The 57,671-nt window shown below is 41.9% G+C and carries 51 protein-coding genes, 1 tRNA gene, 1 rRNA gene, 1 other RNA gene and 1 pseudogene (1 of these 55 only partly in view); 20 read left to right on the forward strand and 35 right to left on the reverse strand.

Going from position 1 to position 57,671, the window contains the following annotated elements; translation table 11 throughout:
- Window positions 1-13: 13 nt before the first annotated feature.
- The 9 genes from IGI89_RS00335 to dnaE form a co-directional block, all read right to left on the reverse strand.
- Window positions 14-1,573: ribosomal RNA gene (locus IGI89_RS00335) — 16S ribosomal RNA — on the reverse strand.
- A gap of 614 nt (window positions 1,574-2,187) precedes the next feature.
- Window positions 2,188-3,693, reverse strand: a complete 1,506-nt coding sequence (locus IGI89_RS00340; protein WP_034872519.1) for a HAMP domain-containing sensor histidine kinase — start codon at window positions 3,691-3,693, stop codon at window positions 2,188-2,190.
- Between the two features lie 14 nt (window positions 3,694-3,707).
- On the reverse strand, window positions 3,708-4,394 hold the full coding sequence (locus tag IGI89_RS00345; protein ID WP_005229193.1) for a response regulator transcription factor: 687 nt from the start codon (window positions 4,392-4,394) through the stop codon (window positions 3,708-3,710).
- 139 nt (window positions 4,395-4,533) lie between these two features.
- Window positions 4,534-5,955 (reverse strand): NADP-dependent phosphogluconate dehydrogenase, encoded by a 1,422-nt coding sequence (gndA, locus tag IGI89_RS00350; protein ID WP_438735090.1) that lies wholly within the window; start codon window positions 5,953-5,955, stop codon window positions 4,534-4,536.
- Window positions 5,956-6,139: 184 nt separating this feature from the next.
- Window positions 6,140-6,319 (reverse strand): 50S ribosomal protein L32, encoded by a 180-nt coding sequence (gene rpmF, locus IGI89_RS00355; RefSeq protein ID WP_005229191.1) that lies wholly within the window; start codon window positions 6,317-6,319, stop codon window positions 6,140-6,142.
- Window positions 6,320-6,375: 56 nt separating this feature from the next.
- A complete protein-coding gene (locus IGI89_RS00360; protein ID WP_016619881.1) occupies window positions 6,376-6,936 on the reverse strand; it encodes a YceD family protein in 561 nt (186 codons plus the stop codon).
- A 195-nt stretch (window positions 6,937-7,131) separates the two neighbouring features.
- Window positions 7,132-8,916, reverse strand: coding sequence for a pyruvate kinase (pyk, locus tag IGI89_RS00365; RefSeq protein ID WP_008377816.1), 1,785 nt, complete (start codon window positions 8,914-8,916; stop codon window positions 7,132-7,134).
- Window positions 8,917-9,000: 84 nt separating this feature from the next.
- Window positions 9,001-9,963: a 6-phosphofructokinase gene (gene pfkA / locus IGI89_RS00370; protein ID WP_005237177.1), complete on the reverse strand. Its 963-nt coding sequence runs from the start codon at window positions 9,961-9,963 to the stop codon at window positions 9,001-9,003.
- Between the two features lie 161 nt (window positions 9,964-10,124).
- The gene (gene dnaE / locus IGI89_RS00375; protein WP_275626217.1) at window positions 10,125-13,436 is read right to left on the reverse strand and encodes a DNA polymerase III subunit alpha; all 3,312 of its coding nucleotides are present in this window, start codon (window positions 13,434-13,436) and stop codon (window positions 10,125-10,127) included.
- Between the two features lie 147 nt (window positions 13,437-13,583).
- On the opposite strand from dnaE, the gene IGI89_RS00380 reads away from it, so the two are divergent.
- Window positions 13,584-13,766: a YjzD family protein gene (locus IGI89_RS00380; RefSeq protein ID WP_008377814.1), complete on the forward strand. Its 183-nt coding sequence runs from the start codon at window positions 13,584-13,586 to the stop codon at window positions 13,764-13,766.
- A 47-nt stretch (window positions 13,767-13,813) separates the two neighbouring features.
- Here the strand turns inward: IGI89_RS00380 and IGI89_RS00385 are convergent, their stop codons facing one another.
- Complete coding sequence (locus IGI89_RS00385) at window positions 13,814-15,019, reverse strand: multidrug efflux MFS transporter (protein WP_016619879.1); 1,206 nt, start codon at window positions 15,017-15,019, stop codon at window positions 13,814-13,816.
- Window positions 15,020-15,119: 100 nt separating this feature from the next.
- A complete protein-coding gene (locus tag IGI89_RS00390) occupies window positions 15,120-16,559 on the reverse strand; it encodes an NCS2 family permease (RefSeq protein ID WP_005237180.1) in 1,440 nt (479 codons plus the stop codon).
- 261 nt (window positions 16,560-16,820) lie between these two features.
- Between IGI89_RS00390 and IGI89_RS00395 the strand changes: the two genes are divergently transcribed.
- Window positions 16,821-17,624 (forward strand): Cof-type HAD-IIB family hydrolase, encoded by an 804-nt coding sequence (locus IGI89_RS00395; RefSeq protein ID WP_005229159.1) that lies wholly within the window; start codon window positions 16,821-16,823, stop codon window positions 17,622-17,624.
- A gap of 54 nt (window positions 17,625-17,678) precedes the next feature.
- Here the strand turns inward: IGI89_RS00395 and asnB are convergent, their stop codons facing one another.
- Window positions 17,679-19,574 (reverse strand): asparagine synthase (glutamine-hydrolyzing), encoded by a 1,896-nt coding sequence (asnB, locus tag IGI89_RS00400; protein ID WP_438735839.1) that lies wholly within the window; start codon window positions 19,572-19,574, stop codon window positions 17,679-17,681.
- A 465-nt stretch (window positions 19,575-20,039) separates the two neighbouring features.
- Between asnB and IGI89_RS00405 the strand changes: the two genes are divergently transcribed.
- Complete coding sequence (locus IGI89_RS00405; RefSeq protein ID WP_005229155.1) at window positions 20,040-20,189, forward strand: hypothetical protein; 150 nt, start codon at window positions 20,040-20,042, stop codon at window positions 20,187-20,189.
- A 59-nt stretch (window positions 20,190-20,248) separates the two neighbouring features.
- On the opposite strand, the gene IGI89_RS00410 is transcribed toward IGI89_RS00405, so the two are convergent.
- On the reverse strand, window positions 20,249-20,437 hold the full coding sequence (locus tag IGI89_RS00410) for a hypothetical protein (RefSeq protein WP_438735093.1): 189 nt from the start codon (window positions 20,435-20,437) through the stop codon (window positions 20,249-20,251).
- A 229-nt stretch (window positions 20,438-20,666) separates the two neighbouring features.
- On the opposite strand from IGI89_RS00410, the gene IGI89_RS00415 reads away from it, so the two are divergent.
- The gene (locus IGI89_RS00415) at window positions 20,667-21,326 is read left to right on the forward strand and encodes an Ltp family lipoprotein (RefSeq protein ID WP_008377802.1); all 660 of its coding nucleotides are present in this window, start codon (window positions 20,667-20,669) and stop codon (window positions 21,324-21,326) included.
- A gap of 205 nt (window positions 21,327-21,531) precedes the next feature.
- On the opposite strand, the gene IGI89_RS00420 is transcribed toward IGI89_RS00415, so the two are convergent.
- Window positions 21,532-21,619, reverse strand: a tRNA-Ser gene (locus IGI89_RS00420).
- 84 nt (window positions 21,620-21,703) lie between these two features.
- Entirely contained in the window at window positions 21,704-22,270 is a 567-nt protein-coding gene (locus tag IGI89_RS00425; protein ID WP_005237185.1) for a TetR/AcrR family transcriptional regulator, read from the reverse strand.
- A gap of 277 nt (window positions 22,271-22,547) precedes the next feature.
- Here IGI89_RS00425 and IGI89_RS00430 point away from each other — a divergent pair, with 277 nt between their 5' ends.
- The 4 genes from IGI89_RS00430 (at window position 22,548) to IGI89_RS00445 (ending at window position 26,534) form a co-directional block, all read left to right on the forward strand.
- Entirely contained in the window at window positions 22,548-23,306 is a 759-nt protein-coding gene (locus tag IGI89_RS00430) for a threonine/serine exporter family protein (protein WP_194188554.1), read from the forward strand.
- On the forward strand, window positions 23,303-23,773 hold the full coding sequence (locus IGI89_RS00435; RefSeq protein WP_194188553.1) for a threonine/serine exporter family protein: 471 nt from the start codon (window positions 23,303-23,305) through the stop codon (window positions 23,771-23,773). The genes IGI89_RS00430 and IGI89_RS00435 overlap by 4 nt, the downstream gene beginning before the upstream one ends.
- Before the next feature lie 188 nt (window positions 23,774-23,961).
- Window positions 23,962-24,561 (forward strand): TVP38/TMEM64 family protein, encoded by a 600-nt coding sequence (locus IGI89_RS00440; RefSeq protein WP_005229140.1) that lies wholly within the window; start codon window positions 23,962-23,964, stop codon window positions 24,559-24,561.
- A 170-nt stretch (window positions 24,562-24,731) separates the two neighbouring features.
- Window positions 24,732-26,534, forward strand: coding sequence for a glycerophosphoryl diester phosphodiesterase membrane domain-containing protein (locus tag IGI89_RS00445; protein ID WP_034872501.1), 1,803 nt, complete (start codon window positions 24,732-24,734; stop codon window positions 26,532-26,534).
- A 61-nt stretch (window positions 26,535-26,595) separates the two neighbouring features.
- On the opposite strand, the gene IGI89_RS00450 is transcribed toward IGI89_RS00445, so the two are convergent.
- The 3 genes from IGI89_RS00450 to gdhA all read right to left on the reverse strand — a co-directional run bounded on the left by IGI89_RS00450 (window position 26,596) and on the right by gdhA (window position 29,966).
- Window positions 26,596-26,805 carry a hypothetical protein gene (locus IGI89_RS00450; protein WP_005237189.1) on the reverse strand — a complete coding sequence of 70 codons (210 nt, stop codon included), beginning with the start codon at window positions 26,803-26,805 and terminating at the stop codon, window positions 26,596-26,598.
- A gap of 362 nt (window positions 26,806-27,167) precedes the next feature.
- Window positions 27,168-28,514: a glucose-6-phosphate isomerase gene (locus IGI89_RS00455; protein WP_005229134.1), complete on the reverse strand. Its 1,347-nt coding sequence runs from the start codon at window positions 28,512-28,514 to the stop codon at window positions 27,168-27,170.
- Window positions 28,515-28,616: 102 nt separating this feature from the next.
- Complete coding sequence (gene gdhA / locus IGI89_RS00460) at window positions 28,617-29,966, reverse strand: NADP-specific glutamate dehydrogenase (RefSeq protein ID WP_438735096.1); 1,350 nt, start codon at window positions 29,964-29,966, stop codon at window positions 28,617-28,619.
- 160 nt (window positions 29,967-30,126) lie between these two features.
- Here gdhA and IGI89_RS00465 point away from each other — a divergent pair, with 160 nt between their 5' ends.
- Both IGI89_RS00465 and IGI89_RS00470 read left to right on the forward strand, forming a co-directional pair.
- The gene (locus IGI89_RS00465; RefSeq protein ID WP_438735098.1) at window positions 30,127-31,389 is read left to right on the forward strand and encodes an NAD(P)/FAD-dependent oxidoreductase; all 1,263 of its coding nucleotides are present in this window, start codon (window positions 30,127-30,129) and stop codon (window positions 31,387-31,389) included.
- Between the two features lie 139 nt (window positions 31,390-31,528).
- A complete protein-coding gene (locus IGI89_RS00470; protein ID WP_005237193.1) occupies window positions 31,529-32,566 on the forward strand; it encodes a tagatose 1,6-diphosphate aldolase in 1,038 nt (345 codons plus the stop codon).
- A 55-nt stretch (window positions 32,567-32,621) separates the two neighbouring features.
- Here IGI89_RS00470 and ybaK read toward each other — a convergent pair whose 3' ends face one another.
- From ybaK to IGI89_RS00485, 3 genes are read right to left on the reverse strand one after another with little or no spacing between them, the layout of a single operon-like run.
- The gene (gene ybaK, locus IGI89_RS00475; RefSeq protein WP_438735100.1) at window positions 32,622-33,113 is read right to left on the reverse strand and encodes a Cys-tRNA(Pro) deacylase; all 492 of its coding nucleotides are present in this window, start codon (window positions 33,111-33,113) and stop codon (window positions 32,622-32,624) included.
- 50 nt (window positions 33,114-33,163) lie between these two features.
- Window positions 33,164-33,916: a type I 3-dehydroquinate dehydratase gene (gene aroD, locus IGI89_RS00480; RefSeq protein ID WP_438735101.1), complete on the reverse strand. Its 753-nt coding sequence runs from the start codon at window positions 33,914-33,916 to the stop codon at window positions 33,164-33,166.
- A 5-nt stretch (window positions 33,917-33,921) separates the two neighbouring features.
- The gene (locus IGI89_RS00485; RefSeq protein ID WP_438735102.1) at window positions 33,922-35,091 is read right to left on the reverse strand and encodes a class I SAM-dependent rRNA methyltransferase; all 1,170 of its coding nucleotides are present in this window, start codon (window positions 35,089-35,091) and stop codon (window positions 33,922-33,924) included.
- Window positions 35,092-35,328: 237 nt separating this feature from the next.
- Between IGI89_RS00485 and IGI89_RS00490 the strand changes: the two genes are divergently transcribed.
- The 3 genes from IGI89_RS00490 to IGI89_RS00500 all read left to right on the forward strand — a co-directional run bounded on the left by IGI89_RS00490 (window position 35,329) and on the right by IGI89_RS00500 (window position 38,783).
- Window positions 35,329-37,413 carry an LTA synthase family protein gene (locus tag IGI89_RS00490; protein ID WP_016613914.1) on the forward strand — a complete coding sequence of 695 codons (2,085 nt, stop codon included), beginning with the start codon at window positions 35,329-35,331 and terminating at the stop codon, window positions 37,411-37,413.
- A 180-nt stretch (window positions 37,414-37,593) separates the two neighbouring features.
- Window positions 37,594-38,331 carry a hypothetical protein gene (locus IGI89_RS00495; RefSeq protein ID WP_005237197.1) on the forward strand — a complete coding sequence of 246 codons (738 nt, stop codon included), beginning with the start codon at window positions 37,594-37,596 and terminating at the stop codon, window positions 38,329-38,331.
- A complete protein-coding gene (locus IGI89_RS00500) occupies window positions 38,310-38,783 on the forward strand; it encodes a hypothetical protein (RefSeq protein WP_005237198.1) in 474 nt (157 codons plus the stop codon). Before IGI89_RS00495 ends, IGI89_RS00500 begins: the two co-directional genes overlap by 22 nt.
- Before the next feature lie 117 nt (window positions 38,784-38,900).
- On the opposite strand, the gene IGI89_RS00505 is transcribed toward IGI89_RS00500, so the two are convergent.
- Genes IGI89_RS00505 through IGI89_RS00515 form a run of 3 tightly spaced genes read right to left on the reverse strand, consistent with a single transcriptional unit; the run spans window position 38,901 to window position 41,405 of the window.
- Entirely contained in the window at window positions 38,901-40,361 is a 1,461-nt protein-coding gene (locus tag IGI89_RS00505) for a sensor histidine kinase (protein WP_087664373.1), read from the reverse strand.
- Window positions 40,361-41,074, reverse strand: a complete 714-nt coding sequence (locus IGI89_RS00510; protein WP_005237200.1) for a response regulator transcription factor — start codon at window positions 41,072-41,074, stop codon at window positions 40,361-40,363. Before IGI89_RS00510 ends, IGI89_RS00505 begins: the two co-directional genes overlap by 1 nt.
- Window positions 41,055-41,405, reverse strand: a complete 351-nt coding sequence (locus tag IGI89_RS00515) for an SdpI family protein (protein WP_005237201.1) — start codon at window positions 41,403-41,405, stop codon at window positions 41,055-41,057. The genes IGI89_RS00510 and IGI89_RS00515 overlap by 20 nt, the downstream gene beginning before the upstream one ends.
- Before the next feature lie 145 nt (window positions 41,406-41,550).
- Between IGI89_RS00515 and IGI89_RS00520 the strand changes: the two genes are divergently transcribed.
- Complete coding sequence (locus IGI89_RS00520) at window positions 41,551-42,321, forward strand: Cof-type HAD-IIB family hydrolase (RefSeq protein WP_016613911.1); 771 nt, start codon at window positions 41,551-41,553, stop codon at window positions 42,319-42,321.
- A 62-nt stretch (window positions 42,322-42,383) separates the two neighbouring features.
- Window positions 42,384-42,747: a transfer-messenger RNA gene (gene ssrA / locus IGI89_RS00525) on the forward strand.
- 323 nt (window positions 42,748-43,070) lie between these two features.
- Here the strand turns inward: ssrA and IGI89_RS00530 are convergent.
- Window positions 43,071-43,286, reverse strand: coding sequence for a helix-turn-helix domain-containing protein (locus IGI89_RS00530; protein ID WP_034872498.1), 216 nt, complete (start codon window positions 43,284-43,286; stop codon window positions 43,071-43,073).
- A gap of 114 nt (window positions 43,287-43,400) precedes the next feature.
- Between IGI89_RS00530 and IGI89_RS00535 the strand changes: the two genes are divergently transcribed.
- The 3 genes and pseudogenes from IGI89_RS00535 (at window position 43,401) to IGI89_RS00545 (ending at window position 45,826) form a co-directional block, all read left to right on the forward strand.
- Window positions 43,401-43,700: a hypothetical protein gene (locus IGI89_RS00535; RefSeq protein ID WP_016613909.1), complete on the forward strand. Its 300-nt coding sequence runs from the start codon at window positions 43,401-43,403 to the stop codon at window positions 43,698-43,700.
- Between the two features lie 147 nt (window positions 43,701-43,847).
- A pseudogene (locus IGI89_RS00540) lies at window positions 43,848-44,216 on the forward strand (ACT domain-containing protein).
- Between the two features lie 509 nt (window positions 44,217-44,725).
- Window positions 44,726-45,826 carry a mandelate racemase/muconate lactonizing enzyme family protein gene (locus IGI89_RS00545; protein ID WP_438735106.1) on the forward strand — a complete coding sequence of 367 codons (1,101 nt, stop codon included), beginning with the start codon at window positions 44,726-44,728 and terminating at the stop codon, window positions 45,824-45,826.
- 53 nt (window positions 45,827-45,879) lie between these two features.
- Here IGI89_RS00545 and IGI89_RS00550 read toward each other — a convergent pair whose 3' ends face one another.
- Window positions 45,880-47,295: a glycoside hydrolase family 1 protein gene (locus tag IGI89_RS00550; protein WP_005237207.1), complete on the reverse strand. Its 1,416-nt coding sequence runs from the start codon at window positions 47,293-47,295 to the stop codon at window positions 45,880-45,882.
- Between the two features lie 15 nt (window positions 47,296-47,310).
- Window positions 47,311-48,615 carry a PTS sugar transporter subunit IIC gene (locus IGI89_RS00555; protein ID WP_005237208.1) on the reverse strand — a complete coding sequence of 435 codons (1,305 nt, stop codon included), beginning with the start codon at window positions 48,613-48,615 and terminating at the stop codon, window positions 47,311-47,313.
- Window positions 48,616-48,785: 170 nt separating this feature from the next.
- Here IGI89_RS00555 and IGI89_RS00560 point away from each other — a divergent pair, with 170 nt between their 5' ends.
- Window positions 48,786-49,487, forward strand: coding sequence for a GntR family transcriptional regulator (locus IGI89_RS00560; protein ID WP_034872495.1), 702 nt, complete (start codon window positions 48,786-48,788; stop codon window positions 49,485-49,487).
- A gap of 49 nt (window positions 49,488-49,536) precedes the next feature.
- On the opposite strand, the gene IGI89_RS00565 is transcribed toward IGI89_RS00560, so the two are convergent.
- From IGI89_RS00565 to IGI89_RS00580, 4 genes are all read right to left on the reverse strand, one after another.
- Window positions 49,537-50,304: a serine hydrolase gene (locus tag IGI89_RS00565; RefSeq protein WP_086299221.1), complete on the reverse strand. Its 768-nt coding sequence runs from the start codon at window positions 50,302-50,304 to the stop codon at window positions 49,537-49,539.
- A 36-nt stretch (window positions 50,305-50,340) separates the two neighbouring features.
- Complete coding sequence (locus IGI89_RS00570) at window positions 50,341-51,252, reverse strand: C40 family peptidase (RefSeq protein ID WP_008377632.1); 912 nt, start codon at window positions 51,250-51,252, stop codon at window positions 50,341-50,343.
- Between the two features lie 21 nt (window positions 51,253-51,273).
- Window positions 51,274-52,347 carry a dipeptide epimerase gene (locus IGI89_RS00575; RefSeq protein WP_086338006.1) on the reverse strand — a complete coding sequence of 358 codons (1,074 nt, stop codon included), beginning with the start codon at window positions 52,345-52,347 and terminating at the stop codon, window positions 51,274-51,276.
- Window positions 52,348-52,530: 183 nt separating this feature from the next.
- The gene (locus tag IGI89_RS00580) at window positions 52,531-54,192 is read right to left on the reverse strand and encodes a peptide ABC transporter substrate-binding protein (RefSeq protein WP_438735108.1); all 1,662 of its coding nucleotides are present in this window, start codon (window positions 54,190-54,192) and stop codon (window positions 52,531-52,533) included.
- Window positions 54,193-54,913: 721 nt separating this feature from the next.
- Here IGI89_RS00580 and IGI89_RS00585 point away from each other — a divergent pair.
- A complete protein-coding gene (locus tag IGI89_RS00585; RefSeq protein ID WP_438735109.1) occupies window positions 54,914-55,249 on the forward strand; it encodes an antibiotic biosynthesis monooxygenase family protein in 336 nt (111 codons plus the stop codon).
- Window positions 55,250-55,323: 74 nt separating this feature from the next.
- On the opposite strand, the gene IGI89_RS00590 is transcribed toward IGI89_RS00585, so the two are convergent.
- The 4 genes from IGI89_RS00590 to IGI89_RS00605 form a co-directional block, all read right to left on the reverse strand.
- Window positions 55,324-56,097, reverse strand: coding sequence for a hypothetical protein (locus IGI89_RS00590; protein WP_218193508.1), 774 nt, complete (start codon window positions 56,095-56,097; stop codon window positions 55,324-55,326).
- A gap of 168 nt (window positions 56,098-56,265) precedes the next feature.
- Entirely contained in the window at window positions 56,266-56,493 is a 228-nt protein-coding gene (locus tag IGI89_RS00595) for a hypothetical protein (protein ID WP_005237217.1), read from the reverse strand.
- Window positions 56,494-56,674: 181 nt separating this feature from the next.
- A complete protein-coding gene (locus tag IGI89_RS00600) occupies window positions 56,675-57,136 on the reverse strand; it encodes a GAF domain-containing protein (RefSeq protein WP_008377623.1) in 462 nt (153 codons plus the stop codon).
- Between the two features lie 166 nt (window positions 57,137-57,302).
- A protein-coding gene (locus IGI89_RS00605) for an NAD(P)H-binding protein (RefSeq protein ID WP_082741566.1) crosses the window boundary here: on the reverse strand, window positions 57,303-57,671 show its 3' portion. It continues 282 nt past the right edge of the window; only the last 369 of its 651 coding nucleotides appear in the window; its start codon lies off the right edge, out of view; it ends in the stop codon at window positions 57,303-57,305.

The following is a 57,671-nucleotide window of genomic DNA, read 5'->3' on the forward strand; positions in this document are numbered from 1 at the left end:
AAATATTCCTTAGAAAGGAGGTGATCCAGCCGCACCTTCCGATACGGCTACCTTGTTACGACTTCACCCCAATCATCTATCCCACCTTAGGCGGCTGGCTCCAAAAAGGTTACCTCACCGACTTCGGGTGTTACAAACTCTCGTGGTGTGACGGGCGGTGTGTACAAGGCCCGGGAACGTATTCACCGCGGCGTGCTGATCCGCGATTACTAGCGATTCCGGCTTCATGTAGGCGAGTTGCAGCCTACAATCCGAACTGAGAGAAGCTTTAAGAGATTAGCTTAGCCTCGCGACTTCGCAACTCGTTGTACTTCCCATTGTAGCACGTGTGTAGCCCAGGTCATAAGGGGCATGATGATTTGACGTCATCCCCACCTTCCTCCGGTTTGTCACCGGCAGTCTCGCTAGAGTGCCCAACTAAATGATGGCAACTAACAATAAGGGTTGCGCTCGTTGCGGGACTTAACCCAACATCTCACGACACGAGCTGACGACAACCATGCACCACCTGTCACTTTGCCCCCGAAGGGGAAGCTCTATCTCTAGAGTGGTCAAAGGATGTCAAGACCTGGTAAGGTTCTTCGCGTTGCTTCGAATTAAACCACATGCTCCACCGCTTGTGCGGGCCCCCGTCAATTCCTTTGAGTTTCAACCTTGCGGTCGTACTCCCCAGGCGGAGTGCTTAATGCGTTTGCTGCAGCACTGAAGGGCGGAAACCCTCCAACACTTAGCACTCATCGTTTACGGCGTGGACTACCAGGGTATCTAATCCTGTTCGCTCCCCACGCTTTCGAGCCTCAGCGTCAGTTACAGACCAGAGAGCCGCCTTCGCCACTGGTGTTCCTCCATATATCTACGCATTTCACCGCTACACATGGAATTCCACTCTCCTCTTCTGCACTCAAGTCTCCCAGTTTCCAATGACCCTCCCCGGTTGAGCCGGGGGCTTTCACATCAGACTTAAGAAACCGCCTGCGCTCGCTTTACGCCCAATAAATCCGGACAACGCTTGCCACCTACGTATTACCGCGGCTGCTGGCACGTAGTTAGCCGTGGCTTTCTGGTTAGATACCGTCAAGGGATGAACATTTTACTCTCATCCTTGTTCTTCTCTAACAACAGAGTTTTACGATCCGAAAACCTTCTTCACTCACGCGGCGTTGCTCGGTCAGACTTTCGTCCATTGCCGAAGATTCCCTACTGCTGCCTCCCGTAGGAGTCTGGGCCGTGTCTCAGTCCCAGTGTGGCCGATCACCCTCTCAGGTCGGCTATGCATCGTTGCCTTGGTGAGCCGTTACCTCACCAACTAGCTAATGCACCGCGGGTCCATCCATCAGTGACGCAAAAGCGCCTTTCAACTTTCTTCCATGCGGAAAATAGTGTTATACGGTATTAGCACCTGTTTCCAAGTGTTATCCCCTTCTGATGGGCAGGTTACCCACGTGTTACTCACCCGTTCGCCACTCTTTTTCTTTCGGTGGAGCAAGCTCCGGTGAAAGAAAAAGCGTTCGACTTGCATGTATTAGGCACGCCGCCAGCGTTCGTCCTGAGCCAGGATCAAACTCTCATAATGATTTGTTTGAATGACCATACGGTCATTAAGCTCATAAAAATTAACTTTGCTAGCTATTGCTTGCATGTATTTGTTTCAATAAATTGAAACGTCCTACACATTGGTTCGTTTGCTTGCTTTGTTCAGTTTTCAAAGGTCTACAGTGCTGTGTTAGCAACTTTTATATCATATCAGAGCGACAGTTGATTGTCAACTCTTTTTTAAAAGTTTTTTTCAAGAAGTTGTTATTTAACTTCTTTCTTAACCTCAGCGACTTTTTCATCTTACCATCTCAACCGTTATATGTCAAACACTTTTTTGAAAAATTTTTTTGATTTATTAGGTTTTTCAGAGATGATATTTTTTCGACTTTGTTATAATAACACTTGTAAAATGTTTCGTCAACAACTAATTTCAAAAAAGTTCAATCAGTGTTTGTTACAAATGTCTTAACAAGGACAAGTAATAATATAGCAATTCTTAAAGGAAAAATCAACTAAAAAAATAGGCTTTTGGGCAACTATTTTTATAAGCGAATTATTCATTGTCAAACGATTCGAACGTTCGCTTATAAGAAGTATTTCACGGCTAAATCTATCAATAATGGATAAAAAAAGAGAACTTAAGCTTTTCGCCTAACGTTCTCTTTTCGTCCGATCTTCCGTTTGAAGAATCGGTATATAAATTCGAAAGATTGTTCCTTGGCCAATGACACTCTCCGCCGTGATTTTTCCTTTATAGCTTTCCAATAGTTGTTTTGCTATAGATAACCCCAAACCATTGCCACCTTTGGTTCTAGCACGAGCTTTATCTACCCGATAGAAACGATTGAAGATCTTATCGAGGTCTTCTTTGGAGATGCCTTCCCCGAAATCTTGGATGGCAATTTCAAAAGATTGACGATCCAATGAAATGGATAGATGAACTTCTTTTCGATCAGTGGAATACTTTACTGCGTTATCCAAGACAATAATAATGATCTGTTCAAAATGATTGCGATAGATTTTCAGCTTCAACTCATGATACAAATCATCATCCAATGTAAAGACAAAATCCGGATACAGTATTTTAAAGTTATTGAACACTTGATAGACAACTTCTTTTGCATTAGTTGTTTCATTTGCATAATGAACATCCACTTGTTCCGCTCTTGAGAGATCCAACATTTCCTGTACTAGCGTCTTCATTCGACTGATCTCTTGCATACTGGCTGCGAGGGACTCATCCAAGATCTCTGGATCATCTTTCCCCCAACGTTGCAAAAGATTCATGTGTCCTTCAATGATTGCTACGGGTGTCCGTAACTCATGAGAAACATCTTCAACGAATCGCTCTTGCTGCTCAATGTACAGGCGCATGCGATCCAACATCTCATTAAATATATCTGCTAAATCAGACAGTTCATCATTCGTATTTAATTCTGGCATATGCACGGTTGACTGCGGGTTTTTCCGAACAGTTTCCATCGTATCCCGTAGTACCTTTAACGGCTGAAGGAAATATGCTGATAAAAAGAACCCGAGTACACTGCTGAGAATCAGAGAGACGACTTCTAAGATAATCAAAGTCAGCAGCAGTTTGCTGCGTATTTCATAAAAAGAAGTCAACTCATAAAAGGTTTGTGCATAGCCAATCCGCTCTCTGGTGCCTTTTGAATAAATGGGTTGGATCGAGAGAAAGCCTGTGATACCATCCAGCGTTACGATAGTTGGCGCTTTGCGCTGCGTGTCGATCAGTGCTAAATCATTTTCATGGGTTTTAAACACAAGGTCCTCATTCAAATTATAAACAAACAGGCTCAATGGTGCTTGGCCTAATTCCGAAATAAAGGAGTCGATTTTCATTAAGTTGCCATCGATTGTTGAAGTGCGATCATAAATGCTCGTCGTTCCCGCATCATTTTTGGTTAAATTACGATACGTTCGGACCAATGTTAGTTCTTGATCCGAATTGGCTAAACGAGAAGCAACCTCTGACATCGTCCGCTCCACATTGTTTTCTTCTTTAGCGACGATCAAATTCACCGATGTTTTATAGGTGATCACGGCAAAGATCGTAAATACGACGAATATAAAGAAAGAACTTGCGAAGGCCCACTTTACAGTTAAAGAAGGCCCCTTCAGTTCTTTTAATTTTTTCATTCTTTTTTTAAGGTTCACGACCGCATCACATAACCTGTACCACGAACGGTTTGGATATAGCTTTCCTCCCCTGGTACATCAATTTTATTCCGTAAGTAGCGGATGTAAACATCGACAACGTTGGTTTCAACTTCTGTCTCATAGCCCCAGACTTTGTTTAATAAAACATCTCTGGCCAAAACGACATTAACGTTTTCCATTAAAGTCAACAATAGCTCATATTCGCGTTTCGTTAGTTCAATGACATCTGTTCCGCGACGAACGACACGATTTTCTTTTTCAATCGTTAGGTCTCGGTATGTGATCGTGGTTTGTTTTGCAACGTTTTTGTCCCCTTCGATATCGATACGGCGAAGCAACGCACGTAAGCGTGCCAGCAATTCTTCAATTGCAAAAGGCTTCACAATATAATCATCGGCACCATGATCTAAACCTGATACTCGATCAATCACGGAATCTCGTGCGGTCATCATGATGATCGGGGTGTTCTTCGATTGACGCACGCGGCGGCAAACTTCTAACCCATTTAACTCAGGAAGCATCAGATCCAATAAGATCGCATCCCATTCATTATTCAGCGCCGCATCCAGTCCCGTCCGTCCGTTGTAATGAACTTCAGTATTATACCCTTCATGCTTCAATTCTAATTCCACAAATCGAGCTAAGTTCTTTTCATCTTCAATGATTAGAATATTACTCATTATTGATAGCCCCTTTATTGATTATTCTGCCTTTAAATTAGACATTATCTGTCTTATTTTATCATGTATCTAAAAAATAAAAAAGAGATTGACCGAAAGTTCTCACTTTCGGCCTTTCTCTTTTGGATTCTCTTAAAGCTTACGCTTCGTCATACCATGAATAATGGAAAATTCCCTCTTTATCTGTCCGTTCATACGTATGCGCTCCGAAGTAATCCCGTTGTGCTTGGATCAAGTTCGCTGGCAAACGATCAGAACGATAAGAATCGAAGTACGCGATCGCAGATGAGAACGTCGGCACAGGTACACCGGCTTGGACAGCTAGTGCAACTACTTCACGTACAGAAGATTGATAACGTTTCGTAATATCTTTGAAGTAGTCATCTAATAGTAAGTTTTCAATGTCGGCATTCTTGTCATAAGCATCCGTGATTTTTTGTAAAAATTGAGCCCGGATGATACAGCCTGCACGCCAAATTTTGGCAATTTCACCAAAAGGAAGATCCCAATCATACTCTTTTGATGCTGTACGTAATTGCGCGAATCCTTGTGCATAGCTCATGATCTTACTGAAGTATAATGCTTCGCGGATCTTATTGATAAACTCTTCTTTGTTTCCTTCAAAAGCAGCTGCTTCTGGTTTTGGTAAGACTTTGCTGGCATTGACCCGTTCTTCTTTGTAAGCCGAGATATAACGGGCAAAAACAGATTCAGTGATCAATGGTAGTGGTACGCCTAGGTCTAAGGCACTTTGGCTTGTCCATTTCCCAGTTCCTTTATTACCAGCAGCATCTAAAATCACATCAACGATTGGTTTGCCTGTACCTTGATCGTCTTTGCGAGTCAAAATATCCGCTGTGATCTCAATTAGATAGCTGTCTAATTCGCCTTTGTTCCATTCAGCAAAAATATCAGCCATTTCATCAACAGATAGACCTAATATGTTTTGCATCAAGTCATAAGACTCAGCAATCAGCTGCATGTCCCCATATTCGATCCCGTTATGAACCATTTTTACGTAATGGCCTGCACCGTTTGGTCCAATATAAGTCACACAAGGTGTTCCATCTTCGGCTTTTGCAGAAATTTGTTCCAAGATTGGCGCAACCAATTCATACGCTTCTTTTTGTCCTCCTGGCATGATCGAAGGACCTTTCAAGGCGCCCTCTTCCCCACCAGATACACCTGTACCGATAAAGTTGATTCCTGAGTTTGCCAACTCTTCGTTACGACGAACCGTATCTTTAAAGAAGGTATTTCCGCCATCGATCAAAATATCGCCTTTGTCTAGATGAGGCAATAATTCTTGGATCGTTGCATCTGTCGCAAATCCTGCTTTTACCATTAATAAAATACGACGTGGTTTTTCAATAGATTGAACAAATTCTTCTATCGTATAGGTTGCTTTAAAATTTTTATCTGGATGTTCTTTTACTACTTCTTCTGTCTTTGAACCAGTACGGTTAAATAAGGCAACTGAATAACCGCGGCTTTCGATGTTCAACGCTAAGTTTTTGCCCATAACAGCCATACCGACAACGCCGATTTGTTGTTTTGTCATCTTTCATCCTCCTAAGATTCAATTATCTTTTTCATTATAGCGCAAATGTACCTGCTTTTGAACTATTCTCTTTCGCTGGACAAAAAATATTTCTGAAAAGTTCCATATTCGTCAAAAAAACAAAAAAACCTCAGGCTCCATGGTTAGCCTAAGGTTTTAGAATCCTCTTTCTGAAAAAAAGGAATTATGCTTCTTTTGTTGCTACGTCTTTGCCATCGTAATGACCACAGTTTGAGCAGACATGGTGGCTTTTTTTCATTTCACCACAGTTTGCACATTCGTTCAAACCGTTGATTGTCAATTTGTAATGTGTACGACGTTTTGCTTTCTTCGCTTTCGAAGTTTTTCTAGCTGGTACTGCCATTTTGCTACACCTCCTTGTTAATGAACGCAACCTTGAGGCTGCAATTTATTCCAATCCTACGCGTTATCGTCATCTGATTCAGTGAATAATTCGGATAATTTTGCAAGACGAGGATCAACTTGTTGAGCTTGCGCTTCTTTTTGATTTGCAAAGTCTTCTTCTGACAAAACAGCCCAATCGTTGCCAGATGGCATTGCTGAACCTTGCTTTTCTTCTTCTGTCAGGACTTGCAAAGGAATCGCAAGTAATAGGTTATCAGCGACAGATTCATCTAAGCTGATGGTTTGACCTTCAACGATCAAAACTTCTTCTTCGACGATCATTTCATCGCGACGCTGAAATTGCTCTGGTGTCATGAAGTGTTCATCCACTGAAAAATCAAAAGGAATCGCTACAGGTGTCAAAGAACGAGTAGATGGCAATGTCATCGTCGTTTCTACTTGATAGTGCAGCAAGTATCCTTGCTTATCAACACTCATCAGCCCTTTTACTTTTACAGGAGACAAATCAATGATCTGTCCATCGCGTTTTATCAGTTGACTCTTTAAGTCAAGTGTTTCTTCAAACATCAGCGGTGTCTCTTGGTATTTTTTTAATTCCAATAAAGACCATTTCATTTTTATCACCCCTAAGCAACAAAAGCAATTATACAGGGCTTCTGAGGCTTTGTCAATGAAATTTTCTTGACACCTTTTTCATTTTTGATCGTGTCATTTTAATGCCCTTTCTCAAGGGATTTCGACCCTCTCAAAAAAACAACAGGAAGCGCACAACGTGCACTTGCCTGTTGCTTGATCAATCGTTAAAAATCATTAGATCGCTGTTGTTTCTCCACGATAAACGATACCGCGACGAGAATCAAGAGTAACCAATTCGCCATCTTTGATGGTTGTTGTTGCGTCTTTGGCACCAACGATGACTGGTAGATCTTTCGCGATTCCGACAACTGCTGCATGAGAAGTCAAGCCGCCATCTTCAACAACTAAAGCTGCTGCTTTTTCGATTGCTGGCATATATTCTTTATCTGTTGTTGGTACAACTAAAATCATGCCATCTTTTGCTTTCGCAATTGCTTCTTCGGCACTGTGAGCGATCACGGCATTGGCAACAACTGATTTTTCACCAATCCCTTGCGCTTCAAGCAATTTTGAACCGATCAATTGGATCTTCATGACGTTGGTTGTTCCGCGTTCACCAACAGGAACACCGGCTGTGATCAAGATTAGATCGCCTTCTTTAGCAAAACCTAAATCAACTGCTTGTTTTGCTGCTAATTCAAACATTTCATCAGTTGTTGATGGTTTTTCAGCAACGGTTGGGTAGACACCCCAGTTAAGCATCAAGCCACGTTTTGTACGTTCGTCAAATGTAACAGCTAAAATGTCAGCATCTGGACGATATTTAGAGATCATTTTTGCAGTGTAGCCAGATTCAGTCGCTGCAACGATTGTTTTTACCCCTAGGTTTTTCGCCGCACGAGCAACAGATAAACCGATTGTTTCTGTTACATCTGTTTTATCGAATTGGTTGATTTGGAATGTGCTGTTTTCTGATAAAGCTTTTTCAGCTTCAATGTCGATCCGTGCCATTGTTGCTACTGCCTCAACAGGGTAGTCACCGTTTGCTGATTCACCAGAAAGCATTGTTGCATCGGTACCATCAAAGACAGCATTGGCAACGTCAGAAGCTTCTGCACGGGTTGGACGTGGGTTTTGTTGCATTGACTCTAACATTTGTGTGGCTGTGATAACTGATTTACCAGCAGCGTTACATTTTTTAATGATGCTCTTTTGAACCATTGGTACTTCTTCAGCAGGGATCTCAACACCCATGTCACCACGGGCAACCATGATACCATCAGAAACTTTGATGATTTCATCGATATTATCGATACCTTCTTGTGATTCGATTTTAGAGAAGATTTGCACATGAGTCATGTCTTTTTCTTCTAAAATTTCACGAATCTCTAAAACGTCTTGCGCTTTACGTACAAATGAAGCGGCAATGAAGTCGATATCGTTATCAAGACCAAAACGGATATCTTCTGCATCTTTTTCAGTAATACCAGGTAAGCTGATTGATACACCAGGAGCGTTGACCCCTTTACGTGATCCTAACATTCCAGCATTTTTAACAACAACCACTAATTCGCGGGTTGCTTCGTCTTTTTCTTTGATTTCCATGTCGATCAAACCATCATCAAACAAGATGTGTCCGCCCACATGAACATCTTCAAATAAACCAGGATAAGTTACAGCAATTTTTTCTTTTGTTCCTTTGTGTTCTGGATCCATTGAAATGCGTGTTTCATCGCCAACGTTAAATTGGATGTATCCAGCACGACCAAAGTCAGCTTCTGTCGTATTTTGTACAGTTGTACGGATTTCAGCACCTTTTGTATCTAAAAGGATACCGACATCTTTACCAGTTTTCTTCACGGCTTCACGAACCATTGTCATACGCGCTAATTGTTCTTCATGATCTCCATGAGAGAAGTTAAAGCGGAAGACATTCGCACCGGCTTCAATCAGTTGAGAAATAATTTCCACACTGTTACTTGCTGGTCCTAATGTACTTACGATCTTTGTTTTTTTCATTACTAAACGCTCCTATTCATTTATTTAAAATAGCTAATAAGCTTTTTTTACAAAATTACTGTTGCGTTGCTCTAAAAAATCTCTTTAAAATGAGATTTCTTTGTTCAAGTTATACAAGCTAAGATCTGGCTTGTGACGATTGTTTTCAAGGGTTTCGATAATATCAGAAGCAATCATTTCATTGTTTTCGATACCGATACATAGACCGCCTTTGCCTTGTTGCAATAATTCAACGGCATATGAACCAAATTTACTTGCTAACACACGGTCACGAGCGCTTGGTGAACCACCACGGACAACGTGTCCTAGAATTGATACACGGGTATGGAAATCGCCGTATTCAGAAAGTTTGTCAGCAAAATCATTTCCGCCCATCACGCCTTCGGCTAAAACGATCAAGCAATGTTTTTTCCCGCGGTCGCGTCCTTCACGGATACGATCAGCAACAACTTGCATGTCAAAATCATGTTCTGGGATGATGATTTCATCCGCACCACCGGCCACACCTGACCATAAAGCGATATCGCCAGCACCACGTCCCATTACTTCGATCACAAATGTGCGGACATGTGATGTCGCTGTATCACGGATACGGTCAATCGATTCTAAGACAGTATTGATCGCTGTATCAAAACCAATCGTGAAATCTGTTCCTGGAATGTCGTTATCGATCGTTCCTGGAATCCCGATTGCTGGGAAACCGTGGCGAGTAAGTGCCATCGCACCATGGTAAGATCCATCTCCACCAATCACGACTAGCCCTTCGATGCCAAATTTCTTTAATTGCTCGATTCCTTTTAATTGCCCTTCTTGTGTCGCAAATTCTGGATAACGTGCTGAATATAAGAATGTTCCACCACGTTGAATTTTGTCACCAACATCAGCAACATCTAAGCGACGAATGTCGCCTGCGACTAGTCCGGCATAGCCATAGTTGATTCCATATACTTCAAGTCCGTCAAAAATACCCTTTCTGACAACTGCGCGAATCGCTGCGTTCATTCCTGGTGCATCGCCGCCACTGGTTAGAATTCCAATGCGTTTCATTATTCTTTCACCTCATCAAAAGATTTTGTTTAGGGAAGCCCCTGTTTGCTAGTTTTCAAGTAATAACCACGAGACATATTCTACCATTATTCCATGAAAATGTCTTGAAATAGTGGGAAAAAGTTGAAAAAAGTGTAAGTTGAATTATCGTTTTCGGAAAATTACTTGAAAATTACATTTCCATTTCCTAATAATGCCTTCAGTTGTGTGACAAAGTTCGGCTCATCCGTTACCCAGTTTTCTTCTGCTAATAACACTTTTTTGCCACTACTTTCATAAAACATCACCACTGGAATATTTCCTTGATGCTGCTTCATTTCCTTCGACAATGCTTGCAGGTGCGACGTTTCGGCTTCAGCAGAAATCTTTAAGTAGCAAGTTTGTGGCGCAATTTTATTTTGAACGTTTTCTGCTAAGTCTATTTTATCAGCAATGAGTTGGATTTCACCATTGTAACGACTTACCTCGACCTTTCCTTCAATATAGAGAACAGCATTTTCTTCGATCAAGGAACGCACTTGTCGATAAACGATGGGAAAAATCGTTACTGAAACTTCTTTGCTAGCATCCGTTCCTTCAACAAATGCCATCTGTTCGCCTTTTTTTGTACGTATCTCCCGAATCTTGCGGACATACAAAAGGATGCGGACCCGTTCATTCGGAACCAGATCGGCAATATCGGTGATTTGTTTTAATTGATGCAATTTTTGAAACTGTTCTACGGGATGGCCAGACAAATAAACACCTAAGTATTCTTCTTCCAAAGCCAGTTTCTCTTCCAGTTTGTAATCGGCAACGGCTTCTTCTTTTAAAGCCATGGTTTCTAAGAGATCCAAACTGCCGCCACTATAAGTAATATTTTGGATTTTCCCTTCTAGTTGGATCAATGCTTGTTTTCGATTAGGCGCAATCACATCGAATACACCGATGCTCAAAAGCGGCAATAAATAGTCCAACTTTAACCACTTGCTGTTCCGCTGATTCAAGCGAAGTAAAAATTGATCCATGGACGTGAAATTGCCATGCTCTTTTCGTTCTGTCAAAATGTCTTGGATCATGTCGCGCCGAATCCCTTTGATACTGCTGAACCCAAAGCGGATTTGTTTCTCATTTTGCAGTTGAAAACTAAACCCACTGGTATTGATCGATGGTGGCAATACTTCTACTCCATAACGTGCGGCTTCATTTAAGTATTCTTTCATTTTGCTTGCAGTATTGCGTACCGAGTGCAAGATCGAAGCAAAAAAAGGTGCCGGATAGTGCACTTTCAAGTACGCCATTTGAAAGCCGATAAAGGAATAGGCAAACGCATGGGAACGGTTAAACCCATAGTTGGCGAAGCGCTCAATATAGTCATAGACCAAATTGGCGGTCTTCTCGTCATAATGATTGGCCAACGCACCTTGCACAAAATGGCGACGTTCTTCATCCAACACGTCTTTTTTCTTTTTACTGATTGCTCGCCGCAAAATATCTGCCTGTCCTAGGCTAAAACCAGCCATTTTGGAAGCTACTTGCATGATCTGTTCTTGATAAACAATGATTCCGTAAGTGTTTTGCAAGATTGGAATCAAGCTGTCATCCGGATAAGAGACCCGCTCTTGTCCTTTTTTCCGCTTGATAAAAGTATCAATATTTTGCATCGGTCCCGGGCGATACAAGGCATTGACTGCAGCAATGTCTTCGATACTTTCTGGCCCTAGCTTGCGCAAGACATTGCGTATTCCCGCTGATTCAAATTGGAAGATCCCTGCCGTCTCCCCTTTTTGAAACAAACGCAATGTTGCTGGATCATCAAGAGGAATCTCTTTTTGGGTTACGATTTGTTGGCTGATTCGTTTGATACCTTTCAAGGTATTATCAATGATCGACAAGTTTCTCAAACCTAAAAAATCCATCTTCAATAGGCCAATGGCTTCCACGTCATTCATGGTAAACTGGGTCAGCCAAATCCCATCGCTGCCTTCTTGCAAAGGCACCAAATCAAGCAGATTCTTGTCACTGATCACCACACCGGCGGCATGGGTCGATACGTGACGGGGCAGTCCTTCTAAGATTTTGGCGACTTGAAACATTACTTGATTCCGCTCATTGAACGAAACCAGCTCTCGCAGCTGATTGGATTGTTCATAAGCAAGATCTAAGGTCATTTTCAAGGCATTGGGGATGGCTTTTGACCAGCGATTAGCTTCACTTTGCGAGAGACCAAAGACCCGAGAAACATCTCGCAAAACCATTTTGGCCGCCATGGTACCAAACGTGGCAATCTGTGCCATATATTCTTGCCCATATTTTTGGCGCACATACTGTAAAATCTCGTCTCTGCGATTGTCAGGAATATCTAAATCAATATCAGGCATCGTGTAACGTTCTGGATTCAAGAATCGTTCAAACAAAAGATCGTATTTGATTGGATCCACGTCGGTGATAGATAAAACATACGCCACCAGTGCTCCGGCAGCGGATCCCCGTCCAGCTCCGGTAACGATTTCTTGTTGGTGGGCAAAGTCCATGACGTCCCAAATAATCAAGAAGTAATCATCAAAGCCCATCTTATGGATGACAGACAACTCATAATCCAAACGCTGTTCGTACGCCGATGTAACGTGAGCAACACGCTGAGGCAGACGTTCAAAACAAATTTTGCGCAAATAGTCCGCAGCATTTTCTTCTGCTGGTAACGGGTAATGAGGCAATAGCCGCTGATGCAGTGGCAGCTCGACGGCGCATTCAGCTGCAATCCGCTGATTATTCATCAATGCCTGCGACGCTTCGCCAAATGACGCAGTCAATTGGTCTGCCGGTTGTAAAAAAAGCTGTGTAGTCGCTTGCTCTTTTGCCTGACGAAAGTCTTCAATTTGCGAGCCCTCTTTGATATGGGTCATCACTTTGACTGCAAAGGCTTCTTCTTGTGCTAAAGCCGCGATGGGTTGATACGCACATGGTGCAATGTTTTGCTCGTTAAACCAAGCGATCGTTTCTGGATCTAGCCCTTTGCTAGTAATCCCTAAAAACAAGCTCTCAGAATCAAATTTATGGCTGATTGCTCGCAGTGCTTCTTGATTGGCTTCTAGATCATCGTGCTGAGAAGGCAGAAACCCCTCGCCTTCAGGCAGCAAACCAAAGAGATCCTGCAAAGAATCACAAGCAGCTAAATTCAACTGCTCGGTGATCATTTTTTCACTTGATAAACGCATCAAGGTTTGATAGCCCTTGAGGTTTTTTGCAAATACGTACAATGGAAAGGACATTGATCCCTCTCCGAAGGTACAGTCGAACAAAGCGCCAAAAATCGGCTTGATGCCCTGTGCTAGGCATTGTTGATAAAACTCGACCGCGCCATAGAGAACATTATGATCGGTCAGCCCCAATGTCTGATAGCCCATCTTTTTGGCTTGCTCTATATAGTGAGGAATTTTGATCGTACTTTGCAGCAACGAATAGGCGCTTAAGGTGGTGAGCTGTGAATACATTGAAATCCCTCCAAAAATGAAAATTCTCTTTCTTTCTGCTAGTAAATAGATTTGAAAAACAAAATGAAAAAGTGAAAATCTTTACAATAAATATTTTTGTGATAAACTAAAGTCGAAATGGAAGATACGCAGAAAAGAGGTGTCGTCATGCGTTACCTAGTCACTTTATTTTGGACTTTTGTATTAGGTCAAGTCGTTGGCTATCTAGGCAGCTCACTTGCTGGAGCAACTTATGATTTTCAATTAACTTCAATCATCTCTTTGGTCACAGGTGTGGTGATCATTCTTGTTGGTATTATCGCACCAGCGCCTGAAAAGACAAGCCATTAAAAAAAAACCAGTTACCTTTATTGTAACTGGTTTTTTTTTCTTTTCAACTATTCACTGATGTCCGTTTTACGTAAGCTTTTACGGAAATTAAATCCTGAGATAAAAATATTGATCAGTACAAACCCGCTCGTCACCCAAAAGACGGCTGGATAGCCAAAACCGGCTGCCACCGTTGAGCCGACCATTGGACCTAACACTTGCCCAAAGTTGGAGAACATTTGGTTGTAGCTATAGATACGGCTGACCCCTTCCATTGGAGTGATCTTGCTGATCAGTGTATTGATGGACGGCATCAAGGCACCGGTAGAAAAACCAAGCAAGAAGCGCAACACGCCTAGTTGAAACGGAGTAGAGACAAAGCCCATCGGAATGAAACAGAAAAATGACAGTACTAAGCCCCCCAACAGCACTTTGTGATTGCCATAACGATCACCGATTTTGCCTAAAAACGGCGAGGAGATAATCGCTGAAACACCGGCAACAGAGACGATCAATCCGCTGACGAACAAAATATTGCCCGTATCCCCGCTTAAATCACGAATATACAATGTGAGGATCGGACTGATGCTCGTTACACCTAGCTGTAAAATCAGGGAAGTAATAAACAAGCCAACAAGCAACTGCATATTTTTGATTTGACCAAAAATTTCTTTAATGGAAAGCAGATCGCCCTTTTCAACTGGCTCAAAATCTTCTTGAACGAGAAAAATCGTAAGCAACAGCGTGATTAGTAGAACAACGCCTGTGATAATAAAGACATTTTTCATGCCAAACCATTGCGCCAACGCCCCACCCATCGAAGGACCAATCAAATTCCCTGCGATGGCTCCTGTAGCCAATGTCCCAAGCGCCCAACCGCTTTTTTCTCGAGGCGCCTGCGAAGCGATCAACGCAGTCGCATTTGGAATATACCCCGATAAAATTCCGGTAAAGAAACGCATGATCAATAACCAATAGACATTCGGTACAAAAGCCAAAGAACCCATCGTCACTGTCATCCCCGCAGCCGCGCGAATCATCATTAAACGACGACCTTTTTGGTCTGCTAGATTTCCCCAAACTGGAGCAATGATAGCCGCCGCAAACGCCGTTACTGAGATTGCTAATCCAGAAAACAACTCAATTTGACTCTCTGGAGCGCCTAACTCTTCTATATATAAGGGAATGAATGGCATGACAAGACTAAAACTGGCACCCGTAAAAAAACAACCTACCCATGAAATCAGTAGATTTCGTTTCCAATCAATCTTCATTTACAAACCTTCTTTCACAAATACTATACCGTATCGTGAGTAATAATCAAATAAAAAATCTTTCTGCATTTAAAATACAGAAAGATTTTCATCATTAAACTTAACTGATCAAAGCCAAAATGACAAAGTTCAGGATAAACAACGCATTGACGACCCAGATGATCGGAGACACTTCGTTGGCTTTTCCTTTCACTACTTTCACTAATGCATAGAAAATGAAACCAACAGCGATCCCATTTGAAATACTGTAAGACAAGCCCATAAAAATGGACGCGAAGAAGGCTGGAACTGCTTCTTCTAGATCAGTCCACTTGATGTCCGCAAAAGAAGCCATCATCATTACCCCAACCAAGATCAATGCCGGTGCTGTCGCTTGTGCGGGAACGATTGAGATCAGTGGAGAAAAGATACTGCTGATCGCAAAGAGTGCTGCCACCACAACGGAAGTCAAGCCCGTGCGTCCACCAGCACCGATGCCAGCTGCTGATTCCACATAAGTCGTTGTATTTGAGGTCCCTACGATGGCCCCTACAGAAGTGGCTACGGCATCTGCAAAAAGAGCCTTATCCATCTTCGTATTCAACCCATTACTGTTTTCAACCGCTTCTTCATCTTTTTTCGAAAAGATCCCTGTACGACGTCCGGTTCCGATAAATGTACCGATCGTATCGAAGACATCTGATAAACTAAACGCTAAAATCGTCATGATTACTTGAGGGATTTTGGCAGAATCACTGAATAGTGAGCCCATTCCTTCAGAGCCAAACGCAGCGCCAAATGTGATTCCTAGTTCGCTGATGGAACTTCCTAATGAATTCCCGTGCCAATCAATGGCACTTAAATCCACCACACCCATCAAAATACCAATGATCGTCGTTCCTAAAATACCAAAAATAATTGCCCCACGAACATTTTTCACCACTAATAAAGTAGTCACTACTAAACCAATCACTGCTAACAAAACAGGTGCATTATTGAAATTCGCCAAAGCTGGGACGATCCCCCCATTAAAATTGGCACTCACAATCGTCTCACCGTCGACAACTGAACCCGTCACTGCGGCAGTGTCTGCACTGAAGTTTAGCAAGTTGGCATTTTTGATCCCTACATAAGCCACAAAGATCCCGATGCCGCCGCCGATTGCATGCTGCATGCTTTCTGGAATCGCATGAATGATCATTTTTCTGATTCGAGTCACCGTGATAAAAATGTTGATCAGGCCGCAGATGAAAACCATCGCTAATGCTTGCTGCCACGTATACCCCAAACCAAAAACAACGGTAAAGGTGAAGAATGCATTAAGTCCCATTCCAGGTGCTTGCGCGTAAGGCACATTTGCAAATAAGCCCATGATCAGGGTACCAATCACTGAAGCGATGATCGTTGCTAGGAAAACAGCTTGAAACGGCATGCCTGCAGCAGATAAAATCGTCGGATTCACAAACAAAATATAACTCATCGCGAAGAAGGTGGTGACCCCAGCCATCACTTCTGTGGAAACCGTCGTTTTATTCTCCTTTAATTTGAAAAACTTTTCCATGTTATGTTTCACTCCTGAACTTTAATCGTTTCTATGAAAAGAAAAAATGAATAATTGCGCTTTTCATCGAACAATTACAAATTATAAGGGAATAATTTTCGCTTTTCAAACCTTTTTCCGAATAAAACGAACCAAAAACGTTTAATGTTCGTGTTTTACTTTGTAACTATTATGAAAACTTATCGAAAACTTACTTGTATTGTGAAATGACAGAAATATGTTACACTTAAGCCACTACCATAAGAGAATGGAGCGAGTCTTTTGAAACCAAAAATCATCGCCATTGATTTAGATGGCACAACCTTAAATACTGAATCCCAACTTTCCCCTCGCACACGTGAGGTACTGGTTCGCGCCACCAAAGCGGGACACTTTGTTACCATCGCTACAGGAAGACCTTTTCGTATGAGCGATCAATTCTATAAAGAATTGGCGCTCACAACACCAATGGTCAATTTTAACGGTGGGTTGGTCCATAAACCTCGACAAGTATGGGCAAATGAAATGGAGCACTCGATCTCTCGAGAAATTGCGTTTGAGCTCATGGCACAAAAAGAGCAATTGGGGCTGACATTTGTCGCAGCAGAAAATCGCGAAACCTTTTTCATTGATGATTTAAGCGGATTTGATCAACACTTTTTCTTTTCGGGTAATGCTTCCGAAAAAAATCTATTAGCAAATTTAAAAACGGATCCCACTTCATTACTGGTGAAAACCGAAAATGAATTAGCAGAATCTGTTTCTTTACGTATCAAGGATCAATTTGACGATGCAGTCGATGTTCGCACGTGGGGCGGGCCTCAAGCCATCTTAGAGATCGTACCAAAAGGGGTCCATAAAGCACTTGGTCTTTCGGTGATCGCGGATTCTTTGTCTTTGGATCGGCAAGATATCATCGCTTTTGGTGATGAACACAATGATTTGGAGATGCTGGATTATGCGGGTTGGGGCGTTGCTATGGCAAATGGCACGCAACAATTAAAATCAATCGCCAATGATGTTACTGACAAAACCAATGCGGAAGATGGCATGGTCGATTACTTGGAAAAATATTTAGGTCTATAAAAAAAGCCGATGCGGGATTGTCCGCATCAGCTTTTTTTTGCTTCCATATTCAAATCAAAGTGTTTCATAAACGATTTCTTTGGCTTCGGGAATCGATTCATCAATAAAGAATACTTTGTACCAGGTCAAGAATGTAAAGATCGTCCAGATTTTTCGCTGAAGATTCGGTTTTCCTTGGCGATGGTCTTCTAGCATTTGCAAAATCGCTGTTTGATCAAAGAAGGTTGCTGCAAAGTCTGACTCAAAAAGGGCTTTAACTGCTTCATACCCTGTTCCTTCTTTCAGCCATGCCTTGATTGGTACAGGAAAGCCTAGCTTTTCACGGTTTGCCCATTCTTTTGGCAAATGACGGTTTGACGCTTGTCGAAACACATCTTTCGTATTGTTTTGATTGATCAAATATTTCGTCGGGATCGTTTGCGCCAGTTTTTGCATCTCGATATCCAGTAACGGAACCCGTAATTCTAAAGAACTCGCCATGGACATTTTGTCTGCTTTTAACAAAATATCCTTCGGCATCCATTGATGAAGATCCAAATATTGCATCTTGTTGACCTCGTCTTTGAGACCATTGACTTTCTCATAATGAGGCGCAACGATTTCAGCAACAGATGGTCCTTTTTGATACGTTGGTTTTAAAAGCTGTAGTGCTTCCTCTTCTTCAAAAACCAGGGCTTGCCCGATAAAGAAGTCTTGGGCAGGTGCCGTTGCTTCATAAAGATGAATTCGACCATGGAAGTTTTTCATTTTGCCGATTTGACGCCCTAAACGAAAGCGGATGTTTTGCGGCAGTTTTTTCAAGCCTTGGGCAAAAACGCGAACCGCTTTAGAGTTTGTGTGGAAGCCATAGGCAGCATAACCGGCAAATAATTCATCTGCCCCTTCCCCAGATTGAACGACCCGCACTTGCTGTGCTGCTAGGTTGGCTAAAAAGTACAAAGGGACACAGCTTGGGTTAGAATCCGGTTCGTCCAAGTGATACTGAATCAGCGGAAATGCCTCAAAGGACATTTCACCATCGATGACCGCTGCTGTGTTGTTCAAGCCGAGCTTTTCCGTCAATTTGCGGGCTTCGATCGCTTCGTTGTAGGTTTTGTCATCAAACCCAATTGAAAATGAGTGATCTGGGCGCAAGACCGAGGCCACATAACTTGAATCGACACCACTGGATAAAAATGAGCCGACTTCAACATCACTGATTTTATGAGCGGCAATTGATTCTTGGACTGCTTGATCGATTTTATCGACCCATTCTTCTCTTGAATGATTTTCTTTCACTGAAAAATCTGCATCCCAGTACTGCTTGATCGTCAATCCCTGTTCATTAAACAGATAATAATGCCCTTCTTGCAAACGATGAACGCCTTTAAAGAAGGTTTCTCCGTTCAAAGGCGAGTATTGGAACGTCAAATAAGGTTTCAACGCCTCCTGGTTTAGTTCTTTCTTGAAATCTGGATGAGGCAAAAAGCTTTTGATTTCAGAGCCAAACATGAAACTGCCGTTCATTTGCGCATAGTAATACGGTTTGATGCCAAAGTGATCCCGCGCGCCGAAAAGCTCTTGTTTTTGAGTATCCCAGATGGCAAAAGCAAACATTCCCCGCAGGCGCTGCAACACATCAATGCCCCACTCTTCATAGCCATGTAAGACTACTTCGGTATCCGCATGGGTAGAAAAGACATGACCTGCTTGGATCAATTCCTCACGCAATACTTGAAAGTTGTAAATTTCACCATTAAAAATGATTACTTTTGTTCGATCCTCATTAAAAATTGGTTGTGAGCCACCTTCTAAGTCGATGATCGATAAACGACGAAACCCTAATGCCACTCGGTCGTCGGTAAATTTCCCTGAACTGTTTGGTCCGCGATGAACGATCCGGTCCATCATGCGTTCAATAATGATTTCTTTTTGGTCTTTTGAATTGACAAAGCCGACAATTCCGCACATATTTTCACATCCGTTTTCATAATCCATTTTCATTTTTCTAAAGTAAATCATACCATAGAATTCAAGAGATACGATCTCTTTTTCAAAAAAATACAATCAATATATTTTTGCACAAAACACAATTTGAAGATAAACCTTATGATATCAAGGTTTCCAATCATCTCATACTCTCAATCTTACAAATTTGTTATCTAAGAAAATAGCTATCCTCAAAATTCTTAAGAAATTTTTTATGAATTCTATTTTTCTGAAAATATACAAAGATACTTTTCCCGAATTTACTGACTCCAGCAAACTTCTTTTGCTTCCATTCTCAGCATTGATTTCCTGAAAATAATCAGTCAGATTTGTTCGTTTGATAGTTTTATTGGACTATTGTGAAAAAAAGTGTTATTCTAACTATGGAATTTCGTTATCAACTAACCGTTGCCTTTCAATGACAAGTTTTAAGAAAGGAGAATGACTATGACATTCTATAACACAGATCTACAATATCGTGTAACTCTGGATACCAAATTGAATTTATTTATCGTTTTCGATAAAAAAGATGCGAATCATTTTGCGACTGGAATTACGATCGAGCAAGCTGTACAAGAATTGAAAAAAACTGCATAAGGAGTTTATCCAAATGAAGGATACCGATTCGTACTGAAAGCACCTCGCTAAGGAAATAATTAGCTAGGTGCTTTCTTGTTTTTTGGCTCGCTTTTGTCTGTTGCAGCATCCACTTCTTGCTTCTGTCCACTTTGCTGTTCATCTAGCTGTAAGATTTCATCAACAGATCCTTGCGTACTAAACTTACTCAATCCCTGTGCCGCAACTTTTGTATAACGCATAAAATAATCTTTTTCTTCAAAATCCATCTTCTTGCCTCCTACTGATACAACTGTGCTTTTATTAAGTTTACCATCTATTTCACTAGTCATTCTTGAGCGTCATTCCTTTAATACTTATGAATGATCCATTAATAGCATACACATTACATTTGTCAAATCATCCTTTTCCTCTATTCATGAAAAGACAAATCTGTTTTCTGGTACAGAACATAGTACTATTGTCTTTTCAGGAGACTTTTATTTAGGAGGAATTTTTATGGCTACGTTTTTCGCCATTTTGTTTTTCATTGGATTGTTCTGTTTCGTTTTTGGCATTGTCTTATTTTATATTGGGCTTGTAAAACAAAATGCAAAACGAGATCGAAACGTTTTGATCATTGTCGCTTCCGCTTTTATTGCCTTGTTTTCTTATGGTGGCTTGTCCTTCTACCAAGATGTGACATCTTTCGATAGCATCACTGCGCAATTAAGCCTTTCTTTACGTAACGAATCAAGGCAAAGCGAATCCTTTGGCGATGCCGCTGCTTCCATGGAACAACCACAAGGAGAACAAAAAGCTGGCAACAACGAAGCAAGTAGCGCACAACAAGAAGAACCCGCGAACAACGAGCAACATACACCTGAACTTTCTCGTGAAGAAAGAAATGCACTGAATCGTGCAGAAAGGTACTTATCCAGCAATGCGTTTTCTCAGTCGAGCTTAAAACGCCAACTACTCTATGAAGATTTTTCTGAGAGCGCAGCAGACTTTGCCGTAGCCACCGTGGATGCCGATTGGAACGAGCAAGCATTGAAAAAAGCGATTCGCTACTCGCAAAATTTATCCTTATCGGATGAGCGTGTGGCGAGCCAACTTTCCTTTGAAGGCTTTACTTCTGAACAAATTGAATACGCCTTAGCACGTTTGCCCGATTGATTCTTTTCGTTTGTTGCAGGACCACAAGCAAAAAAGATATCGGCAAGTTGACGGAACAATTATGCTGTTTTCTAGACCGAGTGTAGGTTAATCGCTTTTCAGATGGTTATCGATGAACCTCGGCAGTCATTTATATTCTTCTGCCCACAACAAACAAAAAAGCCTATCTCGAAAGATAGGCTAAACGCTCCAAAGCGTTGGTATAAGGAGAGTACAGGATTTGAACCTGCGCGCCGGGATGAACCGGGTCGGCGGATTTCGAGTCCGCTGCATTACCACTCTGCCAACTCTCCATAACAGTTATTTTCGCTAGTTTTACAAAAAATGTCAAGAAAAATCTGCATCCAAAGTGGAAATGGATACAGATTTTTTGTTCTTTAATCGAAAATATAGTTTTCTTTCTTTTCGATTACGCCTTCGATCGTCTCGTTGATGATTTTGATGATCTGATCATCGGTGGGTGTGATGATACCCGCCGACATTAAGGAAGCCAAACCAGTCACAACGATCCATGCGCCATTATGTAGTGCATTTATCGCATCTTCGGATAGATCTGCATATTTTTCTTCTGATTTGATCAAGGATTTGAAATAGGTGGATGAAAAATCATGCATCAATTTCCCACCGCCGTAGTCGTCGATAAAAAGGGCGATGTAGAGATTGTGCTGCTCTTGCGCGAAGCGTATATAATTCAGGCCTAAATCAACAAGTTTGTCTCCTGTTCGAACGACTGGAAAAACATTTTCCGATAAATCTTTGAAAACAGCCTCCACCAAGGTATTTTTTAAGTCCTGCATATTTTCGAACTCAAGATAAATTGGTTGAGTAGAAATTCCCATGTGCTTAGCGATATTCCGGGCCGTAAAGTTGCCAAAACCTTCTCTATTGATCAGTTCATAAGCGGCCTTCAAAATGTGTTCTCTTGTATAGACCTTCCTTCGCATCAATAAATCCCCCTTTTTATATTTATTTAATTGTAACCGAGATATTCATTTTTTAAAAATAAAACACTCCTTCCGTTATCTTATTTCTATTCACTTTGTTCACTAAAAACGAATGTTTAGTAATAGCAAATGTTCTGCTTTTTTCATTTATCACAAAAAATCCAACGGATGGCGTTCTAGTTATTTTTCAAATCTACTTTTCTTTCTTGTTGAAAACTCGCTGAAATTGTACACTAGGAGTGTAGCACGCAAATTCGATTGAAAAAGGGGTTTGGAAATGGCTGAATCAAAAGAGCTATTATTGGAGACCTGCTTATTAGCAGGGAAAATCATGATGGAAAACGGCTCGGAAGTGTATCGCGTGGAAGATACGATGAATCGAATTGCGGCAAACGCTGGAGAGCAAGGGAGTATTAGTTATGTAACAGCAACTGGACTTTTTATGGGCTTACGCAGTAGCCACTATGCACAAGTAGAAAATGTTCATGATCGAGTCATCAATCTCGAAAAAATTGTTGCCGTCAATGGGCTCTCTCGCGCCTATGCGGAAAAGAAACTTTCCTTAGCGGAACTGCATGAGGCATTAAAAAAGGTCAATCAGACAACACCAAGTTTTCCTTACTGGCTACAGGTTCTTAGTGCTGGCGTGGTCAGCAGTACCTTAATGATTATTTTTGGCGGTGCTTGGTTTGACTTTCTAGCGACCTTCGTCATTGGCTGCCTTGGCTTTTTGTGTGCGTATTGGGTCAAGAAACTGATCGACATTCGCTTTTTGGATATGTTTTGTGCCTCCTTACTGATCGGTGCTTTGTCTGTCTTAGCGGTCTCTCTTCATATCGCACAAAACGTCGATAATTTGATTATCGGTGCCGTCATGCCCTTAGTCCCTGGTGTAGCAATCACCAATTCCTTTCGAGATATCTTGGCAGGCCATCTCATTAGTGGCACAGCTCGGGGAACAGAGGCCATCTTTACTGCTGCCGCGATCGGTGTCGGCATTGCCACGGTCTTCACCTTATTTGGAGGGATCTCATGACGATTTTTATTCACCTTTCCTTCAGCTTCTTAAGCACTGTAACCTTCGGCATCTTGACCAATATTCCTAAAAAAGCCTTAGTTGCCACAGGCATTGCTGGAACGGTTGGCTGGATGATCTATTGGTCATTGCAAACGATTGGCTACGGTCTAGGCAGTGCCAACTTCTTAGCCGCATTTGCCGTCGGTTGCGTCAGCATCTTTTTTTCCCGCAGAAAAAAAATGCCCATGATCATTTTTAACATTCCCAGCCTCGTTCCCCTCGTACCGGGTGGTCCTGCCTACAAAGCCGTTCGAGAATTCGCTTTGGGCGACAACTTTGTCGGTTTTGAAAATCTGATGATCGTTGTCATCACCGCTGGGGCGATTGCCGGCGGGTTCATGATGACGAGTGTGGTTGAAAAGATCGTCAATCGCTGGCAAGTGAAACGCACAAAAAAACGTCATCCAGATAAAAAAATCTCCTGAAACTATTGGCGCGCAGAAACTATAAATTTTTCTTATTTCAGACTTTAGTACAATGTTTTCTTTTCGGACTTCTTTTATAATAAGGGCATACCTTACAAAACTGTTTGACGTTTGTCATTTGTTTTACTGGATTTTTCTGGTCTCACCCCGTATAGTGAGATTATGAAACATAAAGGAGATGAAGTCCTGTGAGCATAGCAACTTCTCGTCGTATCATTAATACGATTTCTATTATTGGCTTAGGTTTATCGATCGCGTTAACCATCTATTTTATCAATCTAGGTGTTTTCAAAGACATTAATGCACTGCGAGGACTAGTTGGAAATTCCGTTATCTTAGGACCAATCGTCTTTATCCTATTGCAGATCTTGCAAGTAGTAATCCCGATTATTCCCGGTGGTGTCTCCAGCGCTGCAGGTGTCTTGATTTTCGGTCCTTATCTAGGATTCGTTTATAACTATGTAGGAATCAGTATTGGTTCTGTCATTATTTTCCTGCTTGGCCGACGATATGGTAAACCATTCATTTTAAGTATGATCAGTGACAAAACTTACGATAAATATATCGGCTGGTTAGACAACCAAAGCCGATTTGAAAAACTTTTCGCCCTTGCAATCTTTCTACCGGTTGCCCCAGATGATGCCCTTTGTCTAATGGCTGGCTTGACCAACATGACAGTGAAGAAATTTACGTTGATTATTTTGTTGGCAAAACCTGCTTCAATTTTCTTGTACAGTATGGCATTGATTTACGGTGGAACATTCTTAACTGGTTTGTTAGGCGGATAAGAATCATATGTAAGAAAAACGATCAATTCAGCGAGCCGAACGTAAAGAAGCTGCTTTTCAAACAGGGAACTATGCCTGTGGCAAATGTGCTTCTAAAACTGTTCGGCTCTTTTTTACCGCCTTTCTAGAATAAATTGAACCACAATACTTACTTTGTTAGGATGACGACCATGAATTATTTAAAAAACAGCTTAGTCAACACGTGGGATTTTTTGAAAGACAGCAATGCCTACTTCCGTGATGTTTTATTGATGCACGGTGCCTTGTTGTTCTTAGTGATCCCGATATTATCGGCTTCCACCAAGTTCGTCTTAAAGCGCGGCGGCTTGCCCTACCTTTCTTTCGATAATATCGGTAGTATCTTTACAGATCACCCTATTGTGTTGCTCTCATTAACCCTGATTTTGCTTTTGATCTTATTAGCCGTCTTTTTTGAATTTACTTTCTTGCTGCTGAGTGTCTATTTTATCAAAAAGAAGCAGCCCATCAGCTTGCGGCAATTGTTACGAATGACTATTTTGCAATTGCGCAAATTACGGCCGATGACCTTTTTATTTTTCCTTTTTTACTTCTTACTGATTTTACCCATCGGTGGATTGAGTTTTAATTCGGATTTACTCGCAAAAATCAAAATCCCTGCCTTTATCATGGACTTTATTTTTGCCAATCGTGTCTTGATCATTGGGGCAGTGCTTTTGGTTTATGTTTTGTTGATTTACTTGGGGATTCGCGTGATCTTTGCCTTACCGGAAATGATTTTACGTGATCTGCCCTTTCGAAAAGCGATCAAAGAAAGCCTCCAAGTAACAAAACGCCGTTTTTTTGCCATCGTTGGTCAATTTGTCTTTATCGGTGGTAGTATCTTATTGATCACGACTCTGGGCTTCACGCTGCTTATTACCCTTCAAGCAGTGATTGAAGTTGTTACACCGGACTATGCGTTGTATAGTGCTGTTTTTATTATGACTTTCTTGCAGTTTATTTTGTTACTGAATGTCATTTTATCGACCGTGGCTATTTTTTACATCATCGTTGATTTCATGGATGATGAAGGCTTTTTACCAGAGATCCCTTCGTGGTTCCACCAAGAACCATTGAACCAGCGACATTTTCTAGGACTGAAAAGTTCCTTGTTTACCTTGGTCACGGTACTTTTTGGTGTTGGGGTTAGTCTGTATAATATGAACTATCTGACCTCAGCTGCTTCGATCCATCCGGTAACGATCTCCCATCGAGGGGTAAGCGACGGACAAGGGGTCCAAAATTCCCTTGAAGCGTTACGATTTACTAGTGAGAAATATCAGCCGGACTACGTGGAAATGGACGTCCAGCAAACAAGTGATGGTCATTTTATTGTCTACCATGATTTTTCTTACCGGCCTTTGACAGGCGGCAAAGGAAAACCCGAGCAATTGCCCTTGAGTTACGCCGAATCACTGACGGTTTCAGAAAACAACCAGACAGCCCGTATTCCAACTTTTGACGAGTACTTGGCGCTTGCCAATCAGTTGGACCAAAAATTACTGGTGGAGATCAAAACCCAACAAAAAGATACTGCGGCACTCGTAGATGCCTTCTTAGACCGATACCAAGAGGATTTAGTTGCAAATGGGCATATTATGCAAAGTCTCTCCTATACAGTTGTTGAAGAATTAAAAGATAAGGCGCCTGAATTGACGTCGGGATACATCATGCCTTTCAATGTCGTAGGGCCGCCACTGACCAGTGCCGACTTTCTGACAATGGAATACAGTACGATCAACCGCAACTTCATCGCTTCTGCCCGGACCGATGGCAAGGAAGTGTTCGTTTGGACCCCCAATGATGCGGATACTATCAGCCGAATGCGTTTTTACGGTGTAGACGGGATCATTACTGACCAAATGGGGATTTTAAATGAAGAGTTGAGTTTGTCGGAAGAAGACATGACTTATTCAGACAAACTATTGAATTTCGTGATTGGCGTTGGCTGATCTCACACAAAGAAAAATGCTGCTCACGGTGATCCGTTGAGCAGCATTTTTTGCTAGTTGGTTAGGCAACGTTCGTTTGCGTACAAATTTTATTGAAACTGACGATCATCCGACGATTACAAGCTTCTACTTGTGCTTGATCTTCTTCTTCATAACTTGAAACGACGATCAACGCCGTATGTACGTATAGTTTTTCCACCACACCGATCACAGGCTTGCTCGCCCCGACAGGTTGGCAGACATATTTTTCACCGATCGTAATATTCTCCATATCCTCACCTCAACCGTTTTCTTTCATAAAGATATAATAACAAAAAAGCATCAAATTGAAAACGTTTTATTTCAATTTATCACGCATTTGTCACCAAGAAATGACAGTTTCGTTCGTTCAAACGCACTGGTTTGTTCGTGCCACTTCTTAAAAAGCATTTTATACTAAAGGAAATCAAAAGGAGATGAGTCAAATGCCAATTATTCAAACCTGTATCTTTGGACTATTGTCTGCTGCGTTGCTTTGGGGATTAAAAGAAGACCGCTGATTTTTTGGATCAACTATCGAGTAACACAACAAACGCGAAAATAAAACAACGCCTTGTGCCAATCAGAACTGGCACAAGGCGTTTCTTTGTCGAATTATAGACGTTCGTTCAATTCTTTTGCAAGATCTTCGAAACCTGGTTTGCCAAGTAAGGCGAACATGTTTTTCTTGTACGCTTCAACCCCTGGTTGGTCAAATGGGTTCACACCGTTTAAGTAACCAGAGATACCTACAGCGATCTCAAAGAAGTACATCGTGTAACCTAACGTGTACGCATCCATTGTAGGAATTTTTACTAACAGATTAGGTACATCCCCATCTGTATGGGCAAGTAACGTTCCTTCAAAAGCTTTCGTATTAACAAAATCAACTTCTTTTCCTTCTAAGTAGCCAAGACCATCAAGATCTGCTTCTTGTGTAGGGATCGCAATTGATTTGCGTGGTTTTTCAACTTTTACGACAGTTTCAAAGATATTGCGACGGCCTTCTTGGATGTATTGACCAAGAGAATGCAAATCTGTTGAGAAGTTTGCACTTGAAGGATAGATCCCTTTTTGGTCTTTTCCTTCAGACTCGCCGAATAATTGTTTCCACCATTCTGAGAAGTATTGCATGCCTGGTTCGTAGTTGATCAGCAATTCGGTTACTTTGCCTTTGCGATAAAGGATGTTACGCATTGCTGCATATTGATACGCTTCATTTTTTTCAAGGTCGTCACTTGCGTAAGCATCGCTAGCATCTGCTGCCCCTTGCATCAAGGCATCGATATCTGCTCCGCTGGCAGCGATTGGTAATAAACCAACAGCAGTCAATACAGAGAAACGGCCGCCGACGTCATCTGGAATCACAAAGGTTTCCCAGTTTTCAGCATCTGCTTCAACTTTTACTGCACCTTTCGCTTTATCCGTTGTTGCGTAGATCCGTTTGTTGGCTTCTTCTTTGCCGTATTTTTCAATCAAACGTTCTTTGAAAACACGGAAAGCGATCGCTGGCTCAGTAGTTGTTCCTGATTTTGAGATCACATTCACAGAGAAGTCACGGTCACCGATGATTTCGATCAAATCTGCTAAGTATGTTGAAGAAATCGAATTACCGGCAAAAAAGATTTGAGGTGCTTTGCGTTCTTCATTTGGTAGCAAGTTAAAGAAAGAATGATTTAAGAAATCAATCGCTGCTTTCGCTCCTAAATAAGATCCGCCGATCCCGATCACGACTAGTACTTCAGAATCAGATTGAATTTTTTCAGCCGCTTTTTTGATACGCGCAAATTCATCTTTGTCATAATTTTTAGGAAGGTCGATCCAACCTAAAAAGTCGCTACCAGCACCTGTTCCTTCGCGTAATTGTTTGTCTGCTGCTGTAACTTGACTTTGCATGTAGCTCAATTCGTATTCGTTTACGAATGGTGCTACTTTCGAATAGTCAAACTTGATGTGTGACATGATTTGTCCTCCTTGAAAAAATAGTTTTTCATACACTACCTACTTTACGTTTTTTTCCAACTTTTTTCAAGTAATTCCTGATAGGTAGCCTGTTGGGTGATTTTAGACAAGTCCTTGAGCAAACATTGCTTTAGCAACTTTTTCAAAGCCTGCGACGTTCGCACCTAACATAAAATTATTTTTTTGATCGAAGGTTTCAGCTGTATCACGGCATGCTTCATAGATCGACTTCATGATATCATCCAATTTGGCATCGACTTCGGCTTTTTCCCATTGCAATCGTTGGGAGTTTTGACTCATTTCTAAAGCAGAAACGGCTACGCCGCCGGCATTGGCTGCTTTTCCTGGGCAGTAGAAAATTCCTTCTTCAATAAAATATTCTGCTGCTTCTAATGAGCTAGGCATGTTCGCGCCTTCAGAAACGACCCGGACGCCATTGGCTTTTGCACGTTTGGCTTGCGAGAGATCAATCTCGTTTTGGGTCGCACAAGGAAAGGCTAATTCCGCTGGAGTATCAAAATCCCAGACAGTTGCCCCTTCATGATATTCCGCTGTTGGCCGTTCCTTGGCGTAAGCCGTCAAACGTTCGCGTTTCACTTCTTTGATCTCTTTTAATAAGGCCAGATCAATGCCGTCTTTGTCATAAATAAAACCAGAGGAATCAGAACATGTGACAGGGGTCGCACCTAATTCTTGCAATTTCTCAATTGCATAGATCGCAACATTGCCGCTTCCAGAAACGATCGCTTTTTTGCCTTCAAATGTTTCATCTAAGTCTGTCAATAAATGCTTAACGAAATAAACAGCGCCATAACCCGTTGCTTCTGTGCGGTTTTTACTGCCCCAGAAGTCTAGTGGCTTACCGGTTAAAATCCCGGCATCGTATTGTTTCAATCGTTTGTAGGCACCAAACAAATAGCCGATTTCCCGACCTCCGACACCAATGTCGCCAGCAGGAACATCTAGGTCAGGTCCGATATGTTTTGACAGCTCCGTCATAAAGCTTTGGCAAAAACGCATCACTTCGGCATCTGATTTGCCTTTTGGATCAAAGTCACTTCCGCCTTTGCCGCCGCCGATCGGCAGACCCGTCAAGCTGTTTTTGAAGATTTGCTCAAACGCCAAAAACTTCAAAATACTCAAGTTTACACTTGGGTGAAAACGCAAGCCGCCTTTGTAAGGCCCCATTGCAGAGTTGAATTGAATCCGATAGCCACGGTTTACTTGCCAGTTGCCTTGATCGTCTTGCCACGGGACTCTGAATTGGATAAAACGTTCTGGTTCAGTTAAGAGTGCAAGGATATTTGATTCAATATATTCTGGATGCTCCTCTAAAAAGGGAACGACCGTAGGTAAAAATTCGTCAATTGCTTGAAGAAATTCCGGTTGGTGTTGGTCTTTCTCGTGAATCTTCGCTTGAATTTCTTTCACGTAAGCTGAAGCTTTGGTCATAGTGCATTACCTCCTTTAAGATATTTTCTATTTTAAAGAAATTTTCTGAAATTGCACGCTTTTTTTTAGAATTGTCAGAATTTTTTATCATTCGAAAAAAATCGCCCTCTCCTTTCAGCAGTCATAGGCGATGTGTTACAATCCCAAAGAGGTGAGAAGAATGGAAAAAACCTATGATGTCATCGTTGTTGGTGCAGGTACGAGCGGTATGATGGCTGCGATCACCGCTGCCAAACAAGGTGCTAGGGTCTTATTAATCGAAAAAAACAAAAAAATCGGCAAGAAACTATTGATGACTGGCGGCGGACGCTGCAATGTAACCAATAATCGGCCGGTAGATGATTTAGTTGCTCATATTCCAGGAAACGGAAAGTTTTTGTATAGTACGTTTTCCCAATTCAATAACTATGATGTAATGGCGTTTTTCGCAGACTTAGGTGTCGTCTTAAAAGAAGAAGACCACGGACGGATGTTCCCTGTGACGAACAAATCAAAAACCATCGTCGAAGCGCTGCTTCAAGCAATCAACGATCATCACGTCACCCTGTTGACGAATACGGTCGTAACCAAGCTGATCCATGATGGCAGCCAAATACGCGGCGTACGAACCGAAACCGATGAGTTCTCTGCCCCAAGCGTGATTTTGACGACGGGTGGCCGCACCTATCCTTCCACGGGCGCGACGGGGGACGGCTATAAGATGGCGAAAAAAGTCGGGCATACCATTACGCCGCTTTATCCAACCGAATCGCCGCTTGTTTCAGAAGAATCTTTTATTCAAGAACGGACCTTGCAGGGCATTTCCTTACAAGACATCACCTTGAGCGTCTTGGATCAAAAAGGAAAGCCCATCGTCGCCCATACCATGGATCTTTTGTTTACCCACTTTGGGTTATCTGGTCCAGCTGCTTTGCGCTGTTCCTCTTTTGTGAACCAAGAATTGAAAAAGCAGCAACCAGTGACGGTTGTTCTGGATTGTCTGCCGACGAAAGCCCAGGAAGCCTTGACCCAAGAATTAATTCAGTCTGCGGCTTCGAGGAAACAATTGCCGAATGCTTTAGCTGGCTTTTTGCCTGAGCGCTTGATGACCTTCTTTTTGCAGCAGCTAGACTTGCATGAGCTGGTTGCTGAAAAAGCCTCACCGGAACAGTTGACGGCGCTCGCTTCCTTGATCAAAGGCTTTTCAATCACCATTGTCCGCACGTTCCCATTAGAAAAGTCCTTCGTGACGGGCGGCGGGGTCCATCTGAAAGAAATCAACCCTAAGACCATGGAAAGTAAAAAAATCAATGGCTTGTATTTTGCCGGTGAATTGCTGGATATCAATGGTTATACAGGTGGTTTCAACATCACCGCTGCGTTTTGCACGGGTCATGTTTCTGGAAAAAACGCAGCAGAAACAGCTAGTTATTTCAATTATTGATCGACGACCCGGGTGTTCGCAGCAATATCCTGGCCTGTAGCTGCGAACACCTGGTTCTCCCCCTCTTTTTGCTTATTAGTTGGGTTTTTCTCAAAGTAGGCGTAGACTAAAGATAGCAAGATCGAGGGAGGTTTTTTTTATGAAACGAATTTCAAGAGGTAAATTTGAACGAATGCAAAAACTTTCAAATGAGGACGGTGTGATTGCCGCACTAGCGATCGACCAACGTGGTTCCATGAAAAAAATGATGAAGGCGGCAACTGGACCGGATGACTTTACGATGGAACACATTTATGAATTCAAACAGTTGGTTTCCCAAGAACTGACCAAATATGTCAGCAGTATTCTGTTAGATGAGGAATATGGCTTCTTAGGGATCGAAGCAAAGAATCCCAATGCTGGCTTGATCCTTTCCTATGAAAAAACAGGCTATGATGTCAACACTCCGGGTCGTTTGCCAGAGATTTTACCCAATGAATCGTTGCAGCGCTTGGTGAAAAAAGGTGCGGATGCTGCAAAAGTCTTGGTTTATTATAATCCAGATGAACCCCAAGAGATTTTAGATACCAAACATGCGTTTTTGGAGCGTTTAGGTACGGAGGCACAGGCGGCCGATATTCCCTTATTTGTGGAACCGATCGTCTATGATGATGAGATCACAGATGACAAATCACCTGCTTTTGCCAAGATCAAACCGAGCAAGGTCATCCGAACCATTCAGGAATTGACGAAAGATCACTACCATATCGATATTTTGAAAGTCGAAGTACCGGTTCAGTTCGACTTAGTGGAAGGCTTCCAAAAAGAAGGCTTAGAGGCCGTCTATACGCAAGAAGAAGCAGCCAATTACTTCAAAGAAGCCAGTGACGCCGCGACTCGGCCATTTATCTATTTGAGTGCGGGAGTTCCAGCGAATGTCTTTCGCGATGAATTGACCTTTGCTGGTCAACACGGTGCTAAATTCTCAGGAATCTTAGGTGGGCGAGCAACTTGGCGCGATAGTGTGGAAATTTATGGGAAACAAGGTGCCAAAGCGTTGTTGGAATGGCTGGACACCCAAGGGAAAGAAAATGTTGAAGAATTAAACGCCATTCTAAAACAATATGCCACTCCATGGTTTGACTTTTATGGTGGTTTAGAAAATATTGAGGTTTTCGATATTGAAGTAATGGAATAAAATAGTACAAAATAATCCCCGTGAACGGCATTTCAAGATGGTTCACGGGGATTTTTTATTCGTGTTCAGGTGCCAACAAATCGGCAAAGATCGCCCTAGTCAATTGTTGCAACGCTTGTGGAGCAAGCCCCATCTGCAACCCGCGCTTTCCTGCAGAAACCACGATTTCTTCCAGTGTCTGCGCCCCACGATCAATATAAGTAGGAAAGAGCTTTTTCATCCCGATCGGCGAACAGCCGCCGCGAATATAGCCAGTCGTCTCTTCTAAATCTCTCAGATGCAACATCTCTACTTTTTTGTTTCCACTGACTTTTGCTAACTTTTTCAGATCCACTTCTCTATTTCCAGGAATTACAGCCACCAGTGGTCCTGTTTTGTTGCCCACTGCCACCAACGTTTTGTAGATGGCTTGCGGGCGTGCTAGTTGCGCAGCGACGGATTGCGCATCGAGATGATCTTCCGACCACTCATAAGTGTATTCGGTATATGCGATTTTCTGTTGTTCTACTTGACGGATCGCATTGGTTTTTTGTTTCTTCTTCGCCATTTTATCCCTCTTTTGTTTTGGTTTCTTTTAAGAGAAGGCCTTGGCTGGTCTTACTCATTGAGTGAAAATTCTTGTAAGTAGTTGGTCATTCGTTCGATCGGTATTTGTCCAGGTGCTGATGCCCCTTGCAACGAAGCAAAAGTAAAGACTGAACCAGTCAATGCCCCGCTAACACGGCTGATTTTCCCCAGCTCCCCCATCGACATGATCGCCAACGGCAGTTGGTTGAAGCCACGAGCTTTAGTAATGACCCCCATCAAACGCAAAACATCTTGGACTTGCTTGGGCATCATCGCTAACTTGCCAACATCGGCGCCAAATTGATTCATTACACCGATCTTTAAAATCAACACAGCATCTTCTGGCGTTTTTTCAAAATCATGATTGCTCAATATCAGCTTTACCTGTGCCTTTTTGATTTCTTGAATAAAGCCGCGACCTAAAAATTCAGCTTTCTCTAATTCGACATCGATCCAATCGATCAAGCCTGAATCAGCAGCAGCTAAACACAATTCTTTGTACTGGGTCAATGTGAACGCCCGCTCGCCCCCTTCTTCCAAGGTTCGAAAAGTAAAGAGCAGCTCTTTGTGCTTTAATGTCGTGCGAATATGAGATAACGCATCTAAGACCGCTTGCTGGTCTTCGACATGTTTGTAATGATCAACACGCCATTCGACGATCTGTGCCTCTGATTCCTCAGCAGCAAGAGCTTGTTTTAAAATTTCCTCATTGGTTTTCCCAATCAATGGCACACAAATCAACGGTGTTTTCCCGTCTAACGTTACTGGTTTTGATCGGCTCATCTCCTTCACTCCTTTTTCATTTGATAAAAGAATACTTTCAGATAGTTCCCTTCGGAAAAATGCTTATCTACCGCAAAATCAGCTGGTAGACGATAACTTTGAATACATTCATAAGCAACGTGTGCTTTCTCTAAGGATGCTTCGATCATTTCTTGAAACTTCCTCGGTGAAAGATTGGCCGCATTCGTTGAGGCGATCAACAAGCCATCAGGCGCTAAAATCGCCAAACTATCAGTGACTAAGTCGCCATAATTTTTCGCAACCGAGAAGACCTTTTTCTTGTTGCGGGCAAAACTCGGCGGATCTAAAACGATCACATCAAAGCGCAAGTCTTTTTTGCTGGCATAATTGAAGTAATTGAAAACATCCATGACATGGATACGCTGGGTATCTGGATCAATGCCGTTGACTGCAAATTGTTCGCGGGTCTTTTCTAGACTGCGTTTTGCCAAATCGACGCTCGTTGTTTGAGCAGCGCCACCGACAGCAGCAGCGACAGAAAACGCCCCCGTATAACTGAACATATTTAAAACCGTCTTGCCAGCTGGCAGACCATCAACAAGTTGCCCACGAACTTCTTTTTGATCCAAAAAGATGCCCGTCATTAGTCCTTCGTTCAAATATGTCGCATACGTGACACCATTTTCTTTCACAAGTAAGGGTTCAGGCGCCGTTTCCCCATAGACCCATGCTGATTCAGGCAGTTCAGACGCAAAGCGAATTTTTTCATAAGCCCCTTTGATTTCGGGAAAGATTTGACGAAAAGCGGCTACGATCGTTTCTTTATGTTGATAAAGGGTGGCATTGTACCAAGAGAAAACGACATACTCGCCATACAAATCTACGGTGAGACCTCCCAATTGATCCCCCTCACCGTTAAACAGACGAAACGCATCTGTCAGTTCATCTTGATAATACGCACTACGCTTGCCTTTTGCTTTCGCAAAACGTTGGGCAAAAAACGCTTGGTCGACCACTGTTTCTTCAAAGGATACGACCCATCCGATCCCTTTATTTTGTTCCCCAAGATAGCCGACACCTAAGAAATGGTTGGCCTGATCAATAAAGGTGACCCACTCCTTCGTCTCGATTGCTTGTTGAAGATCTTCTCGTTGGATCAACGGATTCTTTTTGCGAAGCTTCGCTGATCCTTGCTTCGTTAGTTTTATTTTCATGTTCATCTGCTCCATTCATTCTCCTTTTTAGTATAGCAAAAAGCGACAGTATTGTCTGTATCCTTGAAAGTAAAGAAATACTTAATTCCGCGTCATGACAAGGAATTCATTTGACACGTCTTTCACAGCCTAGTAAAATGTACTGTGATGTAAAATCGTAATTTACCGGTTATACTGGAAAAAGAGAGGACGATTCCTTTGAAAAAAAATAAAGTATCCACCTTTGTGAATACAAGAATGGGCTTTTTTTTCCTATTAGCCCTATTATTTTGGCTAAAAAATATCTTTGCCTATATGGTGGACTTCCACCTAGGTATTGAAAGCAGCATTCAGTACTTCATCTTATTCATCAATCCGATCGCAACGACTTTGTTGTTGCTGTCGATCGCATTGTACGTAAGAAGAACCAAAGCAGCTTATATCACGATGCTTGTGATCTATTTCTTGATGACTCTGCTGTTGTTCTCTAATGTTTCGTACTATCGAGAATTCACTGACTTTATCACCATCAACACGATGCTCGGTGTAGGAAAAGTAGCAAGTGGTCTAGGAGAAAGCGCAATTCGCTTGTTCCGTCCCTACGATGTGTTGTACTTCATTGACTTTATCGTGCTGATTGCAGCCTTTTCAATGAAAAAAATCAAAATGGACACTCGTCCTGTGCGGGCACGGATGGCTTTTGCGATCTCAACCTTAGCTGTCATGGTCTTTTCTGCCAATCTTTTCTTAGCAGAAGCGGATCGTCCTGAACTGCTTACTCGAACGTTTTCTCGTGACTATTTAGTGAAATACCTTGGGATCAACGCCTTTACGGTTTATGATGGGGTACAAACTTATCAAGCTTCGCAAGTACGTGCCGAAGCGAGTCCCAACGACATGAACGAAGTAGAGAGCTATGTTAAAGAACATTACGCAGAACCAAATGATGATCTGTTCGGTATCGCAAAAGGCAAGAATGTCATTTATATTCACTTAGAAAGTGTTCAGCAATTCTTGATCGATTATAAATTGAAAGATGAAGATGGCGTGGAACATGAAGTCATGCCGTTTATCAATAGTTTATACCATAGCGATAGTACCTTTAGTTTTGATAATTTCTTCCACCAAGTAAAAGCTGGGAAGACCAGTGATGCCGAAACATTATTCGAAAATTCCCTGTTTGGATTGAATCAAGGAGCGTTATTCACTCAACTGGGTGGGAAAAATACCTTTGAGGCAGCTCCAGATATTTTAGGTCAAACGCAAGGCTATACCAGTGCTGTTTTCCACGGAAATACCGGTACCTTCTGGAACCGAAATGAAACCTACAAACGGTTTGGCTATGATTATTTCTTCGACGCATCTTATTATGATGTCAATGATGAAAATTCATTCCAATACGGTCTACATGACAAACCGTTCTTTGAACAATCCGTACAATACTTAGAACGTCTGCAACAACCGTTCTATTCAAAATTCATTGCGGTTTCTAACCACTACCCATATTCTGAATTTACCAATGAAGAAGGCGGCTTCCCGCTAGCGAACACTTCTGATCAAACGATCAATGGCTATTTCGCAACCGCGAATTATTTGGATAAAGCCGTGGAAGAGTTCTTCAATTACTTGAAAGAAAGTGGCTTATACGAAAATTCAGTCATCGTTTTATATGGTGACCATTACGGAATTTCCAATTCTCGTAACCGTAACTTAGCAGAATTGCTTGGAAAAACAAGTTCTACATGGACAAACTTTGACAATGCCTCGTTACAACGTGTGCCTTATATGATTCATATTCCAGGACAATCAAACGGCGGCATCAATCATACGTATGGTGGCCAAGTCGATGCCTTGCCAACCCTATTGCACTTACTGGGTGTGGATACATCAAACTATATCCAATTAGGACAAGATTTATTCTCTGATCAAAACGAACAACTGGTTGCTTTCCGCGATGGCGACTTTGTGACACCAGACTACACCTACTACAGCAGTACATTGTATGACAATCGTACCGGCATGCCGATCAACGATCCATCCGATGAATTGCAAGCCAAAGTCGATGAATGGAAAGCCAAAGTCGACAAGCAGCTTTCGGTTTCTGATCAGATCAATAATGGTGACCTTTTACGATTCTACGCGAAAAGCGGTCTAGAAGAAGTTGATCCTTCGACCTATAACTACAAAGACGCCCTTCAGCAAATGATGGACATTGAAAAGAATCTAGGCAGTGATTCAACTAGTGCCTTTTCTCAAAATGGCAATCAATCGACCGTCGATCTGTATCAAACAAAAACCTTCCAAGAATACCAGCAGATGACGGAACAAGATAGCGGTGAGTAAAGTAAGAACAACCAATAATCAATCCAGTAGGGCACCTGCCTTGCTGGATTTTTTTGCACTATTTGATAGGAAAAAGTCGAACTTTCTTGCCACTTTTTTAGCTTCGATATTTTACTACAAGAACTTCATACTTTATTCAAACTCCCCTTTTATACTATGTACTAGGATGAGGTGACTTAGATGAAAACTATACATTTTGCGATTGCCAGCATTTTTTATCATAAAAAAGCCATGGTGCTTTATACGCTTGTATCCTTCTTTGCCGTGATTGGCTTGATCGTGACGTTTGCCTTGATCTATTCGATGGATCAAGTGATCGCTCAAACAAGAGATCTCTTGGCGACAGAAGATCTGCAAACGAAAGTAGCCGAAGAGATCCAACCAGTCACGACAATTTATCATCAACTGTTCTATTTGATTTTTAGTGCCTTTACACTGGTCTTTATTGGCTTTCAAGTTTACTATCAATTATATAAACGCTCGGAATACACAGCTTGGTTAGCAAGTGGCGCCACCACCAGACAATGGGTAGCGATGCAGATCATTGAAATGCTCTTGCCGCTCTTAGCAGCCGCTGTGATCGCCTTTGTCTTATTGCTACTCTTCCAGCCTTATTTCCAGCGGGAATTACTTAGTGGGCATATCATTGCCCTTGATCGAGAGCGTGCTTCTGATAACTTTTGGGAGGCTGTACAAAGTCTTCCTGGACAAGAATTCGCCATTACGATTCCGCAGAATAGTCAAATTCTGGTCCAAAATGTCGATTTGAACAGCACCACTTGGCTTGCTATTTTATTTGAAAGCACACGCCACACACTTGTCGTCTTACTTGCCGCTGTTACCAGTTTTACTGGTTTGATTGCCAGCGGACATAGTCTGTATTGGAGGAAAAAACAATGGAAAAACCAACTCAGCTAACGAAACCAATTGGTTTCTATTATGTTTCGAAAGACAATGAAACAAAAACTTCTGAATTAAGTTTGCTGCTTTCACAAAAAAAAGCCATCTTGATTCGTGCTCAATGGCCTTCCGTTCCCTTTTTATCCGTCATGGACAATGTATCTCTTGCAAATAAAAAAGGGGGCGATTTAGAGGGTGTTCTGCCTTATGTTCAGCTTCCCTTATCGGCTTTGAAAAAAGAGCGGACAGAATTAGGCCCCTTTGAGGAGATCAAAATTCAGCTGCTCTTAGCGTTACTTTCAGAAAGAGAAACCCTTTTAATCGAAAATGTCTTGAGCACGTTAACAACAGAAGAGGTCCAAATCCTGCTACCTTTGTGCCAAGAAATCGCCGAACAATTTGCTGTTGCCATCTATTTGATCCATGAAGACGAATGCTTTGCCCATACGCCCTATACCACTTATCTATAGTTTACATAGCCCTCATACAAAAAGGCTTGCTTGCAAAAGCAAGTCTTTTTGTTTGGGCTGCTGCCAATGAACCGCAAAAAAATCGACCGGCTAAGCGAATTGCTGCCGGTCGATTCCTTATTCTTCATTCAAGTCGATATCTGGAAAAGAGATTTTAAAGGTCGTGCCTTTGCCAAGTTCACTTTCTACACTGATCTTTCCTTTGTGCAGGCGTACGAGCTGTTCAACGATTGATAAGCCTAGACCTGATTCGCCAAATTGACGGTTTTTACGGGACGGATCGACTTTGTAGTAACGATCCCAAATATTTTTGACTTGTTCTTCAGACATACCGATCCCCGTATCACTGATTTCGATAATCGTTTCTAAATAGCCTTTTTCTATTCGGACCCGAATTTCTCCTTCTTCCGTAAACTGGATCGCATTTTGTAAAATATTGACCATGATCTGGACGAAACGATCATAATCCGCGTAGACATCGATTGGCTCGGTTGTTTCTAAAATCAGCACATCTTTGGCAATTTCTGCCTTGCTCTCCAGTTGCGTCAACAGATTTTTGATGGTTTGCGTCGCATCAAATTTTTTGATGACCATCGAGATTTGATTGGTCCTGATTTTTTCGTAGTCAAGGTTTTCGTTGACAAGACGAATCAAACGATTGGTTTCATTTTTCATCAAGCGGATCGCATTGTCTTTTTGATTCTCAGGAATTGCGTTGTACTCTAAGCCTTCCAATAAGCCATTGATGGTCGTCAACGGGGTACGCATCTCATGAGAAGCATCGGCCATAAATTGCCGACGACGTTCTTCTTGCCGTTCAATTTCTTCTTGAGATTCTTTTAAGGATTTCGTCATTAAATTAAAATCTTCGGCTAATTCATCAAATTCATCCCGATTATGCACCGGCAAGAAAATATCAAAATTACCATTAGTAATTTCTTTGGTTGCTCGTTTCATTCGATTGATCCGTCTTACTTGGAACGTAGCGAAAAGGTAACTGATCAATAATGAGACAACGATCGAAATCAAACAAACTTTAAACAAGTTTTGATTAAAGGCACTGACAAGATTCAAAATACTGCTTGCCGATTGCGAAACCACCATTACACCGTAAAAATCCGTGCGATTGACAGAAAAAGGTATCAACACATAGGAAGTCAGTTCTTTTTCCCCGTATAAATTTGTGGCGGAAGTCAGTTGTAGACGCGCCCCATTTTCTAAGGATTGCCAGTCTTTTTCAGAGATCGGAAAATCAACAGCATGAGCGGTATCTAGTGGATAAATAATGTCATCAGGACTTTTAAAGAAAGCAAAGGAGATATCTTGGTTGCTCAAAATATTCTCAGCCAAACGCAAGGAATACTGTAGATAGCCATCCCGGGTCATATTTTGCTGTAAATATTCTGAATCACTGATTTGCGAAATCGTCGCGACCGACGAAGCATACCCCATTAACTGCTCATAATTCCGTTCTTGTAACGTTTGGCGTGTCATTTGAGTAAACGCAATACCAATCGTCATCAAGATCACGAAGATCACCACGAAAAATGCAATCAGCTGTTGATACAGGTAGCGCATCAAGCAGCACCCGCATCATCAAATTTGTACCCAACGCCCCAGACGGTTTGAATGATCTGTGGCCCCACTTTTTCAATTTTTTGTCTTAGTTTTTTGATGTGTGCATCAACGGTCCGTTCATCGCCAAAGTATTGGTAATCCCAAACCAGTTCTAACAGCTGTTCTCTCGAAAACACTTGTCGCGGTTTTTTCGCTAACGTATAAAGCAAATCAAATTCTTTCGGCGTCAACCCATCGATGGGTTTGCCATTTAAATAGGCTTCCCTTGTTTTTGTGTTCATTTTGAAATGATCGGTGACGATATCAAAGGTGGCATCGGAAGCTTCAGGTGTTGTTTTTTCAACCAATTCACTGCGGCGGTGTAATGCCTTGATCCGTGCAATCAAGGTCAATGGACTAAAGGGTTTCGTCACATAGTCGTCCGCCCCCATCTCTAACCCGATGACTTGGTCGCTTTCTGAATCACGGGCCGTCAACATAATAATAGGAACTGTACTAGAGATTTTACGAATTTCGCGCGCCACCATCATGCCGTCCATGGAAGGAAGATTCAAGTCAAGGGTGATCATATCCCACTTGTCTGGTTCAGCAGCAAAGGCCTCTAGTCCTTCTTTGCCATCGTATTTAAATACTGCTTCCCATCCTTCATTCAAGAAAAACATTTGCATCATTTCAGAAACAGATTCATTGTCTTCAATCATTAATATATTCATTTTCTTCACCTCTATGTTCTTTATCAAATCGTTGCAGATTTTCTTCAATCAGGCCAAAGATCGGCACGATGAACCAAGGGATCACGATCATTTCAACTAGAAAAAAATTAGTCCATTCTTGCCATTTCAAGACAAACCCAATGAGCGCCATGATTCCGCCAAAAAGCAGAAAGAATCGGGCAGATAGTTTTTGGGCCTGTCGCCAATTGCGTTCATTTTGTTTTGCTAGATAGGAACGGTATCCATAAATAAGGTTCATTTTTTTTGATGGAAAAAGAAAAAAAGTGAGACCAATCAAGAAAAAAATGCTGCCAATTACTAAAAAAATCATCGTTTCACTCCATTCTTCCTATAGTATACTCGAATTTCTTTCTTCTACCAACAACTTCACCGATTATTCATAAAGGTTTGCCTTTTTTTCAATCTTTGATAAGATTGTGAGTGGACTATGACTATAAACCTTAGGAGTAAGATACATGACCTATAAAGCATTAACTTTTTTTGATCTTGACGGTACACTTTTAGATGCGCACTCGCAAATCACTTCGGAAATTGCTGAGGCGATGGCGAGGTTGCGAAAAAACCAAGTACTGCCGATCATTGCAACAGGCAGAACCGAACCTGAAGTTACCGCTATTCGTGAAGCAGCTGGTATTACCTCGAACATCGTCATGAACGGTGCTTTTATCCGCATTGATGGCAAAGAAGTTTTTTCCGATACCCTTGAGCCTGAGCTTTGCGCAAGGATGTACCAAGCCGTCAAAGACAATGGCGATGAGCTGTGTTATTACAATGAGAAAGGCTATTGGGCGACTGGTCACACCGAGGAAATGGTTGGTGCATATAACTACGTCCGTAGCCCTCTACCAGAAATCGATCCTCTGCATTATGAAACTGATCGGACCAATATGTTGTTGGTTTTAGGTGTCGGCAACGATGCTTATTATCATGAGCGTTTTCCCGAACTAACTTTTTATCGTAATACGCCCTTTTCAATCGATGTCGTAAAATCCGGGACTTCTAAAGGGACTGGCGTAAAAACCTTGGTAGAATTATTGGGTCTAGAAGATGTACCTACCTTTGGCTTTGGTGACGGCAGCAACGATTTCGCCCTTTTAGAAGCTTGTGACCACAAGATTGCAATGGGAAATGGGATTCAAGAGTTAAAAGAGCTGGCAGACTTCGTGACCTTGAAAAATACCGAAGGCGGGATCGTACACGCCCTGAAACATTTTGACTTAATCTGATTCTTTGCACACGCACGAAAATATGGTATACTAATGAATGGTAGCGATACCCCTTTTATCAAGGGGATGTTACGGATTCGACAGGCATAGTTGAGCCTGAATTGCGCTTCGTAGGTTACGTCTACGTTAAAACGTTACAGTTAAATATAACTGCTAAAAACGAAAACTCTTACGCTTTAGCTGCCTAAAAACAGTTAGCGTAGATCCTCTCGGCATCGCCCATGTGCTCGAGTAAGGGTCCTATTCTAAGTGGGATACGTTTTATCTTTCCGTCTGTAAGATAAAAAAGAGATCATCAGACTAGCGATACAGACTGCCTGTCACTCGGCAAGCTGTAAAGCGAATCTACAAATGAGTTGACTATGAGCGTAGATTTTTAGGTAGCAATATGTTTGGACGCGGGTTCGACTCCCGCCATCTCCATTTTAAACTGTCAGTAAGTGACACTAAGAGCCAAAACCTTGATTTTACAGGGTTTTGGCTTTTTACTTGTGCCAGTATGTGACACTATTTGACTACCAATCTAAATAGTTTTTTCAAAAGCACGCAAAAAAAATCCCGCCACTCCGAAAAGTGGTGGGCTAGAAGTGATGCCGTCCGCTGGCGTGCTTCCTAAATCCTTCTGTGTCGCCTTCTCTGATTTCTATAGGATATAAAAACAAAGAGAACCTTAGAATAGTCACGTCGCTACAGTGTGATTACGATATTCTAAGTGTTCTCTTTTTTGCCTTAGCCTACTTTTCAAAAAGTTATTTTTTCGTGAGTCTGATAATTTCTGAAATATCGTCAATTTCTAATGCATTAGCGATTCTTTCAATATGTTGAAGGTAAACTTTCTCTCGTTTTCCATTTGCCAGCTTATTAATAATCGAAGGTTCAATATCCGATAATCGTGCTAACTCTCTTAGAGAAATTCCTCGGCTTTTTACAAGCTCTTTTAAGCCTATTTCTATTCTTCTGTTCATGTGTTCCCCACCTTTTCTGCAAACAGATGTTGTTCCTAGAGACATCATATAGTAAAATAGGATTAAAAGTGGTGTCTATACAAACATCAATAAAATCAGAATTGAGGCGTTACGTTGAAAGAAATAGAAAAGATGGGTATTAAGACGAGTAATAAGCAGCCGGTAAAAGAAATTAGCTACCAGGACATATATGGTTTAGGAGATACTTTGGAGCAATTAAAATCTTGGCAAGAACCACTCGGTGTATTAGAAAAATTTTTCAGTGACAAAAAAAGACCCGTGAATAAGCAGAAAATCATCCGAGATTATCATGCCTGCTCCTTATTATTCCATGTTTTTCTCACAGACTTAGGTAGCTCCCTCGAAAAACTGGAACTCCAGATTGGTGATTTAAAGACTCGAAGAAAAGTTTAATACCAGAACGATAGGTTGAGCTCCTATCAAGGTATAGACTATCGTTCTCTTTGCTAATTGGTTTGATAATTGAAAATGTTTAACAGCTTATTCCCTTCGTTCTTCCCATTTGATATGATGAAAGCATCAAACGAAGGACGTGATTAGATGAAACTAACCTTACTGGCTCCCTCTTTTTCTGTCATCCAAGTAAAGAGTATTGATCCTTCGATACTGAAGATTGTTCCTCTTTTTTTTGCCCATACGTCAGAAGAACTTTCTTTGGTGTTACCAACTGCAAACGTTCCAGCTGAAACGCTAAAAAGAGAAGATTGATGGAAAGCGATGAAAATAATTGGTGTGCTGGATTTTAGCTTGATTGGCATTATTGCAAAAATCTCTTCCCTTCTAGCCGAGGAGTCAATCAGTATTTTTGCTGTTTCTACCTTCAATACTGATTATATTTTAATCAAGGAGCATCAGGTAGAACAAGCTCGTACTGTTTTAACCGCCAATGATTATTCTTTTGTCAATTGAGAAAAAACTTTTTCTTCCTTACTACAAGTTACTCTCGCTCGCTTTATGAAATACAAAAGAACGACTGAACCAAAGAAGTTCAGTCGTTCTTTTGTATTTCACTTGTCGTTGAAGAAAGATAAGAGTACTAGGTATCCCAAATAAAAGACTTCCCCAAGCTTTCATCTGCCCCAGTACTCTTCATTGCTCGTTGTTAAGATAATCATAATACAAAAATGATTTTTATTCAATAAATATGTCTATAAATTACATTAAATACCTTTTTATGACAATTTATAAGGTTTTCAATTCATTTCTAATAACATCTCTCCAATTTCTATTTATATTCTGAAGAGGCCCTTTAGCTTCGCTCCTAAGTGAATGACCTCTTAAAAAGAGACATTCTTGTTTCCTAAGTATTGAATTTGAGCGATTTTTGTCTTGTCAATCTCGCGTTCCCATGCTAACATGATTATGCAAACGTTAACATTAAAATGCACACGTGAACATTATTTTGAGGAGGATTTTTAATGGCAAAAATTACAGATGTACAAACAGCGTATTATCGGATACCTCTTCCGGAAATCATGGAAGATGCGAAGCACGGCTTACACACCCATTTTGAAGTGCCTATCGTCAAGATCGTTACTGATGAGGGACGTGAAGGTGTGGGCTATACGTATACTGGTGGCTTCGGTGGCGAATCGATTGCCAAACTGATCGACAAAGAACTAAAAGCAATCCTTTTAGGGAAAGATCCAGCATGTGTGGAGGCCTTGTGGGATCAGATGAACTGGGGCATTCACTATGTTGCCAGAGGCGGTTTAGCGAGTTTCGCCATTGCGGCTTGTGATATTGCCTTATGGGACTTACGCGCGAAAAAAGCACAAGAACCCCTCTACAAACTTTTAGGCGGCGCAAGTAACAAAGTCAAATGCTATGGTGGTGCGATCGATCTAAACTTTTCTCTTGAAAAACTCTTAGCCAATAATCAAAAATATTTAGATATGGGATTAAAAGCGGTCAAAATCAAATTGGGGCAAAAAACACTTGCCGAAGATATTGCTCGAATAAAAGCGGTCAGAGAATTGATTGGTCCCGATGTTGTCTTTATGGTGGATGCCAACATGAGCTGGTCTGTTGAAAAAGCAATCAAAGCCGCCAAATTGATAGCGTCTTATGACATTTTGTTCCTTGAAGAACCAACAATCCCCGAAGATTACGAAGGCTACGCTCGTATCGCTAAAGAAGGGCAAATTGCGGTGGCAGGCGGGGAAAACTTGCGCACCCCTATTGAGTTTGCTCATATGATCAAATATGGCAATGTCGATTTTCCACAACCCGACGCTTCCAATTGCGGTGGGATCACCGGCTGGTTGAAAATTGCTGCCTTAACACAAACAAGTAACTTATCTGTTTCTACACATGGCATGCAGGAATTACACGTCAGTCTACTGGCGGCGATGCCTAATGCTGGGTATCTTGAAATGCACAGTTTTCCAATCGATCAATACACCACGAGACCATTAGTGATCGATCCATCCGATGGCCGTGCGATTGCACCAGAAGAACCAGGGATTGGTGTCATATTTGACTGGGAGAAACTTGCTCCTCATAAACAACCCTTTTAACTGAAAACCCACGATTATTTCCTTTAGGATTAGGAAATAATCGTGGGTTTTTATTACAGAATCAATGGCTTTTCTTCAAATGGAAGCCACCGTTCATCAATAAGGGAACGATACCAAGCGGCTGATTTTTTTAATGACCGGGTCCGTTCTTCATTTAACTCAATTCGGACGAGACCATAGCGGTTCTTAAATGCATTCATAGGTGAAACACAATCGGTAAATGCCCAAAGCATATAGCCTTCGCAGTTGGCGCCTTCCTCGACGGCTTTTAGCAGCCAGTAAAGATGTTCGGTAATAAACTGAATCCGATAATCATCTTGGACTTGACCTGTGGCATCCATATACTGTTCTTCATTTTCCCGCCCCATACCATTTTCAGTGATCAGCCATGGAATATTGCCATAATTCTCTTTAAGATAATTAGCCATATCGTACATGACCTTCGGATAGATTTCCCAGCCACGAGAGTTATTCATTTGTTTTCCTGGCAAATCAAAGGTCTCATAAAACATTTCTGGATGAAATGGTGTATCCGAATGCCATTGATATCGTGGTGCCCGCACGCGTTTCGGGTAGTACTGATTGACACCTAAGAAATCCACCGTATGGGTGCGGATCGTTTCCAGATCTTCTTCTGTCGGATCAAAGTAGATGCCATAGGTTTGGCAAAGTGTGATAAGTTCCTCTGGATAATGACCTTTGACCATTGGATCAAAAAAGATCCGGTTGAAAAAGAGATCATACATTTTTTGCGCTTTTTGATCCTCCGGTGAGGAAGAGCGTGCGTAAACCATTTCTGGATTCAGCACACAACCGATGCGCCCCTCATAGCCTTTTTCATGATAGGCAGCCACTGCTTGGGCGGATGCCAATACTTTGTGATAGTTCCAAAGCATCCATTTTTTCGTATTTTGTTCATGGGGCCAGCGAATCGCGTCAAGATAACAACGGGTTTGAATAACGATCGGCTCATTGAAGGTGAACCACTGTTTGACTCGATCACCGTAACGTTCGAAGGCAATCTCGGCATAACGGGTATATAGATCGACCACTTTACGCGAGCTCCAGCCATCATAGGCATCCATCAAACTAGCTGGCAGTTCATAATGTTCCAAACAAAGCATCGGTTCGACACCAGCCGCAAGCAATTGGTCGATAAGCTGATCGATATGAGCAGCATAGTCTTCATCAACGATCAGCTGCTCATGATCGGTAAAGAAGCGCGCCCAGTTGATCGATGTTCGATAATGGGTCAAATGAACCTCCTGCATCAGTTGAACATCCTCTGAAAACTTTTCCATAAAATTCGTCGCAACAGCAGGCCCGTAGCCATTATGCCAGACAAAGCGTTCTTCTTTGTACCAGCGATCGAGATACGAGTCTTGCTCTTCTTTCTTTCCCTGCCAGCCTTCTGTCTGCCAAGCAGACGAAGCAGCCCCTAAAATAAATGTTTCAGGTATTTTTACCATTTTTTCAAAACTCCTTTATGCAACTTCATTGGTCGTACGATTCATTACCAAAACAAAAGGTAGATAGATCAAAATCGCCACGACAATACAGATCACTTGTGTGATCACAGCCCCGAAATCTCCGGCAGTAGCTAGATAAGCATTGACGATCGGTGGCATCGGCCATGGGACCATTACCACTGCTTTAGCGGCAAAGCCTAGACTTGTCGCCACGTACCCAATCGTTCCTGTTACTAACGGTGTCAAGATAAAGGGAATCGCCAAAATGGGATTCAGCATAATTGGCATTCCGAAGATCACTGGCTCATTGATATTGAAAATCCCAGGTGCTAATGACAATTTAGTGATTTGGCGCATATCCTCTCGTTTACCGACGATCAAAATCGCAATCAGCAAACCAATCGTCACGCCAGAGCCGCCCATACTCATATACATATCCCAAAACGGCATCGTAATGATATTGGGTACTTCTTTTCCAGCTTCAAAGGCTTCCGTGTTGACGGCAATCGCTGCCAACAACAATGGTTCTCGAATGGGTTTGACCATCTGGTTCCCATGAATCCCGATCACCCAAAAGACTTGTGCGATAAACATCAACAACAAGATGCCTGGTAAGCCTTGAACGATTCCTTCCAGTGGGCGTTGAACGACATTGTAGATGATATCGTAAGCATACATTCCTGTGAGCGCCTTGATAGCAAAACCAGCGGTGGCGATGATGGTCACGGTGAAAATCGTTGGAAACAATGCCGAAAAACTTGCCGAAACATTCCCTGGAACACTATCAGGCATCGTGATCTGCAGCCGTTTTTGTCTTCCTAGCCACGCATAAAGCTCGATGGAAACGATCGCAACGAACATGCCTAAAAATAGACCTTTCGTGTCCGTGTATTGCTTAGCCAGCACGTTTTCGGCAACCACCGTCGCATCTTCGTGCAAAAATTCAAAGATCATTGGATTAACAGAAAGATAAGACATCACGGCGATGATTCCTGGAAAGACCCCAGAAATCTTATTTAGTTTTGCTAGCTCAATCCCAATCAGAAACACTGCATAGATCGTTAAGAAACTCAATGTCACATAACTGACCGCAGATGAGATTGGTTTTAAACTTTCTAAAAAGCGCAGTACCTCGATTTGTGCCAATCCATTTTCAGCATCAAAAACCATTGCTGAAAATAATGTACCAAATGCCCCTGTAATGATTACTGGAATCAAAGCAGCAAAGGCATTTTTAATGACCATGATGTAGCGTAAATTGTTGATCCTGTTGGCAAATTTTCCCAAAACGTCAGCGAGTCGATCCATAAATCCTTGCATAAAACTCCCTCCTATACCCTATTCTTCAATTGATAGAAAACGATTACATTACAAATGTAATTCATTTCTTGAAGAATGTAAACGCAGGAAAAGCTTTTAAAACAGGGTATGTAAAGCTCCACGTTTACATACTTCGTTTTATCACTTATTATTATTTTGAGGTGAAGCAAATGGCGAACTACCATGACATCGCTGCCGATTTACGGAGCAAAATCAATCACGGGTTTTACGAAGAAGAGAAAAAATTGCCGAAGCAATCCGAACTGGCTGCGGATTATCAAACGAGCCGCGTGACGATTCAAAAAGCATTGAATATTTTACAAATGGAAGGCATTATTTACGGTAAAAAAGGCACGGGTACGTTTATCAGCGATTCCTATTCAACCTTCGATTACAACGCCAAGATCAATCGCGGGCTGACCAAGCGCCTTGGAGAAACAGGAAAGATCACCAGCAAGATCATTTCTTTTGCCATTCTTTTTCCCGATGAGAAAGAACAAGAAAAACTAAACATTCGCAGTGACCAGCAAATTTATGATATCGTTCGTTTGCGTCTATTTGACGATATACCCGTTGTTTTAGAATATACCATCATGCCGCTTCATGTCATTCCTGGCATTACCGAAGAAGTCTTAACCTCTTCCGTCTATAGCTACATCACGAACCAACTCCACTCCTCGATTGGAACATCTGTCCGTCGTATCAAAGCGGATCGTGCAGACACCTACGACCAGCAATACTTAGCTTGTGCTGCCACCGATCCCATTTTAGAAGTGGAACAAACGGTTTACCTCGGCGATGGGACGCCTTTTGAATTTTCCCAATCACGGCACCGCTATGATATGGGGGATTTTATTGTTGTAAATAATTAATACGCTGCGGATCGAGTGCCTCTGATTGAGGGTCGATACGCAGCGTATTTTACTTAAAATACTGCTGATAGACTGTTTGACCAATTTCTCTTAGCCAACTGATCCCTCGGCCACTACCGGCTTTATCATAGGAAAATGCCGCAATGATGATCGTCGTTTCATTGGCTTGTAAATATGCTACATCGTGTTCGATGCGGTCAAGACGACCTGTCTTATTAAAAATGCGGCAAGAAGGCTGCGCAGTTTCAGCAAAATTCCCCGCTAATCCATCTTGAAATTGCTGCTGATTTAAAGGTGAAAATCCTAGTGCAGCTTCTTCTCGTTCCACACACCTTAGTAGCAGTTTGGCAGCCACCGAGGGTGTCAAGCGGTTCTCTTTGTCTTTGATCGGTCGCATCATATACCGTTCAAATTGGATCTCCGGCTCCTGAATCCATGCCTGAAGCGTGGGCAACCCTACTAAGTCCAATAGTACATTGGTCGCAGTATTATCAGATACGGCGATCATTGCCGTGAGAAGTTCACTGATGGTCCAACCTTTCTTCTGAGGAAAAAGACGGATCACCCCAGCACCCCCTGTCAGATCAACAGGGTTCACACAAATTACCTGTTGGGGATCGATCTTTTTTTCGATGATTTGTTCAAGATAATACGCGTACAAAACAAGCTTACTAATACTCGCTGCCGAAAACGACTTTTGACCCTGATAGTCAACAAGACATTCCGTTGGCGTACCGATCCATACCCCCATTTCCAACGTTGCCTGGTAGTTTTTTAGAATAGGATCAATTGCTACACGCAAGTCATCTTTTCCCATCAAATGCCCCTTTCCTTACGATCATGAAAAGAATGTTCATGAGTATTCCTGTGATTCATTCGGCTGGTTTTGCCAATAACGCGCCACAACTGCGAGTTCTGGTTCATAATTAGAGCCAGTGATTTTGGTTTTCATGACCCGTGACCCAGGTGTTCTTGAATGAATCATTTCGTCATCCCCCAAATATAGACCGACATGATGGACTTCGCCTTTTCCTTCTTCATAAGCAAACAACAGCAGATCCCCTGGTTGTGCCTGACTGTAAGGTACGATGTTTGCTTGTTGTGCTTGCTCGATCGTATCTCGGGGGATTAAAATACCATGAAGTCGATGCAGCGAATACATGAATCCAGAACAGTCAAAGCCACTGCCGCTAATGCCTGCCCAGACATAGGGCTGGTTTATAAATTGTTCTGCCAAGGCTATTATTTTTTCTGGGAGCTTTGCCCATGTGTCCGATAGGACGTGAGCAAAAGCTTTAGCGATCGTTGCTGGTCCATTAGGCGTAGCCACTTGATAGGAATCTGCGGTTTCCCCAACAAGTGGTAAAACTGTTCCAAAAGAAACAAGTCGTGTGGTCGAGTCAAAAACAAGCACGGCTTCTTTTGCAATCACACCAATCCTTCTTTTGGCTGTTGCATAGTCTGGTGACAATGGCTTCAATACCTCGTTCGGCAGATAACCCGGATACCCGAGTGGGTGTTTATTGCTTATTTGATCCAAGACGATCACATGGGACCAACCATCCGTTTGGGCGATGACTTCTACAATCGTCCCATATAATACTTCGGAGTCCACTAAGCTTTCCTGATAAAGCCGCATCGTATCTTCATCAGTCAAAAAAGTGTGCAGTGCTTCTAAAGGAAATGCTTTGATTTTTGCTAGTACTTTGTTTTCTTTGGGTTCCTTCCATAAGAAGGAAGAGCCAGCCTGAACAATTTGTTTCATCTTTGCTCCTCTCATAACTGTTTATTCGTTGATTCCTAGTCCGATGCGTTCGGTGACGCTCAAGCTTCCTGGACGCTGAAGAATCCCTTGCATTTCAGGGGAAGTCGTTTGGGTCTCCCACATAAAAGGAACATCCAGATCATAAAATTGGACATCCGCCATCCCCAAGGCAAAATGGGCGGCTGCAGCCATTCCCCCATACCCTTCAATCATCGAACCGACCATCACCGGCATTTGATGCTCTTTTGCCAATTGATAAATTTTTTGTCCCTCTTTGATCCCGCCGCTTTTCATCAATTTAATGTTCATATAATCGCAGCAGTTTTCAGCAATCAAACGTTTGGCATCCTCATAGGAAAAAAGACTTTCGTCTGCCATGATCGGAATCGTCGTCCGAGCAGTCACATAGCTAAGTCCAGCAAAATCATTGGCTTTGACGGGTTGCTCAACAAACTCGATCGGAATGTCTTGCCATTGGTCTAAAATCTGCACCGCTTCTTCTTTGGTCCAGCCTTGATTGGCATCAATTCGAAAGGGGATCTTTCCTGCCAAACGTTCATTGATGCGGCGAATTTTCGCAACCTCCTCTTCGATCGCGTCTACTCCCAGTTTGATTTTCAAGGAGCGAAATCCCGCCTGGATTTTCGCTTGGGCATCATGCAGCATCTGCTCCTGTGAACCAACACTGATCGTATAGTCGGTTGTCAGTGTATTGGCAGAACCACCTAAATAGCGGTAAAGAGGCAAGTTTGCCGCTTTTGCCAGTGCATCATGCAACGCGATATCAATCGCCGCTTTAGGGCTCGTATGATGCTGGATCAACGCATGAAGCTCATCCATTACCAGCAATTGGGCATCTACCTTTCTTCCTAACAGGAACGGGGTAAAGACAGTTTCGATATCTGTTAAAATACTTTCTTTTGTATCACCGGTGATCACTTCGGTAGGTGCTGCTTCTCCGATGCCAACGATCCCATTGTCAAAAGAAAGCAGCACTCGAATCACTTCGACGGCGTGCACTTCTCTGAGCGCCGTTTTAAACGGTGCATTCAGCTGGATCGGAATTAGCTTCGTTTCAACTGCTGTGATTTTCATTCGTGTTCCTCCCAAAAGGAAAAGCCGTTCTTATCTAGCTGGAATGAATGATTCCTCTTCACTGCTAGATAAAGAACGGCTTTATTCCTTGCTCTAGTTGCTGAACGCTTGGCGTTCCTCTTTTCTGCAGTACTGTTTGACTACGTCAGTCGGTAGATGTATGAAAGAATTGTTTTTTTTTACTTATTCTTCGACAAACACATTTTTATAATCATAGGCAGCACCGACACTATGAACGATGAGGCCTTTGATCTTAGGCGACCGCAGATGTGCTTCTGCACTTTGGAAAAGCGGTATAACGCCCAAATCTTCATTTAAGATTTTTTCTGCTTCCACCATATTTTCCCAACGGGCTTCTGGGTCGTTGGCATTTTCATTGGAGGCTTGTTCGATCAATTGGTCGTAGTCATCATTTAGCCATTTCCCACGATTGTAGGAACTGTCTTTTTTGAACAATTCCAAAAAGTTGATTGGATCTGCATAGTCCCCGATCCAATTGTTCATGACCATCTCAAAATCGCCGCTATTGGAACGATCCAAACGAACAGAAAAAGGAACGTTTGTGACTTCGACAGTCAATCCATCCAGTGTTTGCTGCAAGGTTCCTTGAATGTATTCCGCCATTTTTTTCGATTGGTCGGTATCTGAGGTCAGCAGCTCGAAAGACAACGTATCGATCCCCAGCTCAGCTTTGGCCTTTTCCCAATACTCTTGGGCTTTTTCTTCGTCATAGTCTAACGTCGTTGCCGCATCCTCAACAAAGTCAGCTTTTGTCTCTGGATTGAAAGCTAGGTCAGAAGGAACAAAACCGACAGCCGGTAATGAGCCGTTGCCTAAAATATTCTCAACGATTTGTTGCCGATTCATGCTATAAGAAATGGCTTGCCGCAAATTTGCATTTCGAAAAGGCGAATCTTCTGGTGCTTGATTCATTTCTAAATACTGAGTGGTTGCACTAGGCTGAACAATGTAATCAGGATGATTCACATTCTGCATCGCCAATTCACCGCTTAAAATAATGTCATCGGCTTGTCCGCTTTCGTACAAGTTATAAGCAGTCGATGAGTCTTTCACGACATCGAAATTAACTGTTTCAAGTTTGACTGAATCGGCATCCCAATAATCCGGATTTTTTTCCAATGACCACTGGATATCGGTGCCTGGGCCAGCATAATTGGTCAATAGGAATGGTCCATTGTACGCCGCGTTTTCACTTGTTAAGGCGTATTGATCACCAAATTCCTCCACGACACGTTCGTTTTGTGGGAAGAAGGTTGGAAAAGCCAGTAAAGATAAAAAGTAAGGTGTTGGTTTTTCTAACGTGATTTTCAACTCATGATCATTGACTGCTTCGATCCCTAACTCGCTTTTATCTAGCGTCCCATCTGAAATAGCGGCAGCGTTTTTAACGGGTGCCAGCATATAGGCATAATTGGAAGCAGTGGCTGGATCAACTGTTCGCTGCCAACTAAAAACATAATCAGCCGCAGTAACTGAATCGCCATTGGACCATTTTGCCTCTTCCCGCAGTGAAATGGTGTAGGTCAGCCCATCTTCACTGACTTCAGCTTCTTCACTTGCCCCGGCAATCACTGGAACATTGTTCTCATTCAAGCGATAAAGGCCTTCATAAGCATTGTTCAGAGTAATAAAGCTATAAGAGTCGGTTGCTAAAGAAATATCGGCACTGCCCATCTCCGCCGAAAATTGCACATTGATCACTTGCTCTACAGAAGAAGCTCCCGTTGAATCCGTCTCATTTTCTTGCGTGCCATTTTGACAAGCTGCCAAAAAGAAGCTGCTAAGTACTACAAGCATTAATGCATAGTTGGTACGTTTCCCCATTCTCACTCATCCCCTTCTAACATTCAGATAATTCAAAAAATTCTGTTTGTTGTACCGAGTTTACCGCAAGTTTATACAGCCTGTCAATTTAACGCGACGAAAAAATGTAAGAGGTTACACCGAGATGTCAGTTTTCCTTATTCTTTATTCCTTAATGAAACAAAGCCTATTGTCTAGCAACTATCTTTGAAAAATCTGCCGCTCTAAGAAAGCATACAAAAAAGTTCTGATCTCCTACTGATCAGAACTTCGAATGCAATCTTATACAGAATGAAGCATAAAAACGGATAAAAAAACTTCCACTATTTTCCTAACATTTCTTTCCTAACATTTCAAAAAAAAGACGCAAATTTCGTCTTCATAGCGCTTTCTCAGAACCTTCCCACTTTTTTGCCTTTCAACTCAAGGAACAAAAGAAATCTCCTCAGAAAGCAAAAAAAACGTATCTATTTTAAAATGGGAGTGGTACACTAAACAAACGAAGAGTACTGCACGTGAGAAAAGAAAGACTTCCCCAAGTATCCATTTTCTCCAATACTCTTCGGACTCTTCAGTACGTATATTAATTATACGTACTTTTTTCATTTGTTCAAGGCTTTTGAGGGATTTAATCAAAAAATGACTATCGATAAAAAGCTTAAAAGATTCCATAGCTAATTGACAATCATTCTCAATTAGCGCTATACTAAATGAAATCACTCACAGTTAAAGGAGGAATTTCATGTATATCCGTACCGTTGCGTTTGAAGTCATTCCAGAAGGCAAAGACATCTTTCTTGCTAAAATGAAAAAAGATTCCGCCTCAATGAAAACATTTGCTGGCTGTCACTCTGCTGAAGCTTGGTTTTCAGAATCAAAAGACAGCCTCGTTTTCCAGTTGGTGTCAAAATGGACTGAGAAAAAAGCCTTTCAAGCTTGGTTAAAACGTCCCGAACATTTGCAAAAGCACAGAGAGGCGTATCGAGCAGAAAAAGAAGGAACTGCAAAACCGAACCTTGTTTTGTCCAAGACCGGTCAAGAATTTGTCTTGATCGATGAAGAGGCTACTCCTAGTTAAACTATAAGAGCGATCCACCAAAGCAGATTGATTTAGCTATGGTGGATCGCTTTCTTGTTCAGTGCCTCTCTTTTCTACTCCACCGTTCGCTCGTTCAAGGTTCTTCCTTGCTGATCTTTTAATTGCAGCCAACCATTGGTGCCCCCATAGTAAAGAAACATGCCTACCTCGTTGACACTTTTTAATACAACGTCTTCAATCGTGTGTCCCTCTTTGATCGCTGCTTGGTTTTCTTGCCGAATTTTTTCCGCTAAACGAGCAGAAAAACCAACCGATCCGTCTTTATTCAAGGGAATCTCTTGACTCAAAATTGCGCCTTTTTCAATTCGAACCTCGTTGCGTTTTTGCCAATAGACCCTTGCTTTACTTCCTTGATAGTCAACCATGAAGGGTTCATCTTGTAATTCTTTTGACCATTTGTGTCTTGGTTTGCCCCCTTTTTTTGCCTCTTTTGTCGTCTTTTTGCTCGTAGATCCATAGCCAAGAAAATCGATAAATCGATCAAATGGTTTTGCGCTAGCAGCAATGGTTTGCTGCAACTCTTGTGGGATGCCGATGGATGCTTTGGACCCATTGGTTAACTGATATTGTTCTTGATAATAGGCTACTAAGTAAGGAGCCATGATCTCCCAAGGTGGTGTGAGGATCATCAAGCGGTCGTATTCTAACTGGTCGTCAAAGGTTTTATCGTCTGCTACTGAGAAAATTTGGCCGTCTTTGATAAAAAATAGCACAGTATTTTCTTTGACTTGCGCTAAACTTCCCTTAACAATTTGCAGTTGGCCTGCTTCATTCGGCCATTCAAAAAGCAACTGCTGTTCCTCAACCATCGTCTTTTTTAGTTCCATCCTATTCCCTGCTTTCTGTTGTTTTCTCGCCTATTATAGCACTTCTTTTGCTAGGTACCTGAGTCTAAGAATCAAAAAAGAGACTGCTTCTGAGAAACAGTCTTTTTTTAAGGGAATTGGTTTACATGCATGGTTTCATTTTATTTTGATTGGGTGATTACCAATGGATCAGCTAAAAAAGCATTCAACTAGCGCTGGTTGATAGATCTCATTGTATTTTGCAACTACTCGTCCGCAACGTTCTTCGATATCTTCATGATCGATCCCATCGTAGCGGATCACATTTAATACGACACACCGTTCCATTTTTCTGACCACTTCACCGATCACGCGGCTTTGTAAGCCGACTGGTTTACATTCATATGCTTTACCTAATACAATAGTTTCTGCTTCCATAATTCTCTCCTTAAAAACTCATTTTTCTAATTGTATTATCATTTTATCATCTAATTTTAATTAAATAAAGTAATATGCCCGACATTTTTAAATAATAACTAAAAAAAGCGTTCATTATTCAATGAACGCCCCACTTAAAAACATTATGTTGTTTTATAGTTAAAATTAAAAAACAAGTACTTTATTGACGGCTTGCTACCAATAAAGCAGCAAATTCTTCCAGATATTTCTGATCGATCGCATCATAGCTGTTCGTTTTTCCACTATCGATATCCAGCACTCCAAGCAACTGATCATCAACCACCATGGGAACTACGATTTCAGACATCGCTGCTGAGTCACAAGAAATATAATTTTCATGTTCTTTGACATTGGGTACGATCAATGTGGTTTTTTTCTCTGCTGATTCCCCACAAACCCCTTTGCCTAATGTGATTCTGGTGCAAGAGACTCTTCCTTGGAATGGACCTAAAATCAGTTCGCCTTCTTCAAACAAATAATAGCCGGCAAACACTGTATCTTCCAATGTTTCATTCAGTAAAGCAGAAGAGTTGGCTAGGTTGGCGATCCAATTACTCTCCGCTTCTAGCAACCCTTTTAATTGCAGAAGCATCAATTCATACGCTTCGATTTTTTTATTCATTTTATCACCTCTGTCCTTGATTATAAGCAAAGACAGAGGATTTGTCTTGTCTAAATTATTGGGTATTGGAAACAAAAATTGTGAAAAAAGAAGTTGCCTGAAACAGTCTACTTGCCAACCTATGCAGCTATCGATTCTGATCGATTGGGTCAATCATTTGTTGAACCTACTCTGCATCAATCACAGTAAAACGAGTATTTTCATGTTGCACTGTTTCAATTTCATCAAGAATTGCTTTGGCTAACGTACCGCTGGAAGTTACTGATTTCTTTTGGTCGTTGAAAAGCAAGTGATCTTTGCCTAAAATCGCTGGTTTAGCTGGTCCCTCTTGAAATAGATTCCCTGGAGAAATCCCGACCCAATGAACATTTTTGACGGTTTCTAAAAAGAGATATTCATCTAACTGATTTTCTGGGATCGCGATCCAGCTTTCACTTCCTGGGGCTTTTTTCAATTCGGTAAGATTGCGTTCACCCGCTTCGTTGAACAGGCTGCCAGCTCCTAAAATGAAGAACAAACGTGTGTTCTTTTCTCG

This window comes from Enterococcus sp. AZ141, assembly GCF_051714385.1.
Taxonomy (GTDB): domain Bacteria; phylum Bacillota; class Bacilli; order Lactobacillales; family Enterococcaceae; genus Enterococcus_D; species Enterococcus_D entomosocium.

Excerpts from the sequence above, each read along its gene's own strand:
- IGI89_RS00340 (WP_034872519.1), bottom strand. The coding sequence starts at position 3,693 with ATGAAAAAATTAAAAGAACTGAAGGGGCCTTCTTTAACTGTAAAGTGG.
- IGI89_RS00345 (WP_005229193.1), bottom strand. The coding sequence starts at position 4,394 with ATGAGTAATATTCTAATCATTGAAGATGAAAAGAACTTAGCTCGATTT.
- gndA (WP_438735090.1), bottom strand. The coding sequence starts at position 5,955 with ATGACAAAACAACAAATCGGCGTTGTCGGTATGGCTGTTATGGGCAAA.
- rpmF (WP_005229191.1), bottom strand. The coding sequence starts at position 6,319 with ATGGCAGTACCAGCTAGAAAAACTTCGAAAGCGAAGAAAGCAAAACGT.
- IGI89_RS00360 (WP_016619881.1), bottom strand. The coding sequence starts at position 6,936 with ATGAAATGGTCTTTATTGGAATTAAAAAAATACCAAGAGACACCGCTG.
- pyk (WP_008377816.1), bottom strand. The coding sequence starts at position 8,916 with ATGAAAAAAACAAAGATCGTAAGTACATTAGGACCAGCAAGTAACAGT.
- pfkA (WP_005237177.1), bottom strand. The coding sequence starts at position 9,963 with ATGAAACGCATTGGAATTCTAACCAGTGGCGGCGATGCACCAGGAATG.
- dnaE (WP_275626217.1), bottom strand. The coding sequence starts at position 13,436 with ATGTATTCACAGCTCACCACCTTAAGCGCCTATTCGTTGCTGCAAAGT.
- IGI89_RS00380 (WP_008377814.1), top strand. The coding sequence starts at position 13,584 with ATGCGTTACCTAGTCACTTTATTTTGGACTTTTGTATTAGGTCAAGTC.
- IGI89_RS00385 (WP_016619879.1), bottom strand. The coding sequence starts at position 15,019 with ATGAAGATTGATTGGAAACGAAATCTACTGATTTCATGGGTAGGTTGT.
- IGI89_RS00390 (WP_005237180.1), bottom strand. The coding sequence starts at position 16,559 with ATGGAAAAGTTTTTCAAATTAAAGGAGAATAAAACGACGGTTTCCACA.
- asnB (WP_438735839.1), bottom strand. The coding sequence starts at position 19,574 with ATGTGCGGAATTGTCGGCTTTGTCAATTCAAAAGACCAAAAAGAAATC.
- IGI89_RS00405 (WP_005229155.1), top strand. The coding sequence starts at position 20,040 with ATGACATTCTATAACACAGATCTACAATATCGTGTAACTCTGGATACC.
- IGI89_RS00410 (WP_438735093.1), bottom strand. The coding sequence starts at position 20,437 with ATGGATTTTGAAGAAAAAGATTATTTTATGCGTTATACAAAAGTTGCG.
- IGI89_RS00415 (WP_008377802.1), top strand. The coding sequence starts at position 20,667 with ATGGCTACGTTTTTCGCCATTTTGTTTTTCATTGGATTGTTCTGTTTC.
- IGI89_RS00425 (WP_005237185.1), bottom strand. The coding sequence starts at position 22,270 with ATGCGAAGGAAGGTCTATACAAGAGAACACATTTTGAAGGCCGCTTAT.
- IGI89_RS00430 (WP_194188554.1), top strand. The coding sequence starts at position 22,548 with ATGGCTGAATCAAAAGAGCTATTATTGGAGACCTGCTTATTAGCAGGG.
- IGI89_RS00435 (WP_194188553.1), top strand. The coding sequence starts at position 23,303 with ATGACGATTTTTATTCACCTTTCCTTCAGCTTCTTAAGCACTGTAACC.
- IGI89_RS00445 (WP_034872501.1), top strand. The coding sequence starts at position 24,732 with ATGAATTATTTAAAAAACAGCTTAGTCAACACGTGGGATTTTTTGAAA.
- IGI89_RS00450 (WP_005237189.1), bottom strand. The coding sequence starts at position 26,805 with ATGGAGAATATTACGATCGGTGAAAAATATGTCTGCCAACCTGTCGGG.
- IGI89_RS00455 (WP_005229134.1), bottom strand. The coding sequence starts at position 28,514 with ATGTCACACATCAAGTTTGACTATTCGAAAGTAGCACCATTCGTAAAC.
- gdhA (WP_438735096.1), bottom strand. The coding sequence starts at position 29,966 with ATGACCAAAGCTTCAGCTTACGTGAAAGAAATTCAAGCGAAGATTCAC.
- IGI89_RS00465 (WP_438735098.1), top strand. The coding sequence starts at position 30,127 with ATGGAAAAAACCTATGATGTCATCGTTGTTGGTGCAGGTACGAGCGGT.
- IGI89_RS00470 (WP_005237193.1), top strand. The coding sequence starts at position 31,529 with ATGAAACGAATTTCAAGAGGTAAATTTGAACGAATGCAAAAACTTTCA.
- ybaK (WP_438735100.1), bottom strand. The coding sequence starts at position 33,113 with ATGGCGAAGAAGAAACAAAAAACCAATGCGATCCGTCAAGTAGAACAA.
- aroD (WP_438735101.1), bottom strand. The coding sequence starts at position 33,916 with ATGAGCCGATCAAAACCAGTAACGTTAGACGGGAAAACACCGTTGATT.
- IGI89_RS00485 (WP_438735102.1), bottom strand. The coding sequence starts at position 35,091 with ATGAAAATAAAACTAACGAAGCAAGGATCAGCGAAGCTTCGCAAAAAG.
- IGI89_RS00490 (WP_016613914.1), top strand. The coding sequence starts at position 35,329 with ATGGGCTTTTTTTTCCTATTAGCCCTATTATTTTGGCTAAAAAATATC.
- IGI89_RS00495 (WP_005237197.1), top strand. The coding sequence starts at position 37,594 with ATGAAAACTATACATTTTGCGATTGCCAGCATTTTTTATCATAAAAAA.
- IGI89_RS00500 (WP_005237198.1), top strand. The coding sequence starts at position 38,310 with ATGGAAAAACCAACTCAGCTAACGAAACCAATTGGTTTCTATTATGTT.
- IGI89_RS00505 (WP_087664373.1), bottom strand. The coding sequence starts at position 40,361 with ATGCGCTACCTGTATCAACAGCTGATTGCATTTTTCGTGGTGATCTTC.
- IGI89_RS00510 (WP_005237200.1), bottom strand. The coding sequence starts at position 41,074 with ATGAATATATTAATGATTGAAGACAATGAATCTGTTTCTGAAATGATG.
- IGI89_RS00515 (WP_005237201.1), bottom strand. The coding sequence starts at position 41,405 with ATGATTTTTTTAGTAATTGGCAGCATTTTTTTCTTGATTGGTCTCACT.
- IGI89_RS00520 (WP_016613911.1), top strand. The coding sequence starts at position 41,551 with ATGACCTATAAAGCATTAACTTTTTTTGATCTTGACGGTACACTTTTA.
- IGI89_RS00530 (WP_034872498.1), bottom strand. The coding sequence starts at position 43,286 with ATGAACAGAAGAATAGAAATAGGCTTAAAAGAGCTTGTAAAAAGCCGA.
- IGI89_RS00545 (WP_438735106.1), top strand. The coding sequence starts at position 44,726 with ATGGCAAAAATTACAGATGTACAAACAGCGTATTATCGGATACCTCTT.
- IGI89_RS00550 (WP_005237207.1), bottom strand. The coding sequence starts at position 47,295 with ATGGTAAAAATACCTGAAACATTTATTTTAGGGGCTGCTTCGTCTGCT.
- IGI89_RS00555 (WP_005237208.1), bottom strand. The coding sequence starts at position 48,615 with ATGCAAGGATTTATGGATCGACTCGCTGACGTTTTGGGAAAATTTGCC.
- IGI89_RS00560 (WP_034872495.1), top strand. The coding sequence starts at position 48,786 with ATGGCGAACTACCATGACATCGCTGCCGATTTACGGAGCAAAATCAAT.
- IGI89_RS00565 (WP_086299221.1), bottom strand. The coding sequence starts at position 50,304 with ATGGGAAAAGATGACTTGCGTGTAGCAATTGATCCTATTCTAAAAAAC.
- IGI89_RS00570 (WP_008377632.1), bottom strand. The coding sequence starts at position 51,252 with ATGAAACAAATTGTTCAGGCTGGCTCTTCCTTCTTATGGAAGGAACCC.
- IGI89_RS00575 (WP_086338006.1), bottom strand. The coding sequence starts at position 52,347 with ATGAAAATCACAGCAGTTGAAACGAAGCTAATTCCGATCCAGCTGAAT.
- IGI89_RS00580 (WP_438735108.1), bottom strand. The coding sequence starts at position 54,192 with ATGGGGAAACGTACCAACTATGCATTAATGCTTGTAGTACTTAGCAGC.
- IGI89_RS00585 (WP_438735109.1), top strand. The coding sequence starts at position 54,914 with ATGTATATCCGTACCGTTGCGTTTGAAGTCATTCCAGAAGGCAAAGAC.
- IGI89_RS00590 (WP_218193508.1), bottom strand. The coding sequence starts at position 56,097 with ATGGAACTAAAAAAGACGATGGTTGAGGAACAGCAGTTGCTTTTTGAA.
- IGI89_RS00595 (WP_005237217.1), bottom strand. The coding sequence starts at position 56,493 with ATGGAAGCAGAAACTATTGTATTAGGTAAAGCATATGAATGTAAACCA.
- IGI89_RS00600 (WP_008377623.1), bottom strand. The coding sequence starts at position 57,136 with ATGAATAAAAAAATCGAAGCGTATGAATTGATGCTTCTGCAATTAAAA.